Raw genomic sequence first — 57,671 nt, 5'->3', positions numbered from 1 at the left:
CAGCTTCAGTCCTTTTGTCAACTATTTCTCAAACTACATCTATCTCAATCCCACTGCTGAGCTGGATATTCTCTATGGCGCCGGTAATCAGGTGTTCAATTATACGCAGGCAGAGGTTTTTCGCTATGGAGCGGAGCTGAGTGTGATGCATCAGTTGACAGATCAGTGGAGTATAGAGCTGCTCGGTGAATATGTCTACAGTGAGCAGATGTCCGGAGACAAGGAGGGGTTTACCTTGCCTTTTTCTCCACCTCCATCAGGGATACTCAATGCGACTTACAAGCCAATTGGCGGAGCTGTTTTCGAAAATCCCTATTTCGCAGTGGATTTCCGAGTGACAGAAAGGCAAAACAATATTGTGCCACCGGAAAAGGTGACTCCCGGCTACCAATTGGTTCATCTACGTGCAGGTTCCTCCATCTCGGTTTTAGGACAGGCCATCCAAACTGACCTTCAAATCCAAAACCTTTTCAATACCCGCTACCTCAATCATACCAGTTTCTACCGCTTGATCAATCTGCCAGAGGCGGGGAGAAATATCAGTCTTTCTCTGAGTTATCAGTTTTAATATTCTATGCTATTTCTATGAAAAAAATCACTTCATTCTTATGCCTTTCGTTCCTGCTCTTTTCCTGCGGGGAAGACGAAAATCCGATTGATCTGGAGTATCCAGAGATCGTGGTGACTGAAAACTCATTTCCCTTGCAGTGCAGTGTGCTACAGCGGGGAAGCACGGTAGAGTTTAAGGCATTGTTTGCGGATAATGTCGAATTGGGTGGCTTCAGTTTGGACATTCATCACAATTTTGACCATCATACTCATAGTACAGAAGTGAGCGACTGCAATGAAGATCCTGTGAAAGCTCCTGTAAATCCTTGGCTGCTCATTCAGACCTACACCATTCCCGAAGGTATGACGGAGTATGAAGGAGCGGCAGAGATTGAAGTTCCAGAGGATATTGACCCTGGAGATTATCATTTTTTGATTCGGGTCACGGATCAGGAAGGTTGGCAGACTTTGCATGGATTGAGTATCAAGATTGAATAGCTATTTCCTCAATTGGTTAATTGTTTGAAAAGGCCGCCGGGATTTCTCGGTGGCTTTTTTGATTGGAAATTGAAATATAGAAGACCTCTTATGGCCTTTTTTGACAGAAAGACTGCGCTCTATTCTTTACTCCTAAAGGTGAAATATTTTTGAAGTAAAAAATTGACTGTCAGTACGATGATCGTGGAAAAAATCTTGGCAATTGTAGGTTCCATAGAGAGGAAAAGTATCAGGCCTTTTAGAATTAAATAGTCGCTTCCTAAACCTTGACCTACTACAAGTACATATTTAAACAGTTGCAAGCCATTTTTTTTGGCTCCTGACTCTGAGTTTTTGAATGCAAAGTTTTTGCTCAGCCAAAAGCCTGTGGGGATCGTGGCGAAAAAAGCGATGAGCAGAGCGATGGTATAAGAAGCAATATTGAAATCGTAAATGCTCCAGCCTTCTTTGGGTAAGACAAACTCATAGACTACTGCAAACAAAAGGATGTTCAAGGCAGTATTGATAGCCCCCACAGCCAGATAGGCGTAGACTTCGTATGGAATCCACCGTCTGAAAAGCGGGTAGAAAAAGTGCAAAAACCGATCTATCCAGTTGGTCAAGAGGTTTTTCATTTTCTTGAGGCGAGCGTTTGGATGTGACTTAGGTACCATTGGGCCAATTCTCCCATTGGGAGACCTTTAGCTGCTTTGTAGTTTTGATCTTCAATTCGCTTTCGCTCTTCAGGATCGTCTATCAAGCTAGATACAGCATCGGCAAGACTCTCTGCATTGTCCGTTTCGAAATAGGCTCCCCCGTAGCCTTCTTCCTCTACCACTCGCTCCAGATCATCTATTTTGGGCAATATGCATGCTCTGCCATAGCTGCCTGCTTGGTGGAGGATACCAGAGCTTCCGGTCGTCGTGGTATAAGGGAAAATAACAAAAGTGCTGTCCCAAAATATTTCGGCAACTTTTTCTTCGGGGATATAGCCCGTGTAGATGACATTGGGGAGGTGGGAATAGGTGCTTTTAAGGCCGTCTATGTATCCTTTGACATTGGGGTTGTCTGTGCCTGCTACGGTAGCTGTGAACTCCAATTCAGGATGTTTTTTCTGAAGAATCTCCATCGCATCCAGCATCACCTCAGCTTTTTTGTAGGTGCCAAATTTGCCAAAAGCCATTAAATTGATTTTTGTCGAATTCTCCGGTAGGTAGTTCCGCTCAGGTAATTCAAAATTGCCATGAGGAAGTAGTACGATATTATCTGCATGGTATTTTTCTTTAAGAATAGTAACATACTGCGATATCGTAACTCCTACCAGATCGGCTTTCAGGATAAACTTGGTCAGTTGCTCACCAATCCATAGGTAAAGCTTCCCTTTGAGCTTGCTATCTGCCATGCCGATGGTGTCTAGCTTTACAGTTTCCGTGATATTATGCAGGATCACTACTGTGGGTATACCTAAAATTCTGCACATCCAAGGAGTCAGAAGACCAAGGGCTGCAGGAATTTTTCCCTCACCGAATGTCATAAATTGAAGGTTGAGTATGACCGCATCCGGTTGTAGCTCCTTGAGCTTACTTCGTATCGCTAAGACGGTGGTCCAGCTATTGAAGTCCCAGCAAGGAATGATTTCCAATCCATCAGTGGCATATCTCGAATACTGGCTGTTGTCCTTTAGATTGTTTGTCAAAATGTAAATGTGATCGACATCTTTTTTGCCGATAAAACTACGACTCAGATGATAGCCATATTCATTTAGGGTCACTTGACTAGGAGGGTAAGGAGTGATGAATGCTAGTTTCATAGATGAGGTTGATTGGGGGTTTCGTTGATAAATCTGATAGCGTCTAGCCGCCAATTGTCTCCTTGGAATAGTAGACTGACAGCCACAGTTGCTGTTACAGTTTGGCTACTTCCATCTGGAAATAGATAGGTTAACTGTGCATCTCTATCCAACAGATTGCAGGAAAGTCCATCTCTTGACCAGGTTTTGATGAAAAGATGATGCTGGCTATCCTTTCTCTGAATAGATCCTGCCTCACCCTTTTGGTAGTTTTTGGCAAGATTTCGGTAAAACCTTTCTGTAAAACGCTCCTGACTAGGTCTAGGGTTGGGGTGCTGATAGAGGTAATTGAGATGTGCCCAGATAGCAATGTAATCTTTCTCAAGCTTTTCGAGTTGGGCTTTGTCCGGTTTTTCAATGGAATTTACCTGAATGTCGATCTGAGGAGAGGCATTGAGCGCAAGACTATCGTAGCGAAGAAAATATGGAACTACACTATGGCTGGATCTAATTCTCGCCATGGAGACCAGAAGCAGTCCGGCCAAAAACAGGAAACCTATAAATATCCATCTAGTCATTGGGCAGTAGGTTTAAAGTCTGTGAACTTACCTGAGCGATACTTGCTACTAGTTTGGAGTTTGCAACCATCTCTCTCGGTACGGTCAGCGTAGCGAAGGCATCCTCTGTCACAGATTCGATTTTGATGCGTTGATCACCCCGCTGGAAAAAGAAGAGGATATGGGTTCCGTCCGCAATTTTATTATCAAAGCGATCCATCAGTGGACCTGTCTGAATTCTGATTTGATGATTTGGGCCGTCCAATGAATAGGAAAGAGGAATGTCAACTACTGTTCCGGCTTCCACATAAAAGCTTGACTGAGGCGTTCCCGTTTCACTTTGAAAGGTGCCTGTTTCTGGAAGAAGTTCAATGTACTTTTCCTCAAAGTAGCTTTCGCCCGCGAGTGGAATCAGATTACCTACATCATCAAATCGATATAGAATCTGCTGCTGGACCAAAGAAGAATCCGTGGATAAGGTCTTTGGTGTGCGCAAATCAGTCAGCTGGGTTACTTTCTGAGGGTTTTTGAGCTGGAAAGAGTAAATGAACTGATTTTCTTCCGACTCCAATGTCAAGAATGCCATGCCTTCAATAATTCCTCCGATTGGCTTTATGATGACTACAAGTTCATCTTCATTTTGAACCAAATCAGGGTAAATCAGCTGAACAGGCGTGCTGATGGATGCGCTCCAATTCGCTTCAGGTACTATAAAATAGAGGCTATCTTGACCTATGGTTATACTTGAGGTCGCATTGAGCCACTGAGGTTTCTCCAGAGTTTTTTGGCTACACCCTATAGAGAGCCATGCTGTCACTATGTAGAGTCGATACCATTTCATTGGAGATAGATTTCTTGTGCCAAAAAGCAATGGGGAAGCAAGCTGATTCTTTCTAGGGGAGAGAAACCGTCGTTTGGTTTTTGATCCAATAATTGTCTTTCCTGGCCATTAATCATCAATGAAATGGGCAAGTGTTCCAGAATTCTTGCTTGATTTTCCACCTTTTGGAAAGGTATCAGGAAGCGCCCTTCCAATCCTGCCCTTATCGACTGACTATGGGTCCAAAGATCTACTTGGATAATTCTCCCACTTGCATCTTTTTCAGCCAATAGGACTCCCGGAATGGTGATTTCTCCAGTAAATGGATTCTTCATGGTAGCCTCAAATTCTGCCTTATTTTCCGTATCAGATGTAAGTTGATAGCTCAATTCTCCTCCGCGGATATACCCACGCTCGCTGATGTCTGTTTCCAGTTCCAAGGAGATATCAATTATTTCTTTATCCCCTGAATCAGCTTGCTTTCCGATAGGAATTTCAAAAAAGGTACTTGCCTTTGGAGCTAAATTGTAATGAAAGCTACGCTTGGGATAAAATGTTTCCGAACTGTCATTTTTGAAAGTCACCACTGCTTTCATCGCCAGTGTAATAGGAATATTATCTGCATTGATGAGCTCGCCTGTAAGCCTCAGTTCGTCTTCCACCAAAACTAAATTGGCTTGATAAAACCCCGCAAATGGTTTTTTGATCCGGTCATCTTTGACCGTGGGAAAGCTACTGATCTGTCTCTTTCCCATTTTTTTGAAAAGAGTATAGGTGTAGCTGATGACTTGTTCTTCGGGAATCTGCAGGAAAACTTTGGGAGGGATGATGTACCAGTGCTGGTTGATTTTTTCCAGCTTCATGAGCTCTTCTTTTACCCGAGGTCCCAGTGAAGTTCTCCAAGTACTCTTCACATTCATCTCAGCTGCTGTAGCTGTGAGTGCAATCGTATCGATTTGTAGGTCATCCAGCTTGGCAAAGGAAGGTAGAAGTCCACCGTCACTGACTGATTTCTCCAAAAGATATTGATCCAGACTGTATTCCGGTCCCGGTTTGAAAAACTGGAAGGCCTCCTCAAATCGCTGGAAATCTAAGTCGTCAAAATGGGAATAGATCGTTGTGGTAGGATCTTTTTGCTCATCTACCAGCAGTAGTTCGTAGATCTGGTACATCAAAAATCCGCTAAATAGAATAAAAGGCAGCCAGGCGGAAGGGTAGATTACCAATCTTGGAAAAAAACGCGCTGCTTCTTGGGAGACTAACTCTTCCTGTGATTTTTTGAAATGGAAAAGGTAAAGAACCGTCAACCCTACGGCGCAGAGCAATGTGCTGAGAGGTAAGATTCCCCACGCTTTCTTTAGAAAGGGATTGAGTTCGGTAGGTCGAGTAGGCTGAATCGTCGAGATATTTCCTTTTTCCCAGACCATTATTCCATTTTCCAGTCGAATGGTCCTATTCCATCCCGAATAAAAAAGCAAAGGGTCGTAATAGCGGTCGTTGCTGAAGACATATTTTAGCTGGTATTTTTCGGCTTTGGTGAGGAAATCGTCCAAGGAAGCCATGCCTTCTTCCATGAGGTATTTGGCATTTTCCAGCCTTTCTACAGCTCTGGAGGTCATTTCGGGAAGCCTTCTGGCAGAGTGGTAGTTGCCGTCAATGGTTGCTGCTAGAGTGTTTGACGAAAGCCAGGCCATCTGGTCACCAAATCCCAAAGTCAGATACCTCCAGCGCATGTGATCGTCCCTGTTGAGAAAATTGATAATAGGCTCTATAGCCACTGCTTTTGGCTGCAAGGGACGAAAACTGGCCAAATGAAAGATGTATATCAGGAAGAGTAAATAGGAAAATCCACTGAATCCTAAAATGAGAAAATGAGAAGTCTCACCAAATTTTTGGATCCAAAACTCTTTGACGCTTCCTCCTAGAAATGCGAGCAAAAAATGACTGATATAAGGGATCGCTATAATAGATGCCCAGAATCCAAACCGATCTAGGGTGAGAATATTAAAAGCGGTCTCGCCCAACATCATTTTGGGAAGGGGAGTGGTGCCGCCGCTGCCTAACAGCAGGCACAGATAAAAGGATACCGCCCAGCCTAGGTGTCTTTTTTTGCGGGTAATCAAAAACGAAATTGCTGGTAGCAGTGCGAAAATCAATAGGAGAGGAATGATATAAAATACCAGTCCGGAGCTGGTCACTTCCAGAAAATTGTCCCGGGACCCATGCGGAATCGACACTTGACTGATGGGGTCAGTTCTACTCCAATACCAATAGGGGAAGATCAGTGTAATCGTGAGGATAATGACTGAAAAACCGAAGAACAGGATTTCCTTTTTCTTTTTCCAAGCCATAACTAACAAGTCTGGGATAAATCTCCCGAAGAGTTTCTTTTGTCCCAGATCAGGGTTGCCGTCTACCAAAGCCATCAGGATAGCAGGTGCTATGAAAAAGACCATTCCGAAAATAGCCGTCACATGATGGGAACTCACAGTCACAGAAATAAAAGCCAAGGACATTAGCAGGTATCTCCAGTCGGAAGACTTGATGTATTGGTACATAAAGGGCAAGGCATTCAGCAAAAATGCCAATCCGGTGAGTGTAGGCACTTGACCGTATACATGAAGTGTCTCTACCAACGAACTCAACACAACGGCAAGAATAGCGGCTACTCCTGCAGTCTGCTTAGAATAAAACATCTTGGTAAAGCGATAAATACCCAATATCAGCGCTTCATAGATGGCTATAGAATAAATGCTAAATGCGATTTTCAAAGGAAAAACCTTGCTGATCAGTGCTATCAACTGATGCACCAAAGGCGGGTAGCTGATCGTCAGAAACCCGGTGTACCAACGATATTCCCATGGCTCAAACCAAAATCTGGAATAGTGATCCGCAAAAAACATATGCACATACGCATCATAAGTCTGAGGCAAGGTGAAATAGATAATGATCCCGTGAGTCAGCAAACCCAGGGATAAGGCTACCAGAAGCAGCCTCTTCCCCAGAAATTCACTCCACAACAGTTGATCTTGGTTTTTCACAAAAAATATGCTTTTACTAAATATAAAGTTCTCCCTTTACTTTTTTTACTTTCTCTACATATTCCTTGATCTGCTGCTCATTTTCTTTTTTGCAAATCAGCAGTGCATCAGGTGTATTGATCACGATAAGGTCTTCCAATCCTCCGATGACCATCAGTTTTTGCTCATTGCTGTGGACCAGACAACCTTTGCTATCTACCAAAATGGCACTCGTACTATTGTTTGCATTCTGAGCTTCGTCTTTGCTGAAATTGTCATAGGCACTATTCCAAGTTCCTAGGTCATTCCAGGTAAAGTAGGACGGGATAATAAATACATTTTTGGCTTTTTCCATGATGGCGTAGTCGATAGATGTCGATGGACATACTTCATAGACTTGTCGGATGACTTCTTTTTCCAAAGGAGTGTTTAAGTATCCGGATGTGGCGTCAAATAGATCGTACATATACTGATAGTGCTCCCAATAGGCACTCACAATGTCTTCCGCTTTCCAGATAAAAATCCCAGAATTCCAGAGGTAGCTACCATCTTTCAAAAATTCCATTGCAGTGGCCAAATCTGGTTTTTCTGTGAAGCGATTGACCGGCACGATCTCGTCCTCGGATGCAGTATGCTGGATGTAGCCGTAACCTGTGTTGGGATGAGTAGGATTGATTCCTAGTGTGACAAAAGCATAATTATCTGTCGTATACTTAAGAGCTTTGAGGCAAGTGTCTTGGAATAGTTTTAGGTCTCCGATCAGATGATCACTGGGAGCCACTATCATATTTGCTTTTGGGTTGAGCTTTTTCAACTTGAAAGAAATGTAAGCCACGCAAGCTGCCGTATTTTTTCGAGCGGGTTCGGCTACGATGTTGGCTTCTGGGAGCTGGGGCAATTGCTCCTTGACGATAGCAGTGTAGTCTTCGACAGTGACCACGTAGATGTTTTCCTCGGGAATAAAACTCGCAAAGCGCTCGTATGTGGCTTGGATGAGGGTCTTACCTGTATTCAGAATATCCAAAAATTGCTTCGGGTAAGAGCTTTTGCTCATTGGCCAAAATCTGCTTCCAACTCCTCCGGCCATAATTGCGACGTAGTGATTTTGATTTTTCATAAGGCGTAGTGTTTATTGTGAGAAGGGTTAAGATTAATTGTGGTGTAAAACCAAGGTTTGATTTTTGTGATTCCAGATATTTTTAGGTTTGCTTTTGACCTGATAGTGGTAGTAGAGACTTAATAACTGGACAGGTATTTTGATCGTGTCTTTGAGCTTGAGTCGAGAATCACCGATCTCAGACCAGTGAAGGAGTGGGTATTCCAAGACTCCTTTTTGTAAAGTGGTTTTTCCAAATTTCTCCTGCAGTCTCAAAAAGATCTCTACATCGAACAGCCAAGGGGTCTGGAATTGCTTTTTGAATAAAAATGGAACCAGGTTTCTTTGAAAAATCTTGGCACCGCATTGCGTGTCTTGAAAATTAGCTTTCAAAATAGTTTTGATCATTTTTTTGATCACAGTACTAGCCAGCGAGCGGTTGTCATCTCGATTGATTTCGGCACCAAGGCGCTGGATACGGCTGCCGACAATCGCTCCGAACTTGGGGTGGTTTTCCTTGTATTTGGCCATCAATAGCCATTCTTCAGGAGTAGTAGCTAGATCGGCGTCTAGAAAACCAATTAGTTTGGAATTATAATTTTGATGAACAAATAGCATCCCTTGTCTGACTGCTTCAGATTTACCTCCATTTTGAGGCATGTCCAGTACAGCGATGTTATTGGGGCTTTCTGTCTGGATTCCTTTGAGTACAGCTAGGGTTTTATCCTTGCTCCCGTCATTGACTAGGCAGAGTAGCACTTCTGGATGAGCTAATGCAAAGGTTTTGAATTCCTGGTAGGCAAATCTTTTTTCTTCGTTGTAGCAAGGTACTACTATAGCGTATTGATGTTCCATAAGCTGAGATGGGTTGCTGGAGTTTGGATTGATAGCGTTCATGGGATGTTTGTTTTCGGTATGCCAATTTTTTTCAAATCTCCGTCCAAAAACACAAGTAATTGATAATCAGTTAAAAATGACATTATTGTCTCTGTGTTAGTTCCATATTTTGGAAAAAATTCCAAAAATCACACGGCTAGCCTATACTTTTTGTATCTTAAAGGAAAGATGAATCGCATATGAATCAGTACAAGATTTTCATAGTGGAGGATGATCCCTGGTATGGTCAGATTCTTGAATATCACATGAGTCTCAATCCTGATTATGAAGTGACGCTTTTGCAGACAGCACAAGCTTGTCTGGATAGGATGCACCTAAAGCCAGATTTGATCACGGTTGATTTTTCATTGCCTGATATGACAGGGGATAAGCTTTTCAAGAAGATCAAAGAGTATAATTCCTTGATTCCGGTGATTGTGATCAGTGCGCAGGAGGATATCAGTGTGGCGGTGAACTTACTCAAAGCCGGAGTGAGCGATTATCTGATCAAAGATGAATCTACCAAGGATCTTCTCTGGAATAGTGTCCTGAAAATCCGCGAGAATCAATCTCTCAGACAAGAAGTAGCATCACTCAAAGAAGAGCTGGGACAGAAATTCTCTTTCGGAAAGACGATTTTGGGAAACAGCAAGGAACTGAAAAAAACTTTTTCGCTCATCGAAAAGGCTATCAAAACCAATATCAATGTATCCATCACTGGTGAGACTGGTACTGGAAAGGAAGTGGTGGCCAAGGCTATTCACTATAGTGGTGATAGGAAGAAGAAAAAGTTTATAGCAGTCAATATGGCTGCTATTCCTAAGGATTTGATAGAAAGTGAACTGTTTGGATATGAAAAGGGAGCTTTCACGGGAGCGACCAGTCGCAAAATCGGGAAGTTTGAGGAGGCGAGTGGAGGAAGCATTTTTTTGGATGAAATAGCCGAAATGGACTTGAACCTTCAATCCAAACTACTCCGTGTTCTCCAAGAAAGAGAACTGAGTAGGGTAGGCGGCAACGAAACGGTCAAATTAGATGTGCGGGTGATCACAGCAACGCATAAAAATCTGTCGGAAGAAGTCCGGAAAGGAAATTTTAGAGAAGATCTTTTTTTTAGGGTCATGGGCTTGCCGATCGAGTTGCCTCCACTAAGAGAAAGAGGCTCGGATGTACTTATTCTTGCCAAGCACTTCATTGGAGAATTTGCCAAGAGCAATAAAATTTCTGCTCCCACACTCAGTACTGAGGCCAAGGACAAATTGCTCAAATACCCTTTTCCTGGCAATATCAGGGAGCTCAAGGCCGTGATAGATTTAGCTGCTGTCATGGCTGATTCTGACGAAATCAAGGCAGATGATATTAGTTTTTTCTCTTTGCAAAAGGAGAATATGTTTCTCATGGAGAATAAGACCCTCCGAGAGCATATCTGTGATATAGTCAATCACTACCTCAATAAATGCGACGGAGATGTGATAGAGACAGCCAGGGTATTGGATATCGGAAAAAGTACCATATATAAAATGATCAAGGAGGGAGAAATAAAAACTAACTAAGTCCGAATAATGGAAATGTTTTCCAAAAATTGGAAATTTAGAAAGGTTTTTAGTTTGAAATCGCTGATTTATGGGAGTCTGCATGCATCTTTTTTCTGGCCGGATTTTCATACGATGACATAGGTAATACAAAATAGAAAGCCTATGTATGGATTAGTCAACAAGTCAATTCAGGATCTGATTGTTACCAATTTTGGAGAAGAGAAGTGGATTGATATAAAAGAAAAAAGTGGGATAGAGATAGACTACTTTATAAGTACAGAACCTTACGATGATGCGGTCACCTATCAGCTGGCGATTGCAGCTTCGGAAGAGCTGGGGATGACTGTGGAAGAGGTTTTGTTTGCTTTTGGAGAATGGTGGGTTTTGAAGACCGGAAATGAAAAATATGGAGGCTTGATGAAAGCTGGAGGGAGTACGCTCAAGGAATTTTTGATCAACCTTCCTCTATTTCATGACAGAATCAGGCTGATCTATCCCAAGCTGAGGCCTCCGGAGTTTGAAATAGACGAAGTAGAAGATAGAGCTTTGGTTTTGCATTATTTTTCATTTCGGGAGGGGCTGGTTGGATTTATGAAAGGTTTGATTTCGGGACTAGGGAAGATGTTTGATTCGCCGGTACTGATAGATCATATTCTCAGCAAGGAATCTGGCCATACGCATGAGGCATTTAAAGTGAGCTGGTAAGCTAGGCAAGTATTTATATGGAAGTAAGCAACAGACATTTCGACAGAATTTTCCCCTTTCACTTTGCAATGAATTCCCAAGGTGTTTTGGATTTTTATGGACCCGGAATCGGCAAGATGATGGGAGAAGTGAAGGGGTTACATTTTGATGATTTGTTTGAAATTGAGCGCCCTACAGGCACTTTGTTTGATTTTCGATTACTTTCAATTACAGCTGATAGGACTTATTTATTGAAGTCAAAGTCATCCAAGGAAACTCTATTTAGGGGGCAGTTTGAGTTTTTTCCACAGGATGAAGTTTTGATTTTTTTGGGTTCTCCTTGGTTTAGCTCGATCGAGGAGTTGGCTTCCAATGACCTTACCATTTCTGATTTTGCCCCTTTGGATCCTTTGGTGGATTTGTTGCATTTGGTGAAAAACCAGGAACTGGTGACCACAGATCTGAAGGAGCTGATCGATACGATGTCTGTCCAGAAGGCACGTTTGGAGGAGCTCTCCTATGTGGCTAGTGCTAATTCAGATGGCATTCTTTTTATGGATGAGCGTGGCTATATTACCTATGTCAATGAGGGCTATTTGAGACAGACAGGCTATGAAGCCGCAGAGGTGCTGGGGCGTTTGCCGTTGGATTTGGGAAAAGGAGAAGAAACTTCACAGAGTGAAGTAGAGGATATGTTGACTTCTTTTTTCAAAAAGGAGTCGTTCAAAAAGGAAATCAAACACTATCGCAAGGATGGTACGTGGTTTTGGGCACGGATCAATGGCCAAGTCGTATTGAACAGAAAAGGTGAATTTCTTCATTTTTTTACCTTGGTAGAAGATGTATCAGAGGAAAGAAAATCTCAGCAGAAAGTTCTGGAATTCGAGCAGGTCTATCGTAAGGTCTTGGAATTTTCAGGAGACAATGTATGGGAGCTGGAGTTTCGAAATGGACAGACGTTCTTCAGCTACAAGGCTCAGAACTTTCGGGGGCTTAGATTCAATGAACTTGAAAATGCCGGTAAAAAATGGTTTTCGCAACTTCATCCCGAAGATCAGCACTTGCTGATAGAAAATGATCAAAACTATAAATCCGGTAAAATCTCATCCCATCACTTGGAATATAGAATCCTCATGGAAAATGGGGGCCTGAAGTGGGTTAAAGATCGCGGAATCGTCATAGAGAGAGACCCAAAAGGATTTCCTGTCAAAATCATCGGGACACACTCGGATATCACGGAGCAGAAGGCCTCTGAAAAAGAACTACTTCATCTCAATAAAAAATTAGGGAGTATTCTGAACGGACTGAGGGATGTGATTTGGTCGGCGACTTATCCCGATATGAAAGCGATATTTTTCACCCCTTCCGTGGAAGAATTATTTGAAATAGACATGGATACCATGTTGAAGGATAATTCACTGTGGAGGGAGATTATCCATCCAGATGATAAGGGTGTGATCGAAGAGATTTTGAGGGAGATCGAAGTGAAAAAGGATTATAGTAAAGAGTTTCGGATTATCACCCCATCGGGAAGATTGAAGTGGGTACAAAGCAAAGGGAAAATCATAGTTGAAGATGGGGATGCTGCTCAGGTAAATGGGATTTTGATAGATATCACAGATCGCAAGCGTACTGAGACACTTTTGAAATCCAAAGATGAGCTCAAGAATATCTTGATCGAAATATCATCTACCTACATTAATATCGACCTAAAGGAGGTAGATCAAAAGATTCACGCTTCTCTCAAGAAAATCGGTGAATTCGTCACTGCGGATCGAGCTTATATTTTTGATTACAATCTCGCGGAGGATACCTGCAGCTGTACTTACGAATGGTGCGCAGAAGGAATTTCGGAAGAAATAGAAAATACGCAGAATGTCCCACTGGAGTTCGTCCCCAATTGGGTCGAAGCACATAGCAAAGGTGAGCCTTTTATCGTCGAGGATACCGCTCAACTCCTCCAGATGGGGATGGAGGGATTGCATGAGATCCTGGAGCCGCAGGGAATTCAAAGTTTGATAGCGATTCCGATGCGTTACAATGAAGAATTGTTAGGCTTTGTGGGATTTGACTCGGTCAAGACCCAGCATACTTATTCCCAGAAGGAGATCGAATTATTGTTTGTTTTTGCACAGATGCTGGTCAATGTCCAAAGAAGAAAGCAAGCCAGAACTCGTATCGTCAAGCAAGAAGAAAAATTTAGGAATATTATCACCAATATGAATCTAGGGCTTCTGGAAGTAGATTTGGAAGAAAAGGTTCTCCACGCCAACCAGACTTTTTGCCTGATGGCAGGAGTCCCGACGGAAGAGTTGGTTGGAAAAAAAGCTACTGATTTGTTACTGGATGAGGGGTCCAAACAGATTTTACAAGAGAAGTCAAAAAGCAGAAAATCAGGGATATCTGATTCCTATGAATTAAAATATAGAAAGCCTGATGGCGAATACAGATGGTGGCTCATCAGTGGAGCTCCCAATTACAATGACAAAAATGAATTGATCGGGTCCATTGGCATTCATCTCGATATCACAGAACAGAAAAAACTTGAAGAGGAACTCATGCGCCAGCGGGAAGAGGCTGAAAAGTCCAAACGCGCAAAGGAGATATTCTTCGCAAATATGAGTCATGAGATCAGAACTCCCATGAATGCCATAGTTGGAATGGGAGATCAGCTAGCCAAGACTTCATTGAATCCGCAGCAAGAGCGATATATGGCTGCTATTCAGAATTCAGCCAATCATCTGATGGTGATCATCAAGGATATCTTGGACCTCTCCAAATTAGAGGCAGGCAAAATGACTATTGAGTCTATAGGCTTCAAACCGGTTGAACTATTGGATCATATCGTAGGGATGATGACAGCTCGGGCCGAAAGCAAGGGGCTGGACTTCTTTATAGAAACCCGAGATCCTCGAGTTTGCGACGTTCTAATTGGTGACCCAATTCGGATCAATCAGATTTTGCTTAACCTGCTTTCCAATGCTATCAAATTTACTGAAAAGGGGGAAGTCACCATTAAAATGGAGCTTTTGGAAGATGCTGAGCGCCAGCAAAAGATGGCCTTGCGAGTGAGAGATACTGGGATAGGTATGGATGAGGGTTTTATCCAGAAGGGATTTGAGAAGTATGTGCAAGAAGACTCTACCATCACCCGAAAATATGGAGGTACCGGACTGGGCTTGAGTATTACACAGGAGCTGGTTCATCTGATGGGTGGCAGTATGGATATTGTGTCCCAAAAAGGCAAAGGGACGGAGATTTCTATTTTTCTTTCTTTTGAAAAAGGAGATCTGTCTGATCTTCCGGTAGATGCGCCGAAGTACATTGATCACGAGTTGATCAGAGGCAAGAAGATATTGGTCGTGGATGACAATGAATTCAACAGAATGGTAGCGTCTACGGTTTTGGAACAAAATGAAGTCCAAATAGGGCTCGCTACCAATGGAAAAGAAGCTGTGGAGGAATTGAAGAAATCCAAGTATGACCTAGTACTGATGGACATGCAGATGCCTGTCATGGATGGTGTCATGGCTACCAAAATTATCAGGGAAGACTTGAAGTCCGATATACCTGTGGTGGCTCTTACTGCTTTTGCGATGAAAGACGATGAGGAGAAATACATGGCGCAGGGAATGAGTGCATTTTTGGCGAAGCCGTTTCAAGAGGAAGATTTACTTCACACGATTTCGTTGCTATTGCTTGGGAAAGATGCTCCAATGATTCCTAAGAAGAAAGAGGAAGCAGTGAGCGATCCTCCGTTTGCTCGCTATAGTGTGGAAGGCTTGGAGCGATTGTCCAATGGTAACCCAGAGTTTATCAGCAAAATGATGAATCTATTTAAGGATACAGCATCAGCTACCGTGGTGGAGCTACAGGCGGCTTTTGAGAGTGAAAAATTTGATGAAGTCCGAAAGCTGGCTCATCGACTCAAGCCCTCTGTGAAGATGTTGGCTATAGGAGAGATTTCGGAGGAGATTGTCGAGTTGGAAAGTGGAATAGTCTCTGAGGGGAATTCTGAAAGAATGAGTTATTTGATGACTCATATCATCGAGGAGCTTCAATGGGTAATTCAAGATATCAATTCTAAAGATTATTAGTAATCTACCACGCCTTTAGTATCCAAATACTGGAAAGAAATTCCATATTTTGGAATTTTATTTTTTCGAAAACTGTCCATATTGTCTGTGTTGGCTCTTTTCGGGGTTTGGTACAGCATTGGAAAGTAGCTGGGTAAATATTACAGCTATGAAAAATTTACAAACATTTCCTGCATTTATCGTTGATGATGATCCTTTTTGGACGGCTATCCTAGAGCAAATCTTGATCGGAATTGGAATTACCGATATTCACACGTTTGAGGATGGGGTAGACTGCCTGGAGCAGATTCATCTTAACCCCGCGTTGATTTTTCTGGATTATCAGATGAGCAATTCTGATGGCTTGGATATACTTCAGAAGATAAAGGCAAGTTCTCCAGAGGTCGAGGTGGTATTTTGTACTGCACTGGAGAGTCTGGAAGTCGCTATAGCGGCCATGGAGTTTGGTTCCGCTGAATACTTGCTGAAGAGCACTGTCACTGATGAGGTAGTGAAGGAGCTGGTGTCCACTTTTCAATCTAACAAAGTAGCCTAATTCCATTCGTCATGCCTTTTACATTTTCACATCCAGCAGCCATATTATCTGTAAGTAAGTCTTCAAACCGTTTGTCTCAGACAGGCTTGGTGATAGGCAGTATGGTGCCTGATTTGGAGTTTTTCTTCAAGATGAGGTTAGATGAAAATATAGGGCATACTCCTGCGGGCATTATCTTATTTGATCTTCCCGTGGCATTGCTGATGGTGGTTTTGATACATCATGTGATCAAAAAACCTCTGATCCTCGCCAGTCCACTTTGGGTGAAAGAGCGAATGATTGGCTATTTGGATCAGCCTAAGAAAGGGCTACTTCCTACTTCATTTGCGATGCTTTTGCTGTCTATTTTAATAGGGATTGGTACCCACTTGCTATTGGACGGTATGACACATTTCGATGGATGGCTTGTTTCATCTCTTCCGTTTCTGGAAGCTTCTTTTATAGGAGTTCCTGTTTACGAGTTCCTTCAGTATAGTCTCAGCGTGATCGGTTTGATTTGGGTAGGAAGTGAATTGATATGTCTGAAAAAAGTTGCTGTTACGACTTATCCAAGCAAGCGCTCCATGATATTCTGGTTGCTCGTATTGGTGGTAGCTGCTTTGGCTATTCTTATTAGGACAGTGTTTTATCCAGTGTTTATTTCCTTTTGGGATGGATTTATGATGGCCGGAGGTGCGGTTTTTTATGGAGTGCTGTTAGCTTCTTTGTGGGATATGGTGTTTTGCAAAGCTTTATGCAGTGATAGCCAAAGTGATGAATTTATCTATTCCCGAGGTAGTGATCCAAGTCTCGAAAGGAGATCCTTTTTGATAAAGCAAGATGAGTTTTTTGGAATGATTAGCCAAAGTAGAATGAAGGTGAATGAGTTCATTGATGAATCCCAGGTCGTTGTCAGTCATTCCTTTGATGTCCAAATAGACCAAGTTGACATCCCGATGGACCATGTCATCCAGTCTATTTCTCAGGATTTCGTTATGACTCCCTTTGGCTTCCCCTCTGATTTCTACTTTGAGAGCGGGTTTTTCTTGTCCAGTTATCAAAAAATCGCTGAAGTGTATTTCCATGTGCTAGAGCAATTGAAGTGTTCTATACTTACTATAGTTAAAGTTATTGGATTTTTGGGAATATTCTTTTATTCCAATTTGGTATTGGCCCAAAACACTAAGCTAGAACTGTCTCAGCGGGAAGAATACATACAAGAAGCGACTCGACTAAGAGCTGCAGGCGACTATTCTGCTGCCATTTTCCAATTGGATAATATTCTCTCAGTGAATAAAGAGGATGCGCAAATCCTGCTTTTCAAAGGAGATCTTTGTCTGCAGAATCGTGATTTTGAACAGGCAGTCGAGGTGTATTCTCAATTGATCCCACTAGAGTATGAAAAAACCATCGCTTTGATCAACCTTTCCTATGCGCTATTTATGAATAAAAAGCCTGGTAAAGCTTTGGAGTCAGCGCAAGCTGCTTGGATTCAGGATCAAAGCCATAAGGGAGCTATAGTAAACTATTTCAATGCATTTCTCTGGAATGTCAAAACTAAGGAAGCTCAATTGTTTCTGGAAGATAATGAGAGTCAGGTAGATCACGATCAGTATTTGGTGATGCAAGCCCGGCTTCATACTACCTCCGGAAATTACTCCGAGGGATTGTCTTACTATGATACGCTGGTGCAGGAATATCCAGATCCTGCCTACATTCAGGAATATGCGGAGGTCTTGATCGGCAAAAAACAATGGGAGAAATCCGGCGAGTTGGTTCACCGATATGGGGATAATATATCTACCTCTCAAAAGCAACTACTAGAGGAGAAACTGGCCACAGGGGACTTGCAAACTGTGGGACTAAGTGCAGGATATTTCTCCGATGTGGCTAGCAATACAAGAACAGAACAGTCGGTTTTTTGGCAAAACCAATCCAATGCTGCCTTGCAAGTGGGGGTCAGACTGGGTGCTAGTCAAGTGCGCGCTCCTGAAAATCAAGTCACCAAATCCAACTTTGTGTCTGCATCCATCAGCCGAAAGTGGTCTCCTGCTTGGGAAAGTGCTGCAGAGGTGGTAGTACAGAAAGTGTCGCCAGAGACAGGGGATTCTTTCACTGGGGTCACGGGGAAAGTTGAGACAAAGTATCAGCCGCATGATCGTCGGATGGTAGGAGTTACCTATAGCTCAGACATTCTCAATTTTACAGCAGATTTGCTTGGCAAGGATATCCGAATTCAAAATTTGGGGTATGTGACTCATATCATGTTTGATGGCAAGACAGGGTTTTACTCCCAGGGAAGTTATGGGATGCTCAATGATGAAAATTCCAGAATACAGTTTTTTGGTTCTATTTATAGATTATTGAGAACAGAGCCTACCTTGAAGACAGGCATTAATTTTTCTGCCTTAGCTTATGCCGATTCAGAGACTGATTTATACTTTGCTCCCGAGCAGTTTCTGAGCACGGAGGTATTTGTAGATTACAGCACGCCGTTGCCATTGATCTCTAAGTTGGCTTTAAAACTCCAAGTTGCCGGGGGAATGCAGCAGATTGAAAAGCAAAGTTGGGACCCGACCTTGCGGGGTCAAGCTGAAATAAATTATCGGGTTCATGGGTTCGATTTTGGACTAAATGCGCAGTGGAGCAACGTGGCAGCTACCTCTGGAACTGGCTACAAGTTTCACTACCTTACCTTGAATGTGCTGAGGAAATTCTAAGACCTTTCCAAATAGGATTGAAGGAATGATTGATTTTTTAGAAACTCTTGAAATGAATTCCATTCACAAAATTCTGTTTTCTCAATTAAAGGAGAATGTAGTAGATTGGCTATTCTTTTTACTCAGCCCTTCTAACGTACTTATTGAGTGTCTCTAGTCTCCATCTTTCTGATAGCCCTTCTCTATCAGTCTCCCACCTCTGACTCCAATCCTCGGCTTCAGCTTTTAGAGCAGATTCGTACTTCATCCAATGATTCGAGCAAATCTGCATTGCTCTTGGATTTGGCCAAAAGCTACTATGCCCAAAATCAAGATACAGCATTGGAGCTGTCACGTCAAAGCTTGGAGCTTTCTACCAAGTTGGACTTGCCAGGACTTCAGGCCTCTGCCTACAACTTGATCGGAGTGTGCTATTTGATCCAAAGTGAATATGAAATGGCGCTTGAGTCGCATTTTGATGCGCTCAAAATCCGTGAAAGTCTTGGGGATTCGGTGGGGGTCATGGAGTCTTACCTCAATTTGGGCAATATTTATTATCGATTGAGCAAGCTGCCTCTGGCGGTAGAGCAGTATAAGATTTCACTGGACATCGCAAAAGCACTCGGGCATGAGCGGGGGATGAGTTTGCTCTATAATAACTTGGGGAGCTACTATCGGGATGCCTGGCAATCCTTTCAGCAAGAAGAGGATTTTGCGCAGGCAAAGGATTACTTGGAAAAATCACTGGTTTTGAAAGAGAAATTTGGTGATGAAGGAGGACAGGTGCAAACCTTGATTCAGCTTTCTGATTTGTATGAAACTGAAGGCGATCTGCGGAAATCTTCCCAACTAATCACCAAATCATTAGCTCTAAGTAGGAAGAATCAAAATGTGGAAGGGATCTTGTCAGGCCTAAACCGACTTGCCAGATATCAAAGAGAGCTGGGACAGCAGACAGCGGCGATCCAAAGTTCGAGTGAGGCTTTCGAATTAGCCAAAGAAATCCAATCCCCTTTTCAGATAGGAATTGCAGCCAAGCAGTTGAGTGAACTCTACAAAGAGCAGGGTGATTATCAAAAAGCTTATGAGTTTCTTAAGATCGATCAGCAGAATTCAGATTCGGTTTTCAACGAAAGCAGGGAGATGATCAGGGAGGAGCTTTCTGCCAAATATGAGAATGAAAAAAAAGAGCTGGAGCTCCAAAAAATGGAACAATCCGAAGCACTCACTTCTTTAAAATTAAAACGAAATCGTGAACTGCTCTTAGGTTCAATAGCTCTGGGAATGGTGCTTGTAGTCCTTTTGTGGCTCCAATGGAAAAACAACAGAAAAATTTCCCTGACGAATCAGAAACTTTCGGAAAGTAATGCCTTGGTCCGAAAACAATCCGAAGCTTTGCTGGAGTCCAACCATTTTCGAGAGAAGCTATTTTCTATTATTTCTCATGATCTCAGAGGTCCGATATCCAGTCTCAATGGCGCTTTGAACTTGTGGAAATCCGGGGATCTTGAGGGGGATGAGATTGATTTTGTATTACAAAATGTCTCTAAAGAAACCGCCAACACGACCGGGATGCTCCAAAATATTCTCACGTGGGCTCGTACCCAGATGGATGAGAATAAAGTCGAAAATACAACGGTAGTTCTTTTTGAATTGGTAGAAGAAATCCAAAAAGTCTTCAGTGCACAGATCGAACAAAAGAAGATTCATTTTCACAATGAAGTTCCACCAAATTTTGTGATACAAATAGATAAAGATAGGTTGACTTTGATCATTCGAAATTTGATTTCCAATGCATTGAAGTTCACCGACGAATACGGAACTGTCAACGTTCAAGTAGACGGACAGCATGTGATAATCCGTGATACGGGTATGGGGATGGATGAGAGGCAGCTGCAGCAAGTTTTCTCAAAAAAACTCTCGACTCCGGGCACACAGGGAGAGAGGGGTAGTGGGATCGGGCTTCTTCTGACCAAAGATTTTGCGGATAGTATCGGAGTGAAAATGAAGGTGGAGAGCCATCCTGGAGAGGGAACAGAGTTCAGATTGACATTGCCCCCAACTCTTAATCCGTAACTATCCTTGTGGAAGTATGTCGTTCAAATCTACTAAATCACAGAAAATGGACTAAAATATATTTCACTTGATATCAGTGGTTTAAGGCTGAGTGAGTGAATTTTTTGATTTATTTAAATAGATTAATTCTAAATAAACTAATTTTGCGACTCATTCAGAGTCATGCGAAGTTTCTATTTTCTAATAATTGCCCTACTAATCACGACCACAACTTTTGCTCAGAAAGTAGTTTTGAAAGGTTCTGTGATCGATGTGTCCACAAAAGAAGCGCTGCCTTTTGTGACCATCAGAGTGGGTGAAAATGCCTTTACTATTTCTGATGAAACTGGGAATTTCACTATTTCCTTGCCCAATGGAGAGTGGAATGGAGTCATTTTGACGGCAACTTTTGTGGGCAAGTCTCCTCGAAAAATAGCTTTAAAAGAAGAGGATTTCACATCCGGAAAGGGCCTGATCATCTACATGGAGGACAATGATCTCTTTATGGATGAAGTCACCGTTTCGGCAGTGCGAGATGAAGAAAATGTCTCGGCATCGGCTTTCAAGCTAGATCGGACGACAATCGAACAATCTCAATCAAACAGTTTGGGAGAGTTGCTCAAGCTGATCCCCGGGCAAACGATCACCAATCCTCAGCTGCAAGGTGCGCAAACCATTAACTTCAGAGGATCTCTTTCTTCTCAGCAGTCCTTGAACAATGCTTTTGGTATAGGTCTCGTGATCAATGGAAATGCTGTGGACAACAACAGCAATATGCAAGGCCTAAGCCCAACTACTGCCGGGATTTTTCGGTCTTTTGGCTCGACTAGCTTTGGGTCCAATAACTACGCAACCGGAGACAATGCAGGCGGAGGTTTTGATTTGAGGCAAATCCCAGTCGGTAACATCGAAAAAGTGGAGGTGATCCAAGGGGTAGCTTCTGCGCAGTATGGCGACATCTCAGACGGAGCCATCATCATCGAAACTGCTGCCGGAAAATCTCCTCTCAATTTCAACGTTCGTCAAGGAGCTGGCAATACCAATCTGAGCTTGTCCAAAGGTATCCAAGTCAATGAAAAACAATCGTTTTTCTTCAATCTGGACTATCTCAATAGCAATCCTGACCGGCGGGACAAAATCAAATCTTACAACAGAATCGCCGCTTCCGTACTCTGGGATCAATATTTCGGAGAAAATAAGCAGATCAAAAACTCACTCAATTTGAGTTTCAATACCAATCTGGATGATTTTAAAATCGATCCTGATTTTGGGACAGAAAAGAAAGTTTACTACCAAAATACCAGCCTTTCGCTATCCAATAGGACCTCTTTTTATCTCAAGTCCAAATTGGCGGATGATATGCGGGTTTCTTTTGGAGCAAGTGTGGGAAAGAGCCTTTCTTACTTGGATCAATTCGTCAATCCGGGCGTGCTTCCTGTCACAGCGGCTACAGAGGCAGGGGTGAATATTGGGACATTCCATCCAAGCTCCTATCGGTCAGAAAGAAGAATCAAAGGGTTACCGGTCAATTTTTCCATCAACACCAATTTTCACAAAGCTTTTAAGGCTTCACAACTCAGCCATACAGTCGCTTATGGTCTTAATCTGAAGTACAACGGTAATTTTGGAGATGGGAGAGTTTTTGACCCCATGAGGCCGATGAGGTTTGCTGGAGCCAGCACCAACGAACGTCCCATGAGCTACAAAGAGATCAGTCCAGAACTGTGGCAATTCGGAGCTTTTGTAGAGGATCGAATGAGTGGGAGAATTTGGGATAAGCAGTTTAACCTCAGCTTGGGAGTGAGGGGAGATGTTCAGCTATCCAAACTGAATCTTTCTCCAAGAATAAACGGAAGGTTGGCGCTCAAAGAAAATCTCAATCTTACGATGGCTTACGGATTGGCCTTCAAAGCTCCCGGTTTGGTGCATTTATATCCTGGGCCCCAATACGAGGATTTTACCTTGCTCAATTATTTCAATGGGCTGGAAAGCGAAAGCCTGTATTTGGTCTATACCCACTTGGTACCCAATGCTGCGACGGGTCTGAAATCGATGCGATCTGATACCAAAGAGTTGGGGATGAATACCACTTTCGGTCAATTTAATCTCAGTCTGACAGCCTTTCAAAAAAGTATCCGTGACGGATTTTCGATCAATAGTAACATGCAAAGGATTGAGTTGCCAGACTATGAGATAGTAGAGGTACGGGAAGGGCAGAAACCAATCTTTCAAAGAACCGGGACTTTTAGTCCTGTCTTGATGACCGAGCGAGAGGTGAGCAATTCCGCTTTTAATGACAATATGGGTTTGGAGATGATCTTTTCGGTCAAAACCATCCAATCCATACGCACCTCATTCCAGCTGAACCTTTCTTGGTACCAATCTGAGTCCTATATGGATCGGGAAACGTTGACAAAGAAACCGAATTGGCAGGAAACAGATGAGATCTGGTATGGTGTCTATGACCATACCAAAAGCAGGTCTGGAAACTCGACCGGTTTGCTGACGATCAACCATCATTTATCTCGGCTTGGATTGCTGTTTACCATTCGCTCGCAAGCCTTTATCACCACTTACACCAGAAGTTTTGATGCTTCCAACCAGGCAATAGCCTATTTGGATTCCAATCTTATCCGTCATGAAATCCCCGAGTCTGAACGGGACTCCCCAGACTATGCGGTCATCAATCGGGAGCCTTCCGAAGGGGAATTTTACAGAAAGCCGGACTTTGTTTACTTCAATTTCCACATGAATCTCAGCAAGAATCTGGGCAAAGATGTACGCTTCAGCTTCTTCGCAAATAACTTCCTTAATATCCGACCAGAGGTGATCAATACGGAAGGATTAGTCGAACAGCTGCTCAATCAAGAACCTTATTTTGGACTAGAACTAAACTATAAACTAAAGTAAAATGACGAAAAATAACTACCTCAAAACCCTAGTCTGGATAGCCCTCGCTGTCGTTGGCTTTTCCTGCGAAGACAAAGAAGACGGACCCCGTGTACAGCCAGTGGATCTGTCTCTTCATGTGGTGTATAGTTCTGATTTCAACGGTCAATCAGCCGATGGAGTCAATGTGACCTTAACGAATGTGACTTCTCAGCAAGTCTATGATGGCATCACAGATGCCTCTGGTCAGTTGCTACTGGAAGGTGTACCATCCGGAACCTATGACATCATCGCCAGAAAATCATATACGGCTAGTGAATTTGAAGCTTTTGCAGGTGTATCCACTGATCAGGAAGAAGTCGTATTCAACGCTTCTCAGTCTGGCTTTGCGATCACTACGGCTACTTCTGCCATGACCTTGACTTTGGAATCAGGAAGAGTAGGGGATTTGGTGATCAAGCAGGTGTACAATTCTGGTTCTGATCGAGTAGAAGGAGCTTTGTTTAGAGATCAATTTGTCGAGATCTATAACAACTCCAACGATACTATTTATGTAGATGGTCTTTATGTGATGGGAGCATTGGGGAAAACCAGTGAAGGAACAGGAGCTGGTTATTTGTCCAATGGTCAATATGACTGGGCTCAATCCATCGGTATGGCAGCGACAGATGATGCCAATGAAAACTACCTTTATGCAAAATGGATCTATCAATTCCCAGGAACAGGAGAGGATTATCCAGTGTATCCGGGCAAAAGTATCATCGTAGCCCAGACGGCTGTCAATCACAAAGCACCGTTTACAGGAAACAAAGGGGAGGCTGTCACAGTCATCAATCCTGACCTGACCGTAGATTTGAGCGGAGCTGATTTTGAAGTGTACTTGGCAGAAGACGGTGGCTCTCCATTGGAGTCGGATATCAACAATCCGGATGTGCCAAATATGAACAATATCTTTTCCTTTGGCCGTGACTTTATTTTGGATAATCCAGGTCGTGAGGCAGTGGCGATTTTCAGAAGTGAGACTGATGTATTGTCTTTCCCTGCTTATGCTACCCCTAATGTCACAGAGATCAAATCTACTACCAAGCTTTACTTCCAGATTCCTGCTGATTTGATCTTGGATGCAGTAGAAATCCAGCCATCACCGACGAATCAGGTTCCAAGAAAACTAGCAACCTCACTGGATGCTACCTATACCTATGTGCCTGGAGGATCTTATTCTTCCCAGTCTGTGATCCGCAAAACTTCCAAGACTTTCGGTGACCGAGTGGTACTCATGGATACCAATAATTCTGAGGCAGACTTTGGCTACTTTGAAGTGGCAAATCCACGAGGCTTCTTACAGTAATAAAAGCAAGATTTCATGCGATTAATCGCCCTTATTACCATCTTATGTAGTATAAATTTGACTGGGCTGATGGCCCAGTCAAATTTTGATTCCAGTCTGGTTTCCATTCAGACCAAAAATGAATTGTTTCGATTTAGTCAGACTCCGGTGAGAGGGTACTTTCAGCAGTATGATTTTGGATTTAGCGGAGCCAGCTTCTCTTCGATGAACAATGGAGAAATCAAAACTCCGCAGACTCCTCAAAAGCAACAGGAATATCAATTTTTTAGTCAAGGAAGAAGAACATGGAATGAGTGGTATCTGTCTGGGGCATTTTCTTATACCAAGCAAATACAAGACAGTATAGGCTGGAAGCAAGTGAGGGAGATTAGCAGCAATCCGTATTACTTCGGGAATATCCAGCCTGGAAATTGGAATAATGACTTGTTTGATGCTCAGGTAGCTATCACAAGACCGATTTGGTCCCAACGTCTTTTGGTCAGCATAGGTGCTGATTATCAATTGGAAAACCTGGTTCGTACCAATGATCCCCGACCTACAATAGATTATTACAATCTGGAACTGACAGGACAGCTTTCTTTCGAAATTTTACCTGAAATATACCTGTATGGCTTGATCTCGCGTGCCAGCAGCTCAGAAAAGGGAGGAATCAAAAACTACAATGCTTCCAATGATAGCTATGGTCAGCTGGAGTACAACCTTTACACGCTGATGGGATTGGGAAGCTATAACCTGCAGCAGAAGAGAAGCTACAACCAAGACCGGACAGCTACTACTGTTGGAGGAGGAGTGATAGGAGGAATAGGGGCGTTTCGATTTTCAAATGAAATTCAGGTAAGCAATTCGACTGAAAATTTCATTCGTAAAAATAGCGATGGCGACGAGTGGATCGGAGAATATTTCCTACAAACCATTCGCAATGATTTATTTATACACTATTCTTCCCCAGAATATCTGATTCAGTTGCTATCAGGTATCCAGCTAGATCAGGGTGATGATTTTAATTACCTCTTTCAGGGATTAAACTATGACTATCAGCATAGCCTGATCACTGCTGACTTGATCTTTTCCAGAAATTCTTCAAAGAAATGGCAATGGGGAGCTGGCGTAGATTATACTACGCTGAGCAAGGAAGATTACAATGCTTCTCACTTTGTCTCTTATGAGACTGTCAAAGGAAGGCTGTATTCCCAGGTAGCTTTGAAGCTAAAGGCTGGATGGCAAATCAGTCCCCAGATGGGTTTAGGTTTTCAAAAATCTCTTGACCAAGAGTTGATCATCGGAGCCAATCAGGAGAATGACTATACCCGGATGGTATTATATCCGGAGTATTACTTACAATTGATCTCTCGGGCAGAAGTAGACGCGCGCGTAGATTTGAACAAAAAGTTTTCAAAGTTCCAGCTCAATCCCTATTTCGGGTTCAACCAATCTTTGGCGGTAGGAGAGCTTCCGGCTTTCTGGGAAAGTAAGTCCAAGGATTTGTTTTCCGGTTTTCAAATTGGGATTAATTTTGTTCATTAAGAAGATAGTGATAAAATGAAAAAGGCAATTGCTTGGGTACTTTCCAGCGGGTTGATACTCTTTTGTGTCTCTTGGTCAGGTGTAGTGGATGGAGATCCAAAGACGATGCAGGAGCTGCGGGAGATCTATGAGGGCCCGATCGAAAATTGGCCTAAACCAGAATTGGATAGTGGTATAGCATTTCACGAACTAGGTCTATTGCCGGACAATCCCTTTCGAAATGTCGACTCACTGAAGCCTGTGATCGAATTGGGTAAAATGTTGTTTTTTGATCCAAGACTTTCATCCTCCAATCAGATCAGTTGCTCTTCCTGTCATGATCCAGAATTTAACTGGAGCAATGGTCGCTCTGTGGCTTTGGGACATGATCAGCAGGAGGGAAGGAGAAATTCTATGTCATTGGAAAACTCTTGGATGCACAAGGACTTGTTTTGGGATGGGAGAGTCGGTTCTTTGGAAGATCAGGCAGCCATGCCTATTCAGGATTCGCTGGAGATGCACAGTGATTTGGGAGATGTTGTCGAAAAAATATCAGAAATAGCAGCCTATCAGCCTTATTTCGAAGATGCATTTCCAGGTCGGTCTATCAGTCAAGAAACTATCACTTCGGCTTTGGCTTATTTTCAGCGCTCTTTGACCAGTCGGAAAAGTGATTTTGATTACTTTCTCGATGGGAAGCATGATCGGATGAGCGATCAGCAGATTCGAGGGTTGCATCTATTTCGTACCAAAGCCCGCTGTATGAATTGTCACAATGGGCCCAATTTTACGGACGAGGAATTTCACAACTTGGGATTACACTACTATGGACGTAAACTAGAAGACCTGGGACGATATAATGTGAGTCATGACCCGAAGGACATCGGCAAATTCCGTACTCCATCATTGCGAAATGTTATGGAGACGGGACCTTGGATGCATAATGGGATTTTTGACAATATGGATGGGATACTCAATATGTACAATGCCGGTATGGCTAGACCCAAACCAAGACCGGGATTGGAAAATGATCCGAATTTCCCGGTGACTTCAGACTTGTTGATCCAATTGCAATTGACTCAAGAGGAGAAGGATGACATTATCGCTTTTCTAGAGGCGATTTCAGCTCCTTCTTTTAGAATGCAACGACCTAGTATACCCAATTAAAAGATGATCGCTTGAGGTTCATTTAATCTATTAGTTGTTAACTTCTATTAAATCTTCCCGCATGTCATTTGAATAACTGGACAGTACCTTATTTTCTTTATAAATTTTATCACTAATTAAACATACATCCTATGAAACTTTTATTCGCAATTCTTTCACTCAGTTTTAGCCTATCTTATTTTCAGTTTCCTGCAGAGGATAATTTGGTAATCAAGAAGGCAGATCGAATGGAATATAATGCCACCTCGGGACTTCAAGTCATGGAGGGAAATGTCTCTTTGACCACAGACTATTTGAAGATAAAAAATGCAGACAAAGTGACTTTTAACAAGGAGACCGATGAGATTATCGTCTATGGAACTTATTCTGTTGAATTTAAGGAGAAATTAGTTTCCGATTCTACCTTGGATAAAGGAGTGCTAAAATATACTCTAGGTGAAAAAGTAGCCTACATGGGACACAAAGGAGATAAATAAGTTAGCTTGTTCATTAAGGGCTTGAAAAAGCGCCATTTTTCTCACTGCTTGAAATCACCCTTTTGGGTGATTTTTTTGATTATAAACTCTTTTTTGGAATTTCTTCCATCGAGGTAATCTTCCCAAGTCTGAGGTACAGTGAAATCAGGCAATACTCCTCTACCTTTCTCTAGCGGCGTGACTTGGAGTTGAAAGTGCACCGTTGGGATTTCTACTTCAATTTTAGAGTGAGGCAAAACGACATATTCGGAGTATCCGCTGACATTGCCTTCATATGCTCCGCCTACTTCTTCCCCGATGAATATTCCACGCTCAGTCATGCGAATCATACTGGCAAATTCCGCTCCACCGGAAAAAGTCTTTCCACTGGTCAAAACGTACAATTTCCCCGAGTAAATATCCTCAGGAAGAGGACGTTGATAGCCTAGATCAGAATAGTAATCGCTGAACAATGTGAACTCTCCGCGTTTTGCAATTTCACCTTCCAAAACCCACTTGTCCTCTCTGTAGAAAGGATCGGATTCATTTTTATGATAGGGTTTCGGTAGCATAGTTACCTGCCTATATTTTTGGATCACCTCTGGATAGAGGTAGCTGAAAAGGAGGTTTTCATTTCCCTCTGTTCCCCCTCCATTGGCTTGGATATCAAGGATCAAATGCTTGATCTGTAAAGAGTCTATTCTTCTGAAACTGGTTTGATAGAATTGCTCGTAATCGAGTTCGTCTTCTCCAAAACTAGGGATACTCAGGTAGGCAATAAAGTCATTGATTTGTTCAAATTTAAACTTATTGTACTCTAGAGAGATGGATTGCAGCGTTGCGTTTTTTCGCTTGAATCGGGTAAATCGGATAGGGTCAATAGTGGCAGCTACAGGCTGGCTAGCTCCCGACTCTTCCAAGACTATGTTGAAATGCTTTTCAGTACCATAATGCAGTCGGTAAAGCAGTGAGAAGTTTGTTCCTCCTATCCATTCCCGTTTGGAAGTTTCATTAATTCCATCGGTGGGGATTAGAGGGTAGAGCTCCTTTAAGATTTGATCGATTGGCCGGTCATTGATCGTCAGGATTTTTAGACCATTTTTGAGTGCTTCGTTTTCCTTACCATAGTGCTGAGTGAGGATCAATTTTTCGTCCATGACTCTTACAGTGAAGGGGAGAAAGGACTTGGAAAGACCAATTTTGAACATTTCCTTTTTGGGAAGCTCCATCGATGTATGTCCTTCGTTGGTCAGTCCTATGACAAACCAAAGTTTTTCAAAGAATTCCAATCGCGTCAGTGGAGTGTCTAAGGTGCCTCTGATGCTATCCAATAGACGATCTGTTTCTTCTTGATCTAGGTATTCATAGAGTCCTTGATGCTGTAGCTTGAGTTCGGAAAGGAGGTAATCATAGTCTTCCTGCAATTTGGTGGGACTTAGCTTGTGCTGTGCAAAAAGCTGAGTAGCGAAAAAACTTAGAATCAGAAAAAGTAAAAATTTTGGTAATGACATGGGCTTGGGAAATTCTCTGTAAGTCTAAAACTGAAGGTTAATTGGGGCAGGTACTGGAATCCTTTTGACTGGATCTCGTTTGTATTTTCCTTGCAAGATAAGATCTGAATGAATTTATCTGTTAAATCACTTCGAATTTAGTTAATAGCTTTGCTAGAAAAGTATTGGAGTGCTGAGAATCACTCCAGTTAGTAGAAGCGAGAAAATGCAATTTCTATGCATCTAGTCATGAAAGTGATTGGGAGATTGTAGTTATGCCTCACTTTTTGAAATATCTTTAGCTATGGAAAATTCAGAAATAGGGATCGATCTAGGAGGTACCAAAGTCTTATTAGTCGCTGGAGCTAATCAATCTAAACATCCAACTGGAAAGTCTTTTACACCAGACATGCTCAAATCTTTGTTAGAAGCATTTATCCTGGAGCATCAACTTGAGCCAGAATTGATAGGGATAGCAGTTCCTGGATTGATTCATGGAAATAGCGTGGCTGACTGCGATGTGCTTCCTGAGTTTAAGGGCTGGGATCCTGAAAACGAATGGAAAGCTATAGCCTGCCCGATAGGTTTGTGCAATGATGTGAAAGCTGCTCTTTACGGAGAGTTTCCTGCCATTTCTCCTGACTTCTCCGGAGGGATCATTATGGTAGGTACAGCTATCGGAGCATCTTTTATCTCAAATGGTTCTGAAATCAAAGGAAAAGACGGGTGGGCTGGCGAATTTGGATATTTTCCTATACATACCAAGGATGGCATCAAACGACTGGATGAGCTATCTGGTGGTCAATATCTTGCTGATAGCTTGGGAATTAGTTCGTCCGAGATGGCTGAGAAGGCTATAGCTGGTGATGTGAAAGTACTTCGACACATTGAGACCGGAGGATATTTTTTAGGAGTGGCTATTGCTGGTATCATCAATTTTTTGAATCCGGATGTCATAGCGATAGGAGGAGGTACAGTGAAGTTGCCCGGATATTGGGAGGCCGTTCTGAAAGCAGTCAAAGAACATGTGATTCCAATCTTTTGGGAAGAAGGAATGATTCGTAAAGCAGGCACTGGAGATCAGGTAGCGGCTTTGGGAGCTTTGAACCGTGCCAGGTCGCTTTCGTGAAGGGAAATTGATCAGTGAGAGCATAAAAAGAAAACTCCTAAGTAAGTCACTTAGGAGTCTTTATCAGCTTGGGACACATCGACTACACGAGCTCTTTTAGTTGGCTTACTTTCATGATTTTCAACCTTAAGCTTCCTCGTGGGGTTTTCCATTGCACGATTTCACCTTCTTGATGTCCCAAGAGCGCAATAGCCAGTGGAGCAAGCACTGATATTTTCTGATTTTTGATTTGGGCATCTTCAGGATGGACTAGTATTAGTTTATTTTTGATGGAAGAATTGAGGTCGAACAATTCCACTTGGCTTCCAAGTCCGATTGTCTCTGAAGGGTAGTTTTTTTCTTTTACAATTCGACTGTTCTTGATTTTTTCTTCAATCTGTAGTTTTTCATTGATTGGTATTCTTATAGTGGAGTTGTTTAGCAAGGTTTTGATAGTCAGATAATCTGTGTCTTTTATGATCGGTTTCATAGATATTCTCTTTTTGTGAATAGGATATAGTAGTCCAGCCACTCAGGGTGGACGGAGGTCGATTGACCCAAGGCCTTCTTGATAGAAAGGAATGCTCTCCTGCTCTTACTGAGAGGAGAGCAGCGTGATAAAGGCCTTATTGCAAGAGAATAAAAGGATATAGGTTTTCCCGCCTCTGAAAATAGAAGATCGAATCGCTGTAGCTGTGGTGTGGATAAGACTCATAGGGAAAAAGCTTGGCCTATAAAGGATTATCCTATGGATGGGATATGAGGGAGGAATTTTTTGCCGAAACTTCCCATGTACTCACATGATCCAACGACCATTTCACTCCAGTAGATCTGGCTGAAAAGAAGATGGGATATGGAAGAATTGAAAAGCACTATGAAAAGTTTCGTTTTAAGTTCTTACGAGCTAAATGGTGGAAGGTTTTATTGACTTCTGAGTGTGGCTGACAGAATCAATGTTTGAGAATTTTCTGTCTTTCATAGACAAATTCCTTGAGTTAACTTAGTGCCATGTCAAATGTTGGATTAATCATAGCCGAGAGAGCAACTGATCTGGGTAACTTTTTAGTAGGTAGACTTTTGCCCTTTAGACAAAAACGATCTGTAGGGCCCTTTGTATTTATAGATCATATGGGACCCGTGAAGATGTCCGAAAGGCAAAATTTAGATATTTTGCCTCACCCACATATAGGCCTTTCCACCCTTACTTATCTCTTTGAAGGGGCAATAATGCACCGTGATAGTATAGGAACCGAAATGGAGATTAGGCCTGGAGCTGTCAATTGGATGACTGCGGGCAAAGGAGTCGTGCATTCAGAGAGAACTCCGGATCGTTTGAGACACTCAGACAAGAGTCTGCATGGCTTGCAGATATGGGTGGCATTGCCAAAAGAGCTTGAGCGATGTGAGCCTTCCTTTTTCCATGTGTCCAAAGAAGATATTCCTGCCTGGGAGGAAGATGGGCTGAAGATCAAGCTCGTCGCAGGAGAAGTTTTTGGTAAAAAATCGCCTGTACCGGTCCATAGTCAGCTTTACTTTTTGGAAATCAAAAGTGAGGCTCAGGCTGTTGTGAAATTGGGCAAGCATTTATATGGGGAAAGCGGTCTTTACATCTTGGAAGGAGAGATCATCGACGGAGGCGAGCGCCATGGCTCTAAGCAGCTGTTAATCGCCAAGAACAGTCAGCTTTGTGAGTTCGAAATGGCAGCAAATTCCACAGTTTATATTTTTGGAGGAGAGAGGTTTCCAGAAGAGCGCTTTATAGACTGGAATTTTGTCTCATCAGATAAAGCACTGATAGAAAAGGCAAAATCAGATTGGGAACAGCAGAATTTTCCCAACGTTCCAGGTGAATCAGACTTTGTGCCCTATCCTACAAGGAAATAATTCAGCGGAGAAGTTTGAATAGGGATTGTACATTACAACTATTCATCAAGGCTAGGGGTATACCTCAGCCTTTTTTTACACAGATGAAAAAACATCAATGATTAAACTTTTTAAATCACATTCCCTGTTGACTCATCAACAAGACCGATCAACAATATGGAATTAGGAATCAGCACCTTCGCCGAGCTTACCCCAGACCCTCAGTTGGGGACGACACTCACTCCACAGCAGCGCATGAAAAATCTGATGGAGGAAATCAAGCTTTCTGATCAAATAGGCTTGGATGTCTATGCTATCGGAGAGCATCACAGGCCAGACTTTGTGGTGTCATCACCCGCGACTGTCCTGGCAGCTGCCGCAGTAGTCACCAAGCAAATCAAACTATCCAGTGCCGTAACTGTACTGGGTTCGGAAGATCCAGTCAGGGTATTTCAGCAGTTTGCTCATGTGGATCTTTTGTCGGAGGGACGTGCCGAAATTATGGCTGGTCGTGGATCCTTTATTGAGTCGTTTCCACTTTTTGGACAGGAGCTGGAGTTGTATGATGAGATTTTTGCAGAGAAACTGGAATTACTACTACAACTGAATCAGACCGAGAAAATAAACTGGAGAGGGAAATATAGACCTTCGATTCCAAATAGAGGAGTATATCCACGTCCATTTCAACCCGAAATACCGGTATGGTTGGCAGTGGGGGGGACTCCTCAGTCAGTGGTCCGAGCAGCTGAAAAAGGAATGCCGTTGGCATTGGCGATCATTGGAGGCAATCCTGAGAGGTTTACCTATTTTACGGACCTCTATCGAAAAGCCTGGGTAGAGCAAGGTAGAGATCTCGATGCGATACAGATAGCGGTTCATTCCCATGGTTTTATTGGAGAAAACTCACAGCAGGCCGCAGATGACTTTTATGGCCCTTATGCCTGGGTAATGACTCAGCTGGGGAAGGAGAGAGGCTGGCCTCCTATGAGCAAAAATCAATACGATGCAATGCGTTCTCCAGAAGGATCCTTGGTTTTGGGAAGTCCTCAGGAAGTGATCGATAAGATCCTGATGCAGCAAGAAATGATGGGCTTGACACGGTATCTACTTCATCTCAGTGTAGGGACGATGCCGCATGATAAATTAATGAAGGCGATCGAGCTTTATGGTGATGTAGTCGCACCGGCAGTGAGGAAAGCATTGGCGAAATAGTGGAATATACTCCCAGTCTGGATCAAATGCATCTGCCAAATATACCGCTGAAGTGCCTCATTCCTCTGGTTTGAGGATGGCAGGACTTTGGTAAGTATAGTTCCTATCGACAACCAAAAAACATGAGTTATGCCTTATTTGAAACATGAAAACGGAAATGAAAAAGTCAGGATATATTATCAAGATTACGGAAAAGGTGACCCTGTCATTTTGATCCACGGCTGGCCACTCAGTCATCAAGCTTGGGAAGGTCAGATAGCTACTCTTCTGGATGAAGGGTATAGAGTCATAGCCTATGACCGAAGAGGTTTTGGGCGGTCTTCTCAGCCTTTAGAAGGGTATGACTATAGCAGCTTGGCTGCCGACCTTCGGGAATTGATTTTACAGTTGGATTTACAAAAAGTAACATTGATAGGATTCAGTATGGGGGGAGGTGAAGTCGTCCGCTATTTCACAGACTACGAAGGAGACAGAGTCGTAAAAGCCGCTTTGATTGCTTCCATTATTCCACTCGTATCCCAGAAGGACGATAATCCAGACGGAGTTCCTCAAAAAGATCTTGAGGGTATTTTGAAAACTTTAAAAACCAATAGGATTGGATTTTTGAAAGGCTTTCATCAAAACTTCTACAACTATGAGGATCTCACTGACCGGGTGGGACAGGCAGACTTGGATTACGATTTTTCGATAGCCAGTCATGCTTCTCCGATAGCCACATACAAAGCTGCTGAAGCTTGGGCTTGGACTGATTTCAGGGAAGAACTAAAGCATGTAAACGTTCCCACACTGATTATTCATGGGGATGCAGATCAGATCGTACCATACAAGACCTCGGCCAAACAAGCCAGTGAAGGTATCAAAACCAATGAATATCACCTGCTATCAGGAGCTCCGCACGGATTGACTCTGACACATCGTGATGAGTTCAATAAACTCCTCTTGGAGTTTTTGAAAAAGTAACTGGAATAACAAAACCTCAGGCGATTGTCTGAGGTTTTTTGTCTAAAAGTTCTAGTTGAGGTATTGCTTTTTATATGCCAAAGGGGTCATACCAGTGATTTTATTAAAGTGCCTATAGAAATTTGATACATTATTGAATCCGCTATCGTAGCATATCACCTCGATGTGATTTTTGTCCTCGATCAGGGCACGGCATGCATTAGATATTCGTATCTCGATCAAAAATTCAAAGAAAGTTTTATTCGTCATGGTCTTGAAATACCTGCAAAAGCTTGAAACGCTGAGGTTTGCCAGAGATGCTATTTTTTCCAGACTGATCTCCTCTTTGTAGTTGGCCATGACGTAGGAGTAGATTTTATCTAGGCGCTGCATTTCTGAAATATTGGCTAAATGGCTGTGGGCATAGCCTGGAGATATTGTTTCATAATCTTTGGTAGCTGCCAGTATTTGGATGATTTTCAAAAAATGGATGACTTTTTCGAGTGGGGCCGCGTGGATCATATCTCTCAGGGTCACTTCGATTTCATTTTTCGTCTGGCCGGTGATGATCAGTCCTTTTTTTGCTTTCTCAAAGAGGGATGGGATTTCCTGTGTTTCAGGCAATTTTAGAAAGTCCTTCCCCATACAGTGGGGGAGAAACTGCAACACATACGCTTCAATTTTCAGCTTTTTTCTACTCTGAAAATATGCTTCGCTACACCTCCATGTGTGAGGCAAGTTTTCTCCCAAAAAGATCATATCACCATCAGAAAAACTACTCACCGTATCCCCAATATACTGGATCCCTTTGCCTTTGACGATGTAGTGAAGCTCCAGCTCTGGATGAAAATGCCATATCGTACCAAAATTAGGTTTGATATCATGGCGAAAACTAAAAGAACTCGTGGCTGTAGTGGGGACTTTATGAAAATGGGGTTTCATGAGGTGATTTTGGGTTTTGTTTTTTTATAGGATTTGATACAGGAATATAGGAATATATCAATAGAGGCTAATATTCTGTAAATCACAATGATAAGATAGTACAATAAATTGACAAAAAATGATAAAAGTCCATTGGTGAATTGCTTCATATTTGTTTCAGTCAATTACAAAAACCCGAAATTATATTATGTATCAGAGGAGGAAAGTCCTTTTGGCATCGAGTGGAGACCTACGGATCAAAGCAAATCAGATAGGATGGGAATTTCAATTGGAAATGGAATCCCGATTGGAGTCCGCCTTGAAAAAGTTTGGATATGCCATAGTGAGGGCTCACTATTTTGATCCGAGCAAAGGTCATGGCTTTATTGATTCGCAGAAAATGGGGATGGAAGTATTTGAAACAGTAGACCCTGACCTACCCATCATCATTGCAGAAAGTGTCTGGCAATATACCCATCATGTTCTTCCGGGACTCTATAGTCACCAAGGGCCGATTTTGACATTGGCCAATTGGAATGGCAAATCCTCTGGCTTGGTAGGCTTGTTAAATTTGAATGGGTCTTTGACGAAAGCGGGGATTTCCTACAGCACACTATGGAGTGAGACGTTTGAAGATGAGTTTTTTCTGACACATCTCGAGTCATGGTTGAAAGATGGCCATATTATCCATGATACTAGTCACTGCATTCCTTTTTCAGAAGTGAAAAGCAAAGATGACGTGCGAAATAGAGCAAAAGTCTTTGCCGAAACTTTTAAAAAGAAGAAAGCAATAATGGGGGTCTTTGATGAGGGCTGCATGGGCATGTTCAATGCCATCGTTCCAGATCATTTACTGCATCCATTGGGGATTTTTAAAGAAAGATTGAGTCAGTCAGCCCTTTACGCTGAAATGCAACTGGTCAGCGACCGAGATGCCGAAGAGGTATTGTCTTGGTTGGTAAAAAAAGGAATGAAGTTTAGCTGGGGGACACTTCCTGAAACAGAACTCACAAAAGATCAAACATTTGAGCAATGCAAGATGTATGTGGCAGCACTCCGGATTGCAGATCAATTTGGATGTGATACTATAGGAATCCAGTACCAACAAGGATTAAAAGATTTGGTTGCTGCCAGTGATTTGGTAGAGGGCTTGCTCAATAATGTGGATCGTCCGCCAGTCAAGGGAAAAAATGGAAAAGAGCTCTATTCGGGCAAATCCCTTCCTCATTTCAATGAGGTGGATGAATGTGCAGGTATAGATGCATTGCTTACAACTCGTATTTGGGAAGAAATGGGCATGTCCCCTGAAAATACCCTTCATGATATTCGGTGGGGAGAGGCTTATTCATTTGGTGATATTGAAAAGTATATTTGGGTTTTTCTCATATCAGGAGCCGCTCCCCCCGCACATTTTGTCAATGGCTATCAAGGAGCCAGTAGTGAGCGTCAACCCGCCATGTATTTTGGCAAAGGAGGAGGATCGCTTAAAGGTGTTTCCAAGCCGGGTTCCATTGTGTGGAGCAGGATTTACATAGAAAACAACCAGCTGTATTGTGATCTGGGTATTGGCGAGGTGGTTGAGCTACCCGCTTCGGAAACTCAAAGAAGATGGGACGAGACAACCTCAGAGTGGCCCATCATGCATGCATACCTGCCAGGTATCACGCGAGATCAGTTAATGGCAAAACACAAGGCCAACCATATACAAGTGGCCTATACAGATACAGAAGATAAGGCTTTTGAGGCTGCGCAACTCAAAGCTGAGGTCTTCCAAGCTCTCGGTATCAGCGTGCATTGGTGCGGTGATCAATATATCAAAGCGTAATACACCCAATTTAACCAATAACAAAATGAACCTAAAATTACTGTTTTGGGGTAGGAAAAGACTGCCCTATTTGATAGCCATAATACTACTCTGTGGCCCATTACAGCACTCGCTGGCACAAGGAAGTGGGAGCAAAGAAGTGTCTGGACAGGTCACCACAGAAAGTGACCCAATGGGGCTGCCAGGAGTGAATATATTAGTGAAGGGAACTAGCTCAGGGACAGTCACGGATATTGATGGGAAATATTCGATCACTGTACCCAATGAAGACGCCGTCTTGGTTTTTTCTATGATAGGCTTCGAATCTAAAGAAGAAATAATTGGCAATAGGTCCGTAATCAATGTGCTTCTGGGAGAAGACATCAGCGCTTTGGAAGAAGTGGTAGTGGTAGGCTACGGGACTGTTAAAAAAAGTGATTTGACAGGATCTGTGGCAGCCTTGAAAAAGGAGGAGTTTAATCCTGGAGTGATTGCCTCTGCCGAACAATTAATTGCAGGTAAAGTACCTGGTGTACAAGTTGTACAAAACAGTGCAGAGCCTGGAGGTGGGATTTCAGTCAATATTAGAGGGGTAGGATCTATAAACTCTGGAAACTCACCACTGTATGTGATTGATGGCCTTCCGTTTAGTAATAGTAATGCCGTTACAGGTGTTGGAGATCGGTTTGGAGCACCAAGGACTCAAAGGTCTCCTTTGAGCTCAATTAATCCCGCGGATATTGAATCAATCGAAGTCTTAAAAGATGCCAGCGCCACAGCAATCTATGGCGCTAGGGGTGCCAATGGGGTGATTCTCGTAACTACCAAAAATGGAAAAAGCGGTAGAATGTCAGTTAATTATGACGGATATGTAGGAGTTCAGAATGTGGCGAATAAAATCGATATGCTTTCTGGACGAGAGTATTATAACATAATCAACGCAATAATTGACGAAGGAGGAGGATCTGAACAGGACCGGGTAGAAGATTTTTCAGGAGAAGGCACTGATTGGCTTGACGAGGTATATCAAAAAAATGCTGGTATTCAAAATCATAATTTGTCCCTATCTGGTGGGAATGATGCTACGAAATACATGGTGTCACTTAATTACTTTAATCAAGATGGTATCGTGATCAATTCTGGTTTTGAACGATACGGAATTAGGTTAAACCTAGATCATCAAGCCTCTGATAAATTCAAGATGGGGGTCAATATGAGTTCGAATTATTCCAAAGATCAATTCACACCGGGAGGATTTCAACTAAATGAGCATGCTGGGGTTATTTTCGCAGCGATGCATATGGATCCTACACTACCGGTAAAGGATGAAAATGGAGACTATGTTATATCCTCTCATATTAATATAGATAATCCTGTTGCTTTGGCCGAAGGAAAGCGGGGGATTGGAAATACCTATAGGACTTTTGGAACTATTTACGGAGAGTATTCCATTTCTGAGTCCTTATCAGCTAGATTAAATATTGGTGGAGATGTTTCCAATGAGACTCGCGAGTTTTATATTGATAGAAATACGTTAGATGGGAATGCGGCTGGCGGTATTGCCACTCAATTGCAAGGAACCAGTTCAAACTATTTGGTAGAGGGGCTGCTGAATTACAACAAGACTTTTGGGGAGAATTCCATAAGTGCAGTTGCCGGAGTGACCACCCAAAAATTCATAATCTCAAGGTTTTCTTCAGAGGCTAGAGGTTTTCCCTCTGATGCTACGGAGACTTATAATTTGGGGCTTGGAAATCCAGCTCTGAATGTTGTCTCTAGCTCAAAGGTGGACAATACCCTCTTGTCGTACTTAGGTAGGGTAAACTACAGCTTGAAAGATAAATATCTTCTAACTGTTTCAATGAGAGCCGATGGGTCTTCACGTTTTGGTGAAAACAATAAGTTTGGATACTTCCCTTCTGCAGCTTTTGGATGGAAGATCGCTGAGGAAGAGTTTTTTAATCCTTTGACATCTACTTTAAGCACCATGAAGTTTAGAGCTAGTTGGGGAAAGACAGGAAATCAAGAAATTGGTAATTATCAATCTATTTCGACTTTTGGGACTGGTCCTGTAGTCGTCTACAATGATCAACAAAATACTACTACGGAGCCTGCTAGAATCGCTAATCCTGACTTGAAATGGGAAACTACTGAACAGATCAATTTTGGTATTGATTATGGACTTTGGGAAGATCGTCTATATGGTAGTTTGGATTGGTATGTGAAGAATACTTCCGATATGCTTTTGTCACTTCCTATTCCTAGATCAAGCGGTTTTTCGTCTCAGTTGACTAACATAGGAAGCATTAAAAATTCGGGTTGGGAATTTGGTCTTACATCTAGGAACATTACCAATCAAAAATTCACTTGGTCCACCACTGTTATGCTCACCACTTTGAACAATGAAGTTACAGATTTAGGTGGTATAAGTCGAATTGTGACGGGTAGCGCAGGTGCAACTAGTCAAATCGCAATTATTGAAGAAGGACTACCATTAGAGTCTTTTTACGGCTATCAAGTAGAAGGAATTTGGCAGGAAAATGATGATTTTGAATCTACTAATGACCCTGTACAACCAGGGGACATTAAATATAAAGATATCAATGGAGATGGAGTCGTCAATGCTGATGATAGAGTTGTTTTAGGTAATTCATTTCCCAATTTGATTTGGTCAATAGGCAATACCTTTACATTCAGAGGGTTTGAGTTTTACGCATTCTTTGAAGGTGTTGAAGGAGTGAAAATGCTCAACAATGGATTAATCGATACCTATTTTCCTGCAGGAGTAAGGAGAAATAGATACGCTGAACCTTTATTGAATCGGTGGACACCTGAAAATCCCTCCAATGAGTTCCCATCATTTGTAAGAACAAGTGCTCAAGGTGAAAAACGAGTGAATTCTATCACGGTGGAAGATGCGTCCTATTTACGTCTTAGCACTATAAGGTTGAGTTACAATTTCCCAGTAAACGGCAAGACCTTCAAGTCTATGCAGATATATATGACTGGACAAAACCTTTTTACAATTACAGATTACTCTGGAATGGACCCGGCAATCAATCCAAATGGTTCCGCAAACTTTAGAATCGACTGGAATGCATATCCGGTTTCAAGGACTTTCACAGGCGGCGTGAGTTTAACCTTCTAAATTAATCATCATGAAAACTCTTATAAAAATTATACAAGTATGTCTCCTTTCCTTCACCCTTCTGAGTTGTGATGGTTATTTGGAGGAAAAGCCTTACTCTCAGTTGGCACCGGATAATTTCCTGAAAACAAAGGAAGGTATAGAGTCATTGCTGGGAGCTACCTATGCATCAGCATCGAATATGGTGTCCAATAATTCTATCTATACATTTGCCGCTGATGAATGGATTACCGATATCGCCTATCAGACAGGGGATGGAGTACACGCTACAGCACTTCAGTATATCAATTATACATGGGACCCGACGGTGGGTCTTCTGCAGGGAGAAAACTGGGACTATCCTTACAGGGCAATTAGAAATGCCAATCAAGTATTGGAATCATTAGATGATTTGGAGGCTGGTGATTCAGATAAACTGCTGTATGAAGCTGAAGCAAGATTTTTAAGGGCCACATGTTATTTGAAATTGTATTTTAAGTTTGGACCGGTGCCATTGAGGACATCTACAACGCAAGAATTGCAGTTAGCCAGAGCATCTGAAGAAGAGATATTATCATTTATTGAATCAGAGTTGATTGCTTCTATCCCTCAGTTGCCAGATCCTGGCAGTGAAGTGGCTTTTGGGAGAGCCCATAAAGCAGCTGCGCAAGGCTGGCTTGTCATTCATTATCTCAATTCCAAACAATGGCAAAAGTCTGCAGATATGGCAGGTTCGATTATTAATACTTGGAATTTTTCATTATTTCCAGTTTATGAGGATCTCTTTAAAGTTGAAAACGAGCAAAATCAAGAATTGATTTGGGTGCGGCCTGCTAAAACAAGTGCTGACCGAAGAGCATCTAATTCCTGGATGAATACAGCCTTTCCCGAAGGGTTTGCAAAAGATCCAAGAACTGGCTTAGAATTTTCAAATGCTTGGAGAAATTGGCCAAATGAATTTCGGTTGAGAGATCAATTCTATTATTCTTTCGAGGCTGCTGACAAAAGGAAAGATTTGATTTTGACGGAATATATTAATTCAGACGGCCAGCTCATCAGCCTTTTGGATGACATAGATAATACAAGGTCTTTTAAATATTGGCCCGACCCAGAAGGTATTAATGCCTCCTTTGGAAATGATATACCTGAAATTCGTTATGCTGATATTTTGCTTAGTAGGGCAGAAGCATTAAATGAATTGGCCGGTCCAACTCAAGAAGCCTTGGATTTAATCAATGAAGTAAGAGAAAGAGCAGGATTGGAAGACGTACTACTGTCACAATTTTCATCAAAGGATGCACTCAGGGACCATATTTTGAAGGAGAGAGGCTGGGAATTTTACTCAGAAGGTAAAAGGAGGCTGGATCTTATTAGAATGGATAAATTGATTTCTAATGCATTGGAAAGAGGGATCACCAATGCAAAGCCACATCATGTTCGGTATCCTATCCCCTTCGCAACTATGGATGCTAACCCGCTTTTAGTTCAAAATGAAGGTTACTAATCAAAAAAAATAATCCAATGGATAGATTGGGATGGGGGATTTTGTTTGGGACTGTTTTTCATATTCTTAGTTGGCAGCCTTCTCAAGCACGGAATTGGGTATACCCTGATTCTGATCCCCCAAATATTCTGTTAATTTATGTAGATGATCTAGGCTATGGTGATATTGGGCCCTATGGCAACCATTTGATTGAAACTCCAAACCTAGATCGATTAGCAGGCTCAGGACTGAAATTTACTCAAGCCTATGCTGCGGCACCTTTATGCTCTCCCTCCAGAGCAGCTATGTTAACTGGAAAAAGTACAGCCCAATTAGGTTTTGAGTTTGTAACAAAATATCCGCAGGATAGCTTTCAATGGGATGACCCTGAGTGGCTAGGAAAGTTTGAAGGGAAAAGTTTGATATCTCCTCCCTATAGTTTAAACCTACCTCTAGATGAAATAACCATTGCCGAAGCATTAAAAAGCCAAGGGTATACAACAGGCATAGTTGGCAAGTGGCATGTAGCAGCACATAACGAGGTCTACAAAGGGTGGAGCAAAACTCATGGACCGGTGCAACAAGGTTTTGATTGGGCAGTGGAAACATTTGGAACACATCCTTACGACAGGACCCAACAATTACCTGTGGGGGATGGTATGTACCCTGAAGATGAACTAACTGAAAAAACAAGGGAGTTTTTAGCATTGAATCATACTACTCCCTTTTTTCTGTTGTCAAGCTTTTACTTTGTTCACACACCATTAAAAAAGAAAATTCCTTGGATTTTCAATAAGTATAAGGCTAAATATCCGAGTGATACCCCAGATGAAATAATTCATTACGCTGTGAATGTGGAATTGATGGACCATTTTGTAGGTCGGGTTTTAAACCAGCTAGAGGAGTCAGGATTAGAGGAAGAAACTCTAGTTATATTCACTTCTGACAATGGAGGGAATCCTGAAATAGCAAATAACGGTGGGTTAAGAGGAAGTAAATGGAATCTTTATGAGGGGGGGATCCGAGTCCCAATGATAGCATCTTGGAAAGGAAAAATAGCTCCTGGAACAGTGAACTCCCACCTCATCTCTCAAATCGATTTTATGCCAACTTTCATGGACCTTTCTTCTTCACCTGATCGATTGGAATCTTGGGAAGGTATCACAATAGTCCCCCTACTATTTGATTGTAGCGTGGATTGGCCCGAAAGGAGTCTGAGTTGGCATTTTCCCTATTACCATCCAGAGGGTGATGAGTTCTATGAAGTGCCTAAATCCATAGGAGTAAATGATCGGTATAAATCTCAGACTGTACCCCATTCGGCTTGGAGACAAGGGGATTATAAACTGCTTTATTTTTACGAAACCGAATCAGTGGAACTGTACGATTTGAGTATGGACTCGTCTGAATCTAAAGATTTGAGTAAGGAATGGCCAAAAATAACGAAAAGAATGACTCACGATTTTAGAGAATATATGGTGAAGGTGAAAGCTAGAATACCAAAGAAAAGTCTCGAGTAGCCTATTGCTAGAATCCAAAGCCCTAATTGCCCAACAAATACCAAAATAACTAAATGAAATACTTAAAACTATCTAGCGCCCTGTTTATCCTCATTCATACGATTATACAGGCCCAGACCATTGATTATTCAAAAGTACCCGGAACGATCATAGGTTATAGTCCTCAATCTAGCGGAAAGTATATTGGTTCACCGAGCATTGCCATCCTCCCTAATGGAGATTATTTAGCATCTCATGATTTATTTGGACCCGAATCAAACGAGCATGTGCAAGCTACCTCCCTGATCTATAAATCCACAGATAAAGGAAAGTCGTGGAGACAAATTGCAACGATCAATGGGGCTTTTTGGTCAAAATTGTTTGTACATAAACAAGCAGTGTATCTATTAGGTACGGATCGTCATCATGGCAACACGATCATAAGAAGGTCATTGGACGGCGGAGCTTCATGGACAGAGCCATCGGATCAAAACAATGGATTATTACTGGAAGGGGAATATCATTGTGCGCCAATGCCCATCATTGAATGGAACGGTAGACTTTGGAGAGCAATGGAAAGTGCTATGGGACCAATAAGGCAATGGGGAAAAAGGTATGGAGCAATGATGCTTTCTGCCCCGGTGGACGCAGATTTGCTAGAGGCGGACTCCTGGACAAAGAGCAATACTTTATTTTACGATTCTACCTATCTGGATGGCAATTTTGGAGGATGGTTAGAAGGAAATGCAGTCGTGGGGCCAGATGAGACTCTTTGGGATATTCTTCGGGTTGACGATCGGTCCACTTTGGATGAAAAAGCCGCAATGGTAAAAATTTCTTCAGATGGAAAGATTGCTACTTTTCAAGAATCGAATGGCTTTGTTCCCTTTGATGGAGGAAGTAAGAAATTCACGATCCTTTACGATAGTTTAAGTCAGCATTATTGGACTATCGCCAATCATATTCCAGAAGAAGTCAAAAGTAAAAATGAAGGTAACAATCCCGCTGGTATTCGGAATACTCAAGCTTTATTCTCTTCCAAAGACCTGAAAAACTGGACACTAGAAAAGATATTGCTACAACATGAGGATGTAAAAAAACATGGCTTTCAATATGTAGATTTTCTTTTTGAAGGGAAAGATATCTTGTTTGTTTCCAGAACAGCATATGACGATGGTATAGGAGGAGCTAGGAATAATCATGATGCCAACTTCCTTACTTTTCATCGGATCAAAAAATTCAGGAAACTACTATGACTTGATTTTCTAGTTGATCTATGATATGAGAGGTATACAATCAATTTTATTCAGCTTTTTGCTCTTGACTTGTGTCTGTTGGGAGTCCCATGCACAATTAAATAGGCCCAATATTCTTTTCATTTATACTGATGACCAAGCTTTTTGGACTCTAGGAGTTTCTGGAAATGACCAAGCTTTCTCTGCTAATTTGGACAAATTGGCTGAACAAGGAGCGTTTTTTGAAAATGCTTTTGTGACCACTCCAGTTTGCAGTCCGTCCAGAGTGTCTTTAATGACAGGACAGTATGCCTCGGAATATGGAATTTTGGATTTTATTCCTCAGCCTGGTCATACATTATATGATTTATCCATGCCAATAGGTTTGGATCCTGAAAGTTTAACTTTCCCGGAAGTCTTGTCTGCAGAAGGATACCATACAGGACTGATTGGTAAATGGCATTTGGGGGACTGGACAGAATCTGGCTCTGATAAGGTGTATCATCCCACCAATCATGGATATGAATATTTTATGGGCCTTACGGGAGGTGGAGAATCTCCTGAAAATCCCAATTTGGAAGAAGATGGTTCGGTCAAAGAAATGGAAGGGCTTACAGTGGATATTTTAACTGATAGAGCAGTAAGCTTTCTTGAAAAGCACAAACTAGGACCATTTTTTCTCAGTCTTCACTATAGATCTCCACATGGGAAGTGGCTCCCTGTAGCAAAGGAAGATTGGCAAACTTACGAACACTTGGAGATGAAGGTCCCGCATCCTGATTATCCTGATTTGGACACCGAAAAAGTAAAATCCAAAATGAAGGAGTATATGGCAAGTGTTTCTGGGGTAGATAGAAATGTAGGTAGGTTAATGGCAAAGCTTAAGGAGCTGGGATTGGAAAAAAACACAATTGTGATTTTTACTTCTGATCATGGCTACAGCATGGGGCATAATGGGATAGAGCATAAGGGAAATGGATACTGGATTACAAAAACAGTCCATCCCGCTACCGAAAACTTAGCTAAAAACTCTAGGCCAAATCTATATGATCAATCTTTAAGAGTGCCGGTTATCATTAGATGGCTAGGAGTTATTAAACCAGGTACACGAATAATTGAGACCTTCACCAATTTGGATTGGTACCCGACCGTGCTGGATATGACTAATACCGATGTGCCTAGCCATAAAATCCTTCGCGGTAGAAGCATAGTTCCGATCTTGAAAAGACAGCCTATTGCTAATTGGGATAACGACCTATATGCTGAATATAGCATGATGAACTATAGCACCGCTCTAATGAGGGCCTATAGGACTGATCAGTGGAAATTGGTGAAGGATTTTCATGATCCCTCTCGAGATGAGCTCTATTATTTAGAGGGGGATGCGGAAGAAAGAAATAATCTGATTCATAATAATTCTCCCGAAACACAACAAATTATATCAGAGCTTACCAATAAGATTTTGCAAAAGATGAAGGAGATCGAGGACCCTTTACTTAGCCATTTATCTAACAAATAAATAGTACTTCAATGAAAAATAAATCCATTATATTTTCTCTAGCCGCTTCTATTTTCATGACTTCCTGTGTCAAGGAAGAAGAAAAAATTGAGTCAGATGCAGGTTCCGCTTCCAGTGACTTCCAACTAGTAAAGTATAATAATGATGCTGCAACTTCCTTTTTGGGGGTGGGCTTATGGGCCTGGCCACTGCCTATGGATTACGACGGGGACGGAGACATGGATATGTTGGTGTCTTGTCCTGACAAACCTTTCAATGGCCTCTACTTCTTTGAAAATACAAGTGGAGAGGACTTTCCTGATTTCGCGCCGCCTGTCAGAATAGGGGATGCCATCAAAAACGTCCAAATCTCCCATACAGACCAAGGGGTTTTTGTCACTGTGCCAGGAGCTGAATTGACCAATTTCAAAAGTGAATTGGGTGAGCAAACCAAAGAACTCTATGATGCGGATGAAATCAAAAATCAATTTGAAAAGGTTCGCTTCAATCAATGGAAAATGGTGGATTATGATGGAGATGGAGATTTAGATATAGCTGTGGGAATTGATGATTGGGCGGACTATGGCTGGGACAATGCTTTCAATGAGCAAGGGGAATGGGTCAATGGACCGCTTCATGGTTTCGTGTTTTTACTAGAAAACCAGGGAGAAACTTATATCAATAAAGGAAAGCTTGAGGCGGGAGGAGAAGTGTTGGATGTTTATGGTGCACCATCACCCAATTTTGCAGATTTTGATGGGGATGGAGATCTCGATTTGATATGCGGGGAGTTTTTGGATCGCTTGACTTATTTTGAAAATATAGGGACACGGGAGAAACCCGAGTATAAAAAAGGTGTTTTCCTTGAAAATTCTTCTGGTCTGATCAAAATGGACCTCGAAATGATAATTCCAATAGCACTTGATTGGGATAGAGACGGTCATGTGGATCTGATAGTGGGAGATGAAGATGGCAGGGTGGCTTGGATCAGGAATTCGGGAAAGATAGAAAGGGGAGTGCCGGTTTTTGACTCGCCAGATTACTTTCGACAGCAGTCAGATAATTTGAAATTTGGAGCCTTGGCTACTCCCGTAAGTGTAGATTGGGACAATGACGGAGACGAGGATTTGATCACGGGTAATTCCGCAGGATACTTTGCATTTATTGAGAACTTGGGAGGAGAAATCCCAAGTTGGTCCGAACCTCAACTATTAAAAGAAAATGGCAAGACTATTCGGATTCAAGCCGGACCTAATGGATCTATTCAAGGCCCTGCTGAGGCCAAATGGGGATATACGACACTTTCAGTAGCGGATTGGGATGGTGATGGTTTGAAGGACATTGTTTTCAATTCTATTTGGGGAAAAGTGGAATGGATCAGAAATACCGAAGCTGGTCTGGAAACTCCTCGTCCTATCAAGATGCAACGTGGAAATAGCCCAGTGACCTCACCCGCTTGGAACTGGTGGAAGTCCGAATCAGATGAATTAGTCAGCCAATGGCGCACGACTCCTTACGCCATTGATTGGAATGAAGATGGACTTATGGATCTGGTCATGTTGGATCATGAGGGCTATTTATCCTTTTTTGAGGGAGTAGAGGTTGGCAATGAGCATGCCATTTTACCGGGTAGAAAAATCTTTTATGGTGAAAATGCATCCGTTTTTACAAATAAAGATCAAGCTGTAAATGAAGAGGGAGGCCCACTTCAACTAAATAATGCCGAGGCAGGTGGAAGTGGAAGAAGGAAGATTTCAATAGTCGATTGGGATGGAGACGGAGATTTGGATCTTCTAGTCAATAGTGTCAATGTCAGTTGGTTTGAGAATACGTCCCAAAGTACCGACAAAGTGATTTTTGCTCATCGAGGTCCGATAGGAGAAAGAATATTGGCAGGCCATACCACTAGCCCGACGTTCGTGGATTGGAACAAGGATGGGGTGCCAGAAATCCTTGTTGGAGCAGAAGATGGGCATTTCTATCATTTTGCTAGATGACTTTTCATTCTAAGCATAGCTCAGCAAACTCAACAGCCAATGGGATTTGTTTGATTCTCCTTGGTCTAGGATTACAACTGGTTACAGGCGCTTGCCAGTCAAAAGAAACTAATATGAATACTGAATCTGATTCAAATACACTTTTGGAAATCGAAGAACTCCAATTGACCAATGAGGCAAAAGGGCACTTTTTGAACCAAAGACAGGCATTTTCTCCAGATGATCGACTTCTGGTGTTGGACAACAGAAACGATGACAGCAAGATTGGGGAGAATGCTTTTATTCAGGTTTTGGATATCAAGAAGAAGGAACTGAAGACGGTCTATCACTTGGATAATCAAAGTCAGTTTGGGCCAGGAGTAGGAGCTGTCAGTTTTCATCCTTCCGAGCAGAAGATTGTTTTTATCCATGGTTTGAAAGATGCCAATCAGAACAAACCCTATGATCTGATCAGAAGGTTTGGGATGGAGCTGAACTTGGATTCTGGGAAGGCTACTCCTCTCGAGACTCGAGACGTGGTAGAGCCTTATACCCCGGGAAGCCTTCGGGGCGGATCTCATGCCTATTCCTATAGCGCAGATGGGCATTGGATAAGCTACACGTACAATGATGAAGTACTGGCGCACCAAGCCACTCAAGATTCTACAATTCAGGATTTACGGACCGTAGGTGTCTTTTGGAATGGAAATCATGCAAAGTTGCAGGGAACCACTGATGCCGCAAATTTCCAAGGGACTAGCTTGGCATTCTTAATAGCAGAAGTTACGCCACAGCCGAAAGCTGGATCCGATGAGATCAAAAAAGCCTATGAAGAATGCTGGGTAGGAGTGACCGGCTATCGAAAAAGCAATGGTAATTCCCAGCAAAGAGCCGTGGCCTATTTGGGAGATGTGGTGAATGAAGCTGGGGAATTGGTTACTGAAGTATTTATCAGTGATCTACCTAATACGGCTCAGGAAATCGAAAAATACTTGGATGGAGGAAGTAAGACTCACTTGCCTTCCATTCCTCCAACCATCAAACAGAGAAGGCTGACCTATACATCTGAAAGTAAATATCCAGGAGTGTTTGGCCCAAGACAATGGCTAAGATCCTCTCCGGATGGGAGTGCTATTTACTTTTACAAAAGAGACATCCATGGAATTGTTCAGGTATTTTCCATAGCTCCCACTGGTGGAGAAATCAAGCAGGTTACTTTCAATTCATTTTCTCCAGAAACCTCCTTTGCACTCAGTTTTGATGGAAAATATCTGGCCTATGGAGCTTCAGAAAATATATATATCACAGACGTGTCTAAGGGAATTACCCATTTGATCCTAGAAGCTAAATCATCACAAACACAACTCAGTAATATCAATTGGTCCAATTCGGGCTATCAACTCGCTTACAACCGGAAAGTAGGAGCCTCCGATGAATCCTATTATCAGGTTTTTTTCTTAGACCTATCCAAATCGTTTAAAAACAGATAAATGACAGCTACAAAACGCGCTCTACAACCCCTAAGAGGGATTGTCCCACCTATGGTGACTCCATTGAATCTTGACGGCTCGCTGGATCTCGATAGTGTGAAAATTTTAATTGATCACCTCATTGAAGGCGGCGTACATGGAATTTTTATTTTAGGGACAACCGGAGAATTTTCCCAATTGAGTTATCACACCAGAAGAGAACTGATCCAAGAAACCTGTAAACTGGTTCAGGGAAGAGTGCCGGTGTTGGTAGGGATCACCGATGTATCCATTGAGGAAAGTGTCTCCTTGGCAAAGGTAGCGACTGAGAGTGGAGCCGATGCCGTAGTCGCTGCCCCGCCATTTTATATGAATATCGATCAGGATGAGCTGCACGATTATTTCTGGCAATTAGCTGGATCGGTTTCACTTCCTTTATATTTATACAATATGCCGTCCCATACCAAGTTGGTGCTGGAGGTCTCCACTGTGATGAGGCTTTCCGCCCATCCCAATGTGATCGGTCTAAAGGATAGCTCAGCCAATGGAGTTTATTTTCAGTCTCTTTGTCATGCATTTAGAGAAAACAAAGATTTTGTGCTGATGGTAGGCCCTGAGGAGATGATGGCCGAAACGGTATTGATGGGAAGTCATGGAGGCGTATGTGGAGGAGCAAATCTTTTTCCGAGTCTGTATGTGAAACTGTATGAGGCCGCAGCGAATCGGGATTTTGACCGGATTCAAAAATATCAGGCACAAGTGATGAATCTGGGACAGCAGATCTATCAACTGGGAGGCTACAAGTCCAGCTACCTAAAAGGATTGAAAACAGCTCTTTCCTTGAAGGGATTGTGTCAGGCTAATTTTCTACCTCCGCTCTTCCCTTTCAAAGAAGAGGAAGTAGAATTGTTGAAGAAAAAAGTGGAGGCTTTGGTCCTCAGCCAAGAGCAAATTGAAGTTTAGTTCTAGAGTTACCTATTGACCCATTATACCCTTTTAACCTTTAATAAATGGATTTACCTGTTTTTGATTTAGTTATCTTTTTGATTTACATGGCCGGAATCGTGCTCTTCGGAATTTCATTTTCCTTTAGAAAACGAACTGCCTCAGACTATACCACGGGAGGGGGGAGGCTTCCCAGTTGGGCAATAGGCATGTCCATTTTCGCGACTTTTGTAAGCAGTATCAGTTTTCTTGCGCTTCCTGGCAATGCCTATCTCTCCAACTGGAATGGGTTTGTTTTTAGTCTTTCCATTCCTTTGGCAGCTTGGATTGCGGTCAAGTATTTTGTCCCCTTGTATAGACGGCTACAGAGTGAGTCTGCCTATTACTATTTGGAAACTAGATTTGGTGCTTGGGCAAGGATCTATGCTTCGGTTTGTTATCTCTTGACCCAGTTGGCTAGGATGGGGGCTATCATGTACTTGTTGGCTCTGCCGATGAATGCATTATTTGGCTGGAGTATTCCCACTATCATTGTCTGCACAGGCATCAGTGTGATGGTTTACGCCATGTTGGGAGGGATAGAAGCTGTGATTTGGACTGATGCAATTCAAGGTATTGTGCTGATCGGAGGAGCTTTGCTCTGTGTGGTGGTGATTCTATTCTCTATGCCCAATGGACCTTCTGAGGTGTTTTCTATTGCAGCTGAGGCTGATAAGTTCAGCTTGGGTAGTTTTGATTTTAACTTCGTAGAATCCACTTTTTGGCTGATTCTTGTGTACGGCTTGTTTATAAATCTTCAGAATTTCGGGATAGATCAAAGTTACATTCAGCGCTATATTTCTGCTAAAAACCAAAAAGAAGCAGTGAAATCTACTTGGTTGGGAAGTTTGCTTTATGTTCCGGTTTCTTTGCTCTTCTTTTTCATTGGCACGGCGTTGTACTCGTACTATCAAGCTTACCCAGACCTATTACCGGCGGAACTGCACTTGGCAGAAAATGCCGACAAAGTATTTCCTTATTTCATCGTTTCTGGCCTACCGCAGGGAGTTACCGGGATTTTGATTGCCTCGATCTTCGCTGCAGGGATGAGTACTGTGTCCACGAGTATCAATAGTTCTGCGACTGTATTTCTTTCTGATCATTACAGAAAATATATCAGGCCTCATGCGAAAGAGCGTGAGTCTATGAAGGTTCTTTTGGCTGCTTCTTTTGTGATGGGATTGATCAGTATTGTGGTGGCGCTCGCTTTTAATGGAGTGACCAGCGCCTTAGATGCTTGGTGGGCCTTATCTTCCATTTTTAGTGGGGGAATATTGGGCTTGTTTTTATTGGGATTCATCATCCCCAAAACAAGCAGCAAAGCAGCTGCAATAGGCGTAATCTGTGGGGTAGTGGTGATAGGATGGATGAGTCTTTCTCCAGTAGTCTGGCAGGGCACAGCCCTTGAAGCGTATCAAAACACACTGCACGCAAACTTGACGATTGTCATGGGAACCTTGACCATTTTTGTGGTTGGCTTTCTCTTGACAGGATTTTTTTCCAAACAAACCAATCAATAAGATGAGCTATGTAATCGGACTGGACTATGGTACAGATTCAGTCAGAGCTGTTTTGGTGGATACTGTGAAGGGTAACGTCTTGAGCTCTTCTGTCTTCGCCTATCCTCGTTGGAAAAAGGGGCTTTATTGTGAGCCTGCGATCAATCAGTTTAGACAACACCCTTTAGATCATCTAGAAGGACTAGAGGCTACCCTTTCCGAGGTAGTCCGCAAGTCGGAAGTGAAGGTAGATCTGATTAAGGCAATTTGTGTAGATACTACTGGTTCATCACCTATGGCGGTCAATGAGCAAGGTGCTTCCTTGGCTTTGGAGCCTGATTTTGAGGGGAACCCAAATGCAATGATGCTACTTTGGAAAGATCATACAGCCATTGCAGAGGCTAACGAGATCACAGCATTTGCTAAAAACTGGGGAGGTGAGGATTTTACAAAGTTTTCGGGAGGCTTGTATTCTTCTGAGTGGTTTTGGGCCAAAATTCTTTCTATTCACAGGAAGGATAAAAGTGTAGCTGCAGGGGCCTACACTTGGATGGAGCATTGTGATTACATCACGGGAGTACTGACAGGGTTACCTCCAGCTCTCGTCAAACGATCAAGATGCGCGGCAGGACACAAGGCACTATGGCATCAAAGCTGGAATGGACTTCCCTCTGATGATTTCTTAGTGCAACTGGATGAATCTCTCAGAGGAATACGGGATCGCTTGTTTGAATCAACTTACACGTCAGTCGAGGCTGCTGGTAAAATCAGTAAAGTATGGGCAAGAAAACTGGGACTATCTGAGGAGACTTTGGTGGCCGTGGGGACAATCGATGCACATGCGGGAGCTGTAGGTGCCGGAATCACGGAAAATACGCTCGTCAAAGTAGTGGGGACGTCCACTTGTGATATCTTAATAGCCTCCGCAAAGGATATGGAAAGTCGCTTGGTGCCCGGAATCTGCGGTCAAGTAAACGGGTCGGTGGTTCCAGGTTGGATAGGCTTAGAAGCAGGGCAAGCGGGTTTTGGGGATATACTAGCATGGTTTAGTTCGATGGTAGCCGCACCTCTGTTGGATTTGATCCAAAAGAATAGCTCACTTTCCGAAGCACAAAAATCTGATTTGATAGGAGAAATTTCGCAATCGCTTTTGATAGAATTATCTGAAAAGGCTTCCAATCTGCCAACCACTGAGAATGATCTCATAGCGCTGGACTGGATCAATGGTAGACGCTCTCCTGATGTGGATGAATCCTTGAAAGGCGGAATGATGAATATAGGGATGGGGACTTCTGCTGCCCACATTTTCAAAGCATTGGTGGAAGCCTTGTGCTTTGGCTCTCGCAGGATCAGTGAGCGTTTTGAAGAACAAGGCGTGCGGATAGATGAGGTGATCGCTGTGGGAGGTGTCGCCAAAAAATCAGAGCTGGTGATGCAAACTATGGCCGATGTCCTTCAAAGTCCCATTAAAATTTCTTCATCAGACCAAACTCCAGCTTTGGGAGCTGCGATCTATGCAGCCGTGGCCGCAGGTATATATGATTCATTGGAAGAGGCAATTTCAAGAATGGCGCCTGGGTTTGAAAAAACATATCTTCCTCAAGAGCAATTCCTCAAGTATTATAATGAGAAATATCAGACCTATCTCAAACTAGGAGACTTTTCTGAATGCTTACAATAGTTTGAAATCATTCTTTTGAAGTCATTCTTCAAAGATGGTTCGTTGGGTAAGCTTTTGATCGTCAAATTTTAATTCTTTTTTGATAGCCGCCGCATGGTTGACAGTGAAAGGCTGTGATTTTTAGAATTGCGGATTTTCATTTTCAGAAAGTGGTGATAGTATCACTGTCATCTTAAACAATTTCACTTCAATTCCACTTTGATAAGGTGTGAAATTAGAAATCCGAAAAAGTGAATTTGTTTGGGGTATGAAAAGCCAGGAAACTAACTACTTGAAATCTAGACATTGCTCAGCCACTTTGAAAAGTGCTGAAAGGGGATCGATTCCTTTACTTTTCGTTTGCTTGAGATGAAAGGATTTCCAACGAAGATCAATCAAATCGAAGAGAGGATCAGGGGAATTCAACCTGCGGCGTATTCTGCTAGCCGCAATTACAAAGCTGGCGCAGTCACCTACCTCAGCCCTTATATTTCCAGAGGAGTGATATCGACGAGGCAAGTGTTATTGCATATTTATTCCTTAAATCTTCCCCCTTCCCATACTGAAAAGTTGATACAAGAATTGGCTTGGAGAGACTATTGGCAGCAAGTATGGCTCCACAAAAAGGATGAAATTTTTCAAGACCTAAAAAGCTCCCAAAGCCCTGTTGCTAATCTAAGTATTCCAAAAGCAGTCATAGAAGCTAAAACGGGAATTGAAGCTGTAGATCAAGCGATTAAGGAACTGTATGAAACAGGCTATATGCACAATCACATGCGCATGTATGTAGCTGCAATCTGCTGCAATATAGCTCAATCCCATTGGCTCCAGCCTGCCCGTTGGATGTATTCTCTCCTGCTAGATGGGGATCTCGGGAGCAATCACTTGAGTTGGCAATGGGTGGCTGGAACCAATTCTTCCAAAAAATATGTGGCCAATCAGGATAATATCAATAAGTATTTCTCATCTGATCAGAAAGGGACATTTTTAGATGTACCCTATGCGGATTTTGAGAGGATGGAGGTCCCGGATATTTTGAAAGAAGTCAAACCTCTGGAGGCAAGGATGAGCTTGCCATATGCGAGTACAAACACGTTAAAAGATGCTCCCACCTTGATCTATAACTATTACAATTTAGACCCTTATTGGCATGGTGGAGAGGAGTTTCAGCGGGTTTTATTACTAGAGCCATCCTTTTTTGAGAAATTTCCAGTCAGTCAAAAATGCTTGGATTTCTTCTTGGATCTTTCTTCGAACATCGCTGATATACAGGTTTTTGTTGGGGAGTTTGATGAGTTGAATTCAATAGTTTCGAGCGAGCATTTGATATACAAAGAGCACCCTACTAATTCTCTTTACAAGGGCAAGGAGGAGCCACGTGAATGGATGAGTTCGGTTCAGGGTGACTATCCTTCGTTTTTTGCCTTCTGGAAAAAAAGTAAAAAGGAATTGCTCCAGTAGTATGCAGGGTAAAAAGAAAAATCACTTGCCCACCAAGCTATGCAAAACCTGCAAAAGGCTATTTTCATGGAGAAAAAAGTGGGAGAAAAACTGGGAAGAAGTAGCCTATTGTAGTCTGCGCTGCCGAAGAAATAAATAGCATGAAAACATCTGTAAATCTCATATTCCCTCATCAGCTCTTCGCTTCCAATCCTATTTTGGAGAATGGAAATGACAGCTATCTGATAGAGGAATTTCTGTTTTTTAGGCTGTATGATTTTCATCGTCAAAAGATCGCTTTTCACCGGGCTTCGATGAAGTCATACCAGAAGTATTTGGAGAAGCGAGGCTTGAAAGTACACTACATAGAATCAGGTCATGAGCTTTCGGATATCCGTAATTTTCATCGGGAAATAGAAAACAGGAACATCACAGCAATTCATTGCTTGGATCCTGTGGACAATTGGTTGGAAAAAAGAATTCGAAAAATGGCGGGTTCTATTGAGCTGAAAGTTCATGAGACACCTGCGTTTATCAATCAGCAAAAGGATATTTCCAAGGACTTCAAGGCAGATAAAAAATCTTTTTTTCAGACCTCCTTCTATAAAAATCAAAGAAAGAAGCGCAAAATCCTAGTGGAGGAAGATCAAAACCCAGTAGGAGGCGACTGGACCTATGATAAAGATAATCGAAAGAAATACCCTAAGGGAAAAACTGCACCGACGGTCCAATTTCCTGCAAGCTCTGAAGAGTGGAGAGAAGCAGTTTCCTACGTCAAAAACAACTTTGAATCAAATCCAGGTCAGTTGACCAAAGATCCGCTATACCCGATTGATCATCAGCAAGCGGAGGATTGGTTGACCGAATTTTTGAAAAGTAGATTTCATGAATTCGGACCTTATGAGGATGCTATCGTCAAGCATGAAAGCTGGTTGAATCACAGTGTGCTCTCGCCCTTGATCAATGTGGGACTGCTACTACCGGAGGAGGTGATCAGCAAGAGTCTAAGATTTGCATTGGAGAGCAAGGTTCCGATCAATTCTACGGAGGGATTTATTCGCCAGGTGCTGGGCTGGAGGGAATTTATCAGGGGTATGTACCTCGTAAAAGGAAGCTTTTCTCGGACCAATAACTTTTGGGGGTTTTCGCGGAAGATGCCCAGGAGTTTTTACGATGGGACCACGGGGATAGAGCCTGTGGACCATACTATCAAGAAGGTAATGTCCACTGGATACTGTCATCACATAGAGCGATTGATGATTCTGGGCAATTTTATGTTGCTCTGCGAAATCCACCCGGATGAAGTCTATCGATGGTTTATGGAGTTGTTCATTGATGCCTATGATTGGGTGATGGTTCCCAATGTATACGGCATGAGTCAGTTTGCAGATGGAGGCTTGTTCGCTACCAAGCCTTACATCGGAGCATCCAATTATCTCAGAAAGATGAGCGATTACTCATCTGGAGATTGGGAAGAGATTTGGGACGGGCTTTTTTGGCGATTCATCAGTAAGCATCGGTCTTTTTTCGAATCAAACCCTCGTCTTAGTATGATGTATCACACATTGAACCGCATGGACGAAAAGAAGAAGAACGACCATCTGGAAAAAGCTGAGAATTTCTTGAAAAAATTGAACTAAACATAAGTGTGGTCAAATGCCACTGAAGGTGAAAAAAAATCCTCAATAAAAGCAGCGACCTATGAAGTCATTCACTTTTAAAACCCACTCAATTGATCCTAAAAGCCTTTTTTGCTCAATTTCTGAGATGTGGATTGAGCAGGTTCGATTTTGGAAAGAAGATACAGCAACCACTATTAATTAGCCTTTTATGATCTCTACAGCTTTAGACAAACTGCCCACTTCCATCTTGGACACTATTGGCAACACTCCTTTGATGCGAATGAAAAGATTATTTCTCCCACACGATCATGCTATCTATGGAAAGCTAGAGGCATTTAATCCTGGAGGGAGCATCAAGGATAGAACAGCCATGCAATTGATCTCACATGCCATCCATTCGGGAGAACTGAAAAGTGGCGATACTGTCGTAGAATCTAGCTCTGGAAATATGGGGATCGGCCTGGCACAAATCTGCAATTATTTCAATTTAAAACTGGAGATAGTCGTCGATCCTATGGTCAATAATCAGACAGTGCAAATTATGAAAGCATATGGTGCCAATATCAATAGAGTGGAAAAGCCTGCCAATCCGGGTGGTTTTTTGCAAGCGAGATTAGATAAGGTGCAGGAAATCATGCGGCATGAAAAGAATTGTTTTTGGACCAATCAATACGCCAATCGCCAAAATCCGGAAGCCCATCTCACTACTATG

Annotated in this window: 42 protein-coding genes (2 of these 42 cut by a window edge); 32 read left to right on the top strand and 10 right to left on the bottom strand. The window is 42.4% G+C overall.

What is annotated here, in order from left to right; translation table 11 throughout:
- Both G460_RS21505 and G460_RS0105640 read left to right on the top strand, forming a co-directional pair.
- Positions 1-568, top strand: the end of a protein-coding gene (locus tag G460_RS21505; RefSeq protein WP_035464033.1) for a TonB-dependent receptor. The gene continues 1,661 nt to the left of window position 1, outside the view; only the last 568 of its 2,229 coding nucleotides appear in the window; its start codon lies beyond the left edge, outside the window; its stop codon occupies positions 566-568.
- A gap of 17 nt (positions 569-585) precedes the next feature.
- Positions 586-1,047: a DUF4625 domain-containing protein gene (locus G460_RS0105640; RefSeq protein ID WP_026954442.1), complete on the top strand. Its 462-nt coding sequence runs from the start codon at positions 586-588 to the stop codon at positions 1,045-1,047.
- A gap of 119 nt (positions 1,048-1,166) precedes the next feature.
- Here G460_RS0105640 and G460_RS0105635 read toward each other — a convergent pair whose 3' ends face one another.
- The 7 genes from G460_RS0105635 to G460_RS21500 are packed head-to-tail and all read right to left on the bottom strand — an operon-like array spanning position 1,167 to position 9,205.
- Positions 1,167-1,661: a GtrA family protein gene (locus G460_RS0105635; protein ID WP_026954441.1), complete on the bottom strand. Its 495-nt coding sequence runs from the start codon at positions 1,659-1,661 to the stop codon at positions 1,167-1,169.
- Positions 1,658-2,836, bottom strand: a complete 1,179-nt coding sequence (locus tag G460_RS0105630; RefSeq protein WP_026954440.1) for a glycosyltransferase — start codon at positions 2,834-2,836, stop codon at positions 1,658-1,660. Before G460_RS0105630 ends, G460_RS0105635 begins: the two co-directional genes overlap by 4 nt.
- Positions 2,833-3,393, bottom strand: a complete 561-nt coding sequence (locus tag G460_RS0105625; protein WP_026954439.1) for a hypothetical protein — start codon at positions 3,391-3,393, stop codon at positions 2,833-2,835. The genes G460_RS0105630 and G460_RS0105625 overlap by 4 nt, the downstream gene beginning before the upstream one ends.
- On the bottom strand, positions 3,386-4,213 hold the full coding sequence (locus G460_RS0105620; protein ID WP_026954438.1) for a hypothetical protein: 828 nt from the start codon (positions 4,211-4,213) through the stop codon (positions 3,386-3,388). Before G460_RS0105620 ends, G460_RS0105625 begins: the two co-directional genes overlap by 8 nt.
- Complete coding sequence (locus G460_RS0105615; RefSeq protein ID WP_026954437.1) at positions 4,210-7,233, bottom strand: integral membrane protein; 3,024 nt, start codon at positions 7,231-7,233, stop codon at positions 4,210-4,212. Before G460_RS0105615 ends, G460_RS0105620 begins: the two co-directional genes overlap by 4 nt.
- Positions 7,234-7,249: 16 nt before the next feature.
- The gene (locus G460_RS0105610; RefSeq protein ID WP_026954436.1) at positions 7,250-8,329 is read right to left on the bottom strand and encodes a mannose-1-phosphate guanylyltransferase; all 1,080 of its coding nucleotides are present in this window, start codon (positions 8,327-8,329) and stop codon (positions 7,250-7,252) included.
- 33 nt (positions 8,330-8,362) lie between these two features.
- Positions 8,363-9,205: a glycosyltransferase gene (locus G460_RS21500; protein ID WP_084421168.1), complete on the bottom strand. Its 843-nt coding sequence runs from the start codon at positions 9,203-9,205 to the stop codon at positions 8,363-8,365.
- 179 nt (positions 9,206-9,384) lie between these two features.
- Here G460_RS21500 and G460_RS0105600 point away from each other — a divergent pair, with 179 nt between their 5' ends.
- From G460_RS0105600 to G460_RS0105545, 11 genes are all read left to right on the top strand, one after another.
- The gene (locus tag G460_RS0105600; RefSeq protein ID WP_026954435.1) at positions 9,385-10,737 is read left to right on the top strand and encodes a sigma-54-dependent transcriptional regulator; all 1,353 of its coding nucleotides are present in this window, start codon (positions 9,385-9,387) and stop codon (positions 10,735-10,737) included.
- A 144-nt stretch (positions 10,738-10,881) separates the two neighbouring features.
- Positions 10,882-11,424, top strand: coding sequence for a heme NO-binding domain-containing protein (locus tag G460_RS0105595; RefSeq protein ID WP_026954434.1), 543 nt, complete (start codon positions 10,882-10,884; stop codon positions 11,422-11,424).
- A gap of 17 nt (positions 11,425-11,441) precedes the next feature.
- Positions 11,442-15,500: a PAS domain S-box protein gene (locus G460_RS22595; RefSeq protein WP_084421166.1), complete on the top strand. Its 4,059-nt coding sequence runs from the start codon at positions 11,442-11,444 to the stop codon at positions 15,498-15,500.
- A 148-nt stretch (positions 15,501-15,648) separates the two neighbouring features.
- Positions 15,649-16,035: a response regulator gene (locus G460_RS0105580; RefSeq protein ID WP_026954433.1), complete on the top strand. Its 387-nt coding sequence runs from the start codon at positions 15,649-15,651 to the stop codon at positions 16,033-16,035.
- An 11-nt stretch (positions 16,036-16,046) separates the two neighbouring features.
- Positions 16,047-18,734, top strand: a complete 2,688-nt coding sequence (locus G460_RS0105575) for a DUF4184 family protein (RefSeq protein ID WP_026954432.1) — start codon at positions 16,047-16,049, stop codon at positions 18,732-18,734.
- A 147-nt stretch (positions 18,735-18,881) separates the two neighbouring features.
- Positions 18,882-20,789, top strand: a complete 1,908-nt coding sequence (locus tag G460_RS0105570) for a tetratricopeptide repeat-containing sensor histidine kinase (protein WP_026954431.1) — start codon at positions 18,882-18,884, stop codon at positions 20,787-20,789.
- A gap of 162 nt (positions 20,790-20,951) precedes the next feature.
- Positions 20,952-23,678, top strand: a complete 2,727-nt coding sequence (locus G460_RS0105565; protein WP_026954430.1) for a TonB-dependent receptor — start codon at positions 20,952-20,954, stop codon at positions 23,676-23,678.
- Between the two features lies 1 nt (position 23,679).
- A complete protein-coding gene (locus tag G460_RS0105560) occupies positions 23,680-25,005 on the top strand; it encodes a DUF4876 domain-containing protein (RefSeq protein ID WP_026954429.1) in 1,326 nt (441 codons plus the stop codon).
- A gap of 69 nt (positions 25,006-25,074) precedes the next feature.
- Entirely contained in the window at positions 25,075-26,529 is a 1,455-nt protein-coding gene (locus G460_RS0105555) for a DUF6850 family outer membrane beta-barrel protein (RefSeq protein ID WP_026954428.1), read from the top strand.
- A 15-nt stretch (positions 26,530-26,544) separates the two neighbouring features.
- Positions 26,545-27,675, top strand: coding sequence for a cytochrome-c peroxidase (locus tag G460_RS0105550; protein WP_026954427.1), 1,131 nt, complete (start codon positions 26,545-26,547; stop codon positions 27,673-27,675).
- Positions 27,676-27,806: 131 nt separating this feature from the next.
- On the top strand, positions 27,807-28,151 hold the full coding sequence (locus tag G460_RS0105545; protein ID WP_026954426.1) for a hypothetical protein: 345 nt from the start codon (positions 27,807-27,809) through the stop codon (positions 28,149-28,151).
- A 41-nt stretch (positions 28,152-28,192) separates the two neighbouring features.
- Here the strand turns inward: G460_RS0105545 and G460_RS0105540 are convergent, their stop codons facing one another.
- Positions 28,193-29,641 carry a S41 family peptidase gene (locus G460_RS0105540; RefSeq protein ID WP_026954425.1) on the bottom strand — a complete coding sequence of 483 codons (1,449 nt, stop codon included), beginning with the start codon at positions 29,639-29,641 and terminating at the stop codon, positions 28,193-28,195.
- A 283-nt stretch (positions 29,642-29,924) separates the two neighbouring features.
- Between G460_RS0105540 and G460_RS0105535 the strand changes: the two genes are divergently transcribed.
- Positions 29,925-30,749 carry an ROK family protein gene (locus G460_RS0105535; RefSeq protein WP_026954424.1) on the top strand — a complete coding sequence of 275 codons (825 nt, stop codon included), beginning with the start codon at positions 29,925-29,927 and terminating at the stop codon, positions 30,747-30,749.
- Positions 30,750-30,831: 82 nt separating this feature from the next.
- Here G460_RS0105535 and G460_RS0105530 read toward each other — a convergent pair whose 3' ends face one another.
- Positions 30,832-31,218, bottom strand: a complete 387-nt coding sequence (locus G460_RS0105530) for a GreA/GreB family elongation factor (RefSeq protein WP_026954423.1) — start codon at positions 31,216-31,218, stop codon at positions 30,832-30,834.
- Between the two features lie 518 nt (positions 31,219-31,736).
- On the opposite strand from G460_RS0105530, the gene G460_RS0105525 reads away from it, so the two are divergent.
- The 3 genes from G460_RS0105525 to G460_RS0105515 all read left to right on the top strand — a co-directional run bounded on the left by G460_RS0105525 (position 31,737) and on the right by G460_RS0105515 (position 34,763).
- Positions 31,737-32,612 (top strand): pirin family protein, encoded by an 876-nt coding sequence (locus tag G460_RS0105525; RefSeq protein ID WP_026954422.1) that lies wholly within the window; start codon positions 31,737-31,739, stop codon positions 32,610-32,612.
- Positions 32,613-32,768: 156 nt separating this feature from the next.
- On the top strand, positions 32,769-33,803 hold the full coding sequence (locus G460_RS0105520; RefSeq protein WP_026954421.1) for an LLM class flavin-dependent oxidoreductase: 1,035 nt from the start codon (positions 32,769-32,771) through the stop codon (positions 33,801-33,803).
- A gap of 129 nt (positions 33,804-33,932) precedes the next feature.
- Positions 33,933-34,763 carry an alpha/beta fold hydrolase gene (locus tag G460_RS0105515; RefSeq protein ID WP_026954420.1) on the top strand — a complete coding sequence of 277 codons (831 nt, stop codon included), beginning with the start codon at positions 33,933-33,935 and terminating at the stop codon, positions 34,761-34,763.
- 51 nt (positions 34,764-34,814) lie between these two features.
- On the opposite strand, the gene G460_RS0105510 is transcribed toward G460_RS0105515, so the two are convergent.
- A complete protein-coding gene (locus G460_RS0105510) occupies positions 34,815-35,684 on the bottom strand; it encodes an AraC family transcriptional regulator (protein ID WP_026954419.1) in 870 nt (289 codons plus the stop codon).
- Positions 35,685-35,871: 187 nt separating this feature from the next.
- Here G460_RS0105510 and G460_RS0105500 point away from each other — a divergent pair, with 187 nt between their 5' ends.
- The 15 genes from G460_RS0105500 to sbnA form a co-directional block, all read left to right on the top strand.
- Positions 35,872-37,488, top strand: coding sequence for a fucose isomerase (locus tag G460_RS0105500; protein ID WP_026954418.1), 1,617 nt, complete (start codon positions 35,872-35,874; stop codon positions 37,486-37,488).
- 25 nt (positions 37,489-37,513) lie between these two features.
- Entirely contained in the window at positions 37,514-40,615 is a 3,102-nt protein-coding gene (locus G460_RS0105495; protein WP_026954417.1) for a SusC/RagA family TonB-linked outer membrane protein, read from the top strand.
- Between the two features lie 10 nt (positions 40,616-40,625).
- Positions 40,626-42,098 carry a RagB/SusD family nutrient uptake outer membrane protein gene (locus tag G460_RS0105490; protein ID WP_026954416.1) on the top strand — a complete coding sequence of 491 codons (1,473 nt, stop codon included), beginning with the start codon at positions 40,626-40,628 and terminating at the stop codon, positions 42,096-42,098.
- Between the two features lie 17 nt (positions 42,099-42,115).
- A complete protein-coding gene (locus tag G460_RS21490) occupies positions 42,116-43,597 on the top strand; it encodes a sulfatase (RefSeq protein ID WP_051315938.1) in 1,482 nt (493 codons plus the stop codon).
- 53 nt (positions 43,598-43,650) lie between these two features.
- On the top strand, positions 43,651-44,832 hold the full coding sequence (locus tag G460_RS0105480) for a sialidase family protein (RefSeq protein ID WP_026954415.1): 1,182 nt from the start codon (positions 43,651-43,653) through the stop codon (positions 44,830-44,832).
- A 25-nt stretch (positions 44,833-44,857) separates the two neighbouring features.
- Complete coding sequence (locus tag G460_RS0105475; RefSeq protein WP_035464028.1) at positions 44,858-46,330, top strand: sulfatase family protein; 1,473 nt, start codon at positions 44,858-44,860, stop codon at positions 46,328-46,330.
- A gap of 11 nt (positions 46,331-46,341) precedes the next feature.
- Positions 46,342-48,306: an FG-GAP repeat domain-containing protein gene (locus G460_RS21485; protein ID WP_035464026.1), complete on the top strand. Its 1,965-nt coding sequence runs from the start codon at positions 46,342-46,344 to the stop codon at positions 48,304-48,306.
- A 113-nt stretch (positions 48,307-48,419) separates the two neighbouring features.
- On the top strand, positions 48,420-49,775 hold the full coding sequence (locus G460_RS21480) for a DUF3748 domain-containing protein (RefSeq protein WP_169817500.1): 1,356 nt from the start codon (positions 48,420-48,422) through the stop codon (positions 49,773-49,775).
- Entirely contained in the window at positions 49,776-50,717 is a 942-nt protein-coding gene (locus tag G460_RS0105460) for a dihydrodipicolinate synthase family protein (protein WP_026954413.1), read from the top strand.
- 47 nt (positions 50,718-50,764) lie between these two features.
- Positions 50,765-52,258: a sodium:solute symporter family protein gene (locus G460_RS0105455; protein WP_026954412.1), complete on the top strand. Its 1,494-nt coding sequence runs from the start codon at positions 50,765-50,767 to the stop codon at positions 52,256-52,258.
- A 1-nt stretch (position 52,259) separates the two neighbouring features.
- Positions 52,260-53,918: a ribulokinase gene (locus G460_RS0105450; RefSeq protein WP_035464024.1), complete on the top strand. Its 1,659-nt coding sequence runs from the start codon at positions 52,260-52,262 to the stop codon at positions 53,916-53,918.
- 348 nt (positions 53,919-54,266) lie between these two features.
- The gene (locus G460_RS0105445; protein WP_026954410.1) at positions 54,267-55,358 is read left to right on the top strand and encodes an FAD-binding domain-containing protein; all 1,092 of its coding nucleotides are present in this window, start codon (positions 54,267-54,269) and stop codon (positions 55,356-55,358) included.
- A 1-nt stretch (position 55,359) separates the two neighbouring features.
- Positions 55,360-55,497: a DUF2256 domain-containing protein gene (locus G460_RS22845; protein WP_084421164.1), complete on the top strand. Its 138-nt coding sequence runs from the start codon at positions 55,360-55,362 to the stop codon at positions 55,495-55,497.
- Position 55,498: 1 nt separating this feature from the next.
- Entirely contained in the window at positions 55,499-56,977 is a 1,479-nt protein-coding gene (locus G460_RS0105440) for a cryptochrome/photolyase family protein (protein WP_026954409.1), read from the top strand.
- A 190-nt stretch (positions 56,978-57,167) separates the two neighbouring features.
- Positions 57,168-57,671 carry the 5' portion of a 2,3-diaminopropionate biosynthesis protein SbnA gene (gene sbnA, locus G460_RS0105435; protein WP_026954408.1) on the top strand. It continues 483 nt past the right edge of the window, so only the first 504 of its 987 coding nucleotides appear in the window; its start codon is at positions 57,168-57,170; its stop codon lies off the right edge, out of view.

The sequence above is a fragment of the Algoriphagus vanfongensis DSM 17529 genome (assembly GCF_000429465.1).
Taxonomy (GTDB): Bacteria; Bacteroidota; Bacteroidia; order Cytophagales; family Cyclobacteriaceae; genus Algoriphagus; species Algoriphagus vanfongensis.
The sequence above is the reverse complement of the archived record's forward strand: the minus strand, read 5'-3'. Positions and strand labels throughout refer to the sequence as shown.

Excerpts from the sequence above, each read along its gene's own strand:
- G460_RS0105600 (WP_026954435.1), top strand. The coding sequence starts at position 9,385 with ATGAATCAGTACAAGATTTTCATAGTGGAGGATGATCCCTGGTATGGT.
- G460_RS0105580 (WP_026954433.1), top strand. The coding sequence starts at position 15,649 with ATGAAAAATTTACAAACATTTCCTGCATTTATCGTTGATGATGATCCT.
- G460_RS0105640 (WP_026954442.1), top strand. The coding sequence starts at position 586 with ATGAAAAAAATCACTTCATTCTTATGCCTTTCGTTCCTGCTCTTTTCC.
- G460_RS0105625 (WP_026954439.1), bottom strand. The coding sequence starts at position 3,393 with ATGACTAGATGGATATTTATAGGTTTCCTGTTTTTGGCCGGACTGCTT.
- G460_RS0105500 (WP_026954418.1), top strand. The coding sequence starts at position 35,872 with ATGTATCAGAGGAGGAAAGTCCTTTTGGCATCGAGTGGAGACCTACGG.
- G460_RS0105540 (WP_026954425.1), bottom strand. The coding sequence starts at position 29,641 with ATGTCATTACCAAAATTTTTACTTTTTCTGATTCTAAGTTTTTTCGCT.
- G460_RS0105445 (WP_026954410.1), top strand. The coding sequence starts at position 54,267 with ATGAAAGGATTTCCAACGAAGATCAATCAAATCGAAGAGAGGATCAGG.
- G460_RS0105490 (WP_026954416.1), top strand. The coding sequence starts at position 40,626 with ATGAAAACTCTTATAAAAATTATACAAGTATGTCTCCTTTCCTTCACC.
- G460_RS21490 (WP_051315938.1), top strand. The coding sequence starts at position 42,116 with ATGGATAGATTGGGATGGGGGATTTTGTTTGGGACTGTTTTTCATATT.
- G460_RS0105495 (WP_026954417.1), top strand. The coding sequence starts at position 37,514 with ATGAACCTAAAATTACTGTTTTGGGGTAGGAAAAGACTGCCCTATTTG.
- G460_RS0105595 (WP_026954434.1), top strand. The coding sequence starts at position 10,882 with ATGTATGGATTAGTCAACAAGTCAATTCAGGATCTGATTGTTACCAAT.
- G460_RS0105520 (WP_026954421.1), top strand. The coding sequence starts at position 32,769 with ATGGAATTAGGAATCAGCACCTTCGCCGAGCTTACCCCAGACCCTCAG.
- G460_RS0105635 (WP_026954441.1), bottom strand. The coding sequence starts at position 1,661 with ATGAAAAACCTCTTGACCAACTGGATAGATCGGTTTTTGCACTTTTTC.
- G460_RS21485 (WP_035464026.1), top strand. The coding sequence starts at position 46,342 with ATGAAAAATAAATCCATTATATTTTCTCTAGCCGCTTCTATTTTCATG.
- G460_RS0105480 (WP_026954415.1), top strand. The coding sequence starts at position 43,651 with ATGAAATACTTAAAACTATCTAGCGCCCTGTTTATCCTCATTCATACG.
- G460_RS0105515 (WP_026954420.1), top strand. The coding sequence starts at position 33,933 with ATGCCTTATTTGAAACATGAAAACGGAAATGAAAAAGTCAGGATATAT.
- G460_RS21500 (WP_084421168.1), bottom strand. The coding sequence starts at position 9,205 with ATGAACGCTATCAATCCAAACTCCAGCAACCCATCTCAGCTTATGGAA.
- G460_RS0105510 (WP_026954419.1), bottom strand. The coding sequence starts at position 35,684 with ATGAAACCCCATTTTCATAAAGTCCCCACTACAGCCACGAGTTCTTTT.
- G460_RS0105545 (WP_026954426.1), top strand. The coding sequence starts at position 27,807 with ATGAAACTTTTATTCGCAATTCTTTCACTCAGTTTTAGCCTATCTTAT.
- G460_RS0105550 (WP_026954427.1), top strand. The coding sequence starts at position 26,545 with ATGAAAAAGGCAATTGCTTGGGTACTTTCCAGCGGGTTGATACTCTTT.
- G460_RS0105450 (WP_035464024.1), top strand. The coding sequence starts at position 52,260 with ATGAGCTATGTAATCGGACTGGACTATGGTACAGATTCAGTCAGAGCT.
- G460_RS0105610 (WP_026954436.1), bottom strand. The coding sequence starts at position 8,329 with ATGAAAAATCAAAATCACTACGTCGCAATTATGGCCGGAGGAGTTGGA.
- G460_RS0105575 (WP_026954432.1), top strand. The coding sequence starts at position 16,047 with ATGCCTTTTACATTTTCACATCCAGCAGCCATATTATCTGTAAGTAAG.
- G460_RS0105630 (WP_026954440.1), bottom strand. The coding sequence starts at position 2,836 with ATGAAACTAGCATTCATCACTCCTTACCCTCCTAGTCAAGTGACCCTA.
- G460_RS0105560 (WP_026954429.1), top strand. The coding sequence starts at position 23,680 with ATGACGAAAAATAACTACCTCAAAACCCTAGTCTGGATAGCCCTCGCT.
- G460_RS0105525 (WP_026954422.1), top strand. The coding sequence starts at position 31,737 with ATGTCAAATGTTGGATTAATCATAGCCGAGAGAGCAACTGATCTGGGT.
- G460_RS0105620 (WP_026954438.1), bottom strand. The coding sequence starts at position 4,213 with ATGAAATGGTATCGACTCTACATAGTGACAGCATGGCTCTCTATAGGG.
- G460_RS0105565 (WP_026954430.1), top strand. The coding sequence starts at position 20,952 with ATGCGAAGTTTCTATTTTCTAATAATTGCCCTACTAATCACGACCACA.
- G460_RS22595 (WP_084421166.1), top strand. The coding sequence starts at position 11,442 with ATGGAAGTAAGCAACAGACATTTCGACAGAATTTTCCCCTTTCACTTT.
- G460_RS21480 (WP_169817500.1), top strand. The coding sequence starts at position 48,420 with ATGAATACTGAATCTGATTCAAATACACTTTTGGAAATCGAAGAACTC.
- G460_RS22845 (WP_084421164.1), top strand. The coding sequence starts at position 55,360 with ATGCAGGGTAAAAAGAAAAATCACTTGCCCACCAAGCTATGCAAAACC.
- G460_RS0105530 (WP_026954423.1), bottom strand. The coding sequence starts at position 31,218 with ATGAAACCGATCATAAAAGACACAGATTATCTGACTATCAAAACCTTG.
- G460_RS0105460 (WP_026954413.1), top strand. The coding sequence starts at position 49,776 with ATGACAGCTACAAAACGCGCTCTACAACCCCTAAGAGGGATTGTCCCA.
- G460_RS0105440 (WP_026954409.1), top strand. The coding sequence starts at position 55,499 with ATGAAAACATCTGTAAATCTCATATTCCCTCATCAGCTCTTCGCTTCC.
- G460_RS0105475 (WP_035464028.1), top strand. The coding sequence starts at position 44,858 with ATGAGAGGTATACAATCAATTTTATTCAGCTTTTTGCTCTTGACTTGT.
- G460_RS0105555 (WP_026954428.1), top strand. The coding sequence starts at position 25,075 with ATGGCCCAGTCAAATTTTGATTCCAGTCTGGTTTCCATTCAGACCAAA.
- G460_RS0105455 (WP_026954412.1), top strand. The coding sequence starts at position 50,765 with ATGGATTTACCTGTTTTTGATTTAGTTATCTTTTTGATTTACATGGCC.
- G460_RS0105535 (WP_026954424.1), top strand. The coding sequence starts at position 29,925 with ATGGAAAATTCAGAAATAGGGATCGATCTAGGAGGTACCAAAGTCTTA.